Origin of the sequence: Rhodococcus sp. NPDC057297 (assembly GCF_042667435.1) — a bacterium.
Taxonomy (GTDB): Bacteria; Actinomycetota; Actinomycetes; order Mycobacteriales; family Mycobacteriaceae; genus Rhodococcoides.
Genome location: NZ_JBHUZE010000014.1, coordinates 1 through 51070 on the forward strand (window position 1 = coordinate 1; position 51070 = coordinate 51070).

Here is a 51070-nt window from a genome sequence, read left to right on the forward strand (position 1 = left end):
CTCATAATCCATTGGTCGCGGGTTCGAGCCCCGCCCGCCCCACCCCTTACGCCCCAGCTCAGAGCATTCAAAGCGCCTCAGGCTAGTTCGCAGGCTCTCGCTTCTGCCCACATTTTGCCCACGGTAACAGGTACCTTCGTGGGCAAGAATTCTTCGCACTCTTGCCATCGCAGCGACCACATTCGGGTCGTCCGGGTCGTACCCCTCGTCGATGATCGCCGCTCGCTCTTCAGCATCCATACCCATTCAGACGCCACAGACCGGCGTCCGGTTCCCAGGAGAACCCATGTCCAAATCCGCAGCCCTACTCACAGCCCGCCGCGGCACCGTGTTCCTGTCGCTCGTGAGTTTCATCCTGTCCTACATCGCCCTCGCCGACCTCGCACACATCGCCGGCCTCGGACCACAGGCGTACCTCTGGCCGGTCATGATCGACGGCGCGATCGTCGTCGGCACCGTAGCCGTTCTCGCGTCCCCGGACTGGCACTCGTGGTCGATGCTCGCCGGGGCCGCGCTCGTGTCCGTCGTCGGCAACGGCATCCACGCATGGGTCACGCAGGGAACGTGGATCGCAGTCGGGGTCGCACTCACGCCGCCTGTGTTCTTGCTGTGGGTGACGCATCTGACGGTGAGGCTGGGGCGCGTGGAGGGCGACCAACATATCGACAGTTCCGATGAGTTGCCCGTCGCCGACGTAGACCCGCGCGCACGGGTGCTCGAGCTCCTCGCCGAGGGTGGCCTGTCGATGCGGGAGATCGCACGGAGAGTCGGCACCGACGACCGGAACGTCAGACGCTGGCGAGACGAGGTAACGAAACAGACCAGCCGGGAGACATCCTCGACGCACCATCAAACCGAACTGGTAGGAACATCGACATGACGCACCCCGCTGGCTGGTACCCCGACCCCTACAACACCGGGCAGGAACGGCACTGGGACGGATCCGTGTGGGGTCCGTACACGCGGCCCGCCGCAGCAGTGACACCCGCTAAGAAACGTCGCGACCCCTTCCGGACGATCCTCACCATCGCCGGCGTCATCCTGGTGATTGTTGTGGCTGTCAGCTTCTTCGCGCCGTCCGACAACACTGAGCGCAACAGCAATTCGCCCGCAGCAGTCGAAGCCGTCGACCCGGACTTCAACAACCCTGCCACTTACCTTCCCCTCGACGACCGGGCGCTGCAGGTGTTGATCAAGAATCCTGACGCCGCGGCGGGTGCAAAGCACATCATCTACGGGGAGGTGTCGCAGTTGGATGCTGCGACCGGGGACAGGACGATGCGGGTGGATGCGGTGGCGACCCCTGATGCTGGCGGGTTCGGCGACAACGTTGTGGTGAATGTGCGGGATGCGGAGTTGTTGCGGCCGGTGGTGTCTGGGGACATGGTGAAGCTGTTCGTGGTCGTCGATGGTGCGATCTCGTATGACACGCAGATCGGTGGTCGAACGACGGTGCCTGAGTTCACGGCGGCGATTGTGGAGGTGCTTCCTTCTTGAGGTCGGTGCGTGCTCCTGCGCCCGGTCGGTTGGCGTGCCAGTGCTCGATGGTTGTTTCGAGCCAGCCTTGGTTGCGTCCGACTAGGGCGTCGGGCTCGGGTAGGTAGCCCTGCTTTTGGTAGCCCTTGATCGCGTCGAGTGATACGCCGAGGCGTTCGGCGATCTCGCCGCGTGAGAGGTAGCGGATGGTCATGCGGCCTAGGCTACCCCTTTTGGGTAGGGGGTTGACCTTATTCCCTTTTGGGGGTTAGGCTCACAGCATGACAAACACCGCAGCCCCCGCCCGCAACACCCACCTCCTCGCCGACATCCTCCGCACCCACGACATGATCGCCCACTCCGACGCCAACGCCCGCGGCACCAACTTCGACGGCTGGGTCCGCTTCTCCCAGATCGCCGAATACGTCGACGCCACCGAAGCCGACATCAAGGCGATCGTCACCGACTGCCTGGAGAACATGACCTCCCCGACGCACAAGGTCGACTACATCCGCCCCAACGCCTTCATGGCCTACGTCGTCACCTAGACGCAAAAGAATCCCCCCACCCGAGCCGCAAGGCCCAGGTGGGGGATTTCTTCGATGGAGCAGTGAAAGGTCAGGCAGGTTCGGTCGGCTCCGGGTTCACCGGCTCCTCCACGACAGCATCCGGGACGATCGCCGCAACAGCAGCGAACTTCTCACGAATCGCAGCCGCAGTCTCCGCGTCCGCACCGACAGCCTCGATCACCTCAGCCGCACGCTGATCCGCCTCGGCCTGAATCTTCTCGCCGAGCTCGTTCAGCGCAGCCTGAGTTTCCGGTCCTACAGCCATGATGGCCCTCCTTGTTTTCTCGATCCAGAAGAGGACGACCCCGAACAGGGCCACCTCGATTACGTGCCACATGGGGCACCCCCGATCTCTTCGTGGGGATTTGTGAGCCCGATTCCGGGCATGAGAAAACACCCGCACTGTTCGCACGGGTGTTCGAAGTCTGCTAGTTTGGTGGTTCAGCGGAGAGCTCGGGAGGGAAGCCCGACACTCTCCGCTGACCTACTTTCGGAGGGCGGACGTGGAACCCCTGTACCGACGCGGTGACCGATGGATCGAACTCGCCCCCAACACCTGCACCGAAGGACACCCACTCACACCCGGCAACGTCCTCGTCGGCTCCTACGTCTGCAACGGCCCCTGCGGACACCACCGCACCCACCGATGCCGGCACTGCGACGACGTCACCTACACCCCCGCACTCACCCGAGAATGCACACGCAACGACGGAGGACGCTCCACCTTCACATGGATGACGTAGACGACCCGGCGCCAGTCCCCACCGAGAGATGCTGTCCAGCACGACATGCAGGGTCGGGCACATGGTTTACCACGGTGGCGCCAGTAGCCTGGATCCAGTCCCGGACCTCAGCCCAATCCTGATCCGTCATATCCGCCGCGTTCACACGACCCGATTCCCAGTCGATAGCCATGCCCTCATCCTCTCACTCAAAGCAAGGACCCGCCCATGTCGTTTCCACCCCAGCCCGACGAAGGCCAAGCAGGAATGGTCCTACTCCCGGACGGCCGCTACGGATTCCGCTACGAGAACTCCGACGACGTCATCATCATGAAACAGCCCGAAGCGGATCAGGCGACCGAGCCCAAGTAAGCGGCAAGACCATGTGACGCGTGCGTGTCCAGGTTGAGACGCCCGCGGTCGTAGATTCGGATTGTCGTCGATATGTCGCGGTGTCGTGCCGCGAGCTGGACCTCACGGAGCGGAATACCTGCATCGATGGCGTTTGCGATGGCGCCATGCCGCAGCGTGTGCGGCGAGACCACCATGTCGTTGATTGCGGCCTTCTTCGCGATGCGCTTCACAACCCGGTCCGCCGAGGTTCGTGTCATCCGCGTCCCATTGCGGCGAAGAAACAGCGGGCCCTGCTTGTCCTCGAGACCTTCGATCACAGTGTCGAGTGCCCGCATGATGACAGGGGCCTGTGGCAGCGTGGCTGGGTCGCCGTTTTTGCCGACGAACGCCACCACGCGGTGGCCCTTCGAGTAGTGCAGGACGTCGGGGACGTTCAGGCCGCACACTTCACTGACCCGCATGCCGAGGTACGCCATCAGCACGCACATTGCATACTCGGACGGCTTCGAGTCGTACGCGGCCCGGAGGAATCGCTGCGTCTCCTCACGGTTCAGATGGACCTTCTTCGACAAGTCCAGCTTCGGCCGTGCCATCCGCACGTTCCGGCATGGGTTCTTCATCACGTAGTCGTCGTCGAGGGCGTACTCGAAGAACTGGCGGAGTGAGATGATCCGGCGGTTTACGCTGCGGGCATTGTTGCCGCGTACGTCTGCCATGTACCGGACGTACGCCTCGATCGTCATCCGCCTCGCGTGGAAGGGATGAAGTCCGTTGGCGTGTTCTGCGCACCATTCACGAAACAGTCGTATATCCCGGCCGTACTCGACTCGGCTGGCGTCCCGGTAGCGGGACAGGAACGCGTCGATGAGCATCTCGAACTCTTCGTCACTGGGGATGGTGACGTTCGCGGGCAGGCGGGTACCGTAATCGGCAGTCATGTCCAGGTCCATTCTGGTTGTGGCGAGGCCCCAGCTTTCGGTGTTCGTAGCACCTGGCTGGGGTCGACTTGTTTCTAAGTCTCCCAACATCTTACCGTGTTGGTCCGACTATTATCCGAGCATCGGTTTGGTGTTATGTGCCGCTTCGATCGCCTGACAGAAACGTGACAATCGCCTGTTAACTGTCACGTTCTCTGTCATGCTGACCGGATGCTCTACTGGATTCTCGGCGGTGTCGCCGTTTGGGTCGTCATCGCCGTGATCGCGGTGTACTGGCTTGGGCGAACCATCTCGCACACCGACCTCGAAGAATCCGCCGCCGAGCTTCGACGAGCCGAGCGAACCGACCAGGCGCACGGTGCTACGCGGCCACTACGACCTTCAGATCATCGAGCACAAGGGAGTCGGAAGACGCCGAGTTGAATCCCGCGATTCCGACGAGTGCGCCAGTGAGCACGTCGGTGTCTGTGGCGGAGTAGACAACGGTCCCGTTCTTCAGCAGTTGCAGCGCAGACCCAACCACCCGCACACCTACCGTGTCGCCGTCCGCCAACGGGAAAGACGATCCCGAGAAGGTCGTGGTCGTGGACCCGACCCGCTTGCGTAGATCGAACGCAGCCGACCCGATCCGAAGGCGGATGGAGGTGGAGTTCCCGGCCTGCCGCCTGACATCGAGGTACACCGACGTTCCAGTCGAAGCGGGGCGGGTGACGACCTTGACCGATGCTTCGACGTCCGAAGACGGCATCGGCGCTGTGGCGGACGGGGCCTCCCCTGCCACCAGTGACAGCGTGAGCGCACCGTTGACGGTGTATCGGCTGAGGGGTGTGGCCGTCCACGAGGCCGCGGTGCCGCCTGCGTTCGAGTCCGTCGATCGACCGTTGAGTTCTCCCGTACCGGAGAATCCATCGCTGAGCACCGTGGTGCCTACGGCCGGATTGCCGAGCACGTCGACCCATCCGAGTTCGAGCAGCTTCGCACCGACGAGCTTGGCGACTGCGTTGTACCCGGTGTACGACAGGTGCGCATCGTCGTCCGCCAACGACGGGGGCATGACGCCGTTGGCCTGAGCGGCGAGGTCCGCGGACGTGGGCGTGATACCGGTGTCGGTCCACACCTTCGATCCGGTGATGTACGCGCCGACGTCGAGGTACTTATCCCCGTACGTCTGCCGGTACACCTCGTTCACGCGGGCAGTCTGCGCGACACGATCGGCTGCCCAGTTCTGATTGCAGAAGTGACCCAGGACCAGCCGGCGTTTGGCGAAAGCGCCGACCTGCTTCCAATGCTTCGCGGTGTAGTCGACGACCCTCTTCTCCTCCTCGGCGCTGAGCGTTCCGAGGTTGTTCTTACCGACCCACAGCAGGGCCGCATTGTCGCGGCGAGTGACTCCGACCGACGAGAGGAACGGAGCCGGTGCTGCGACCGCGACAGCGCTCCCCGACGTCGTGCGGGTGAAGGTGTACCCCGGCGTCGGGGTGGCGGTGTACGCCAGGGTTCCCGCGATACCTGCCAGGGTGCCGTCGATGGTGACGGTGGAGTACACCGGAAAACTGTTGGCGATGGTGACCGCTACCGACCCCGACGCGGGAATCGATCCACCGACCGGCTGCACGAGGACGGGGACCGCGTTGGCCTTGGCTGCCGAGTGTTGGATCTCCTCGCCGCCGATGCCCTGCGAGTAGACCGGGATGCCGAGTACCGACTGCAGTGCACCCTGAGACACGAGACGCTGAGCGCTCGACGAACCCCACACCGCGACACCAGGGGCAGGTTGCACCGGCGAGACGTACCCAGTCGCGAGGTCGATGCACAGCCATGTCCCGGCCGTGTTGTGAAACAGCGCGAAATCGCCGATTACTGCGGGGGTGTCGGTGATGTCGAGGCCGGTGGCGATCTGCTTTTCCGCTGCACCGTTGGCGAAGTTGGTCGCGTAGAGGGTCGACCCGTCCCGCCTGACGATGAAACGGTTGGCATCGACGGACACTGCGGGGGTCTGCCATGCGACACCGGTGCCGGTCTTGGCGAGTACCTGCCCAGTCGCACCGCCCGCGGGAGTCGTCAGCTTCGAGTCGACGTCGATCGGCCCGGACATGATCTCGGAGGACGTCGCGACAGCGATTCCCTTCGACGCGATGTAGTCGATGAGAGCCGTGAAGTCGGCTACAGACCAGGAGTTGACACTGCCGGTGCTGTCGAGGGTGTGGAAGACGAGGTTGATCCAGCACTTTTCGGTGGTCGCGGAGTCGACGAGCGCTTTCGCCGAGGCGAGGTCACGGCTACTTCCCAACGCGGCCGCGGGTACCGCCCAGCGTGCAGCGGCAGGTAGCTGCGAGTGTCGTCCGTCGTTGGTGCGGGCGAATCCGTAGTACTGCGAGACCAGGCGTTGCAACGGTGCGTCGAAGTTGCCTACCGGGTAGGCGAACGCGGACGACTCCACACCGAGGCTGCGCTGCCACTGCCGCAACTGCGTGAGCATCGTACGGACCTCAGCCTCGGGTATGCCGACTCGGGACGCGTGTTCACCGGCTGTCATGCAGTGTCCGCCGACGTCCCATCCGTGAGCGTCATGGAGCGTCCGCACCTGCGCCTCGGTGAGGTAACTCGAACCCGATCCCACACGTGAGACCACCGGGTACAGGGTGGCGCGGTAGCCGTACTTTCCGAGAACCTGACGGGCGACCGTCCACGCTTCGACGTAACTGTCGTCGAAGTCGATGCTGACCACGCCGTTCGGGAATCGTGAGTCCCCCTCGACGTAGGTCGCGACCCCGCCCAGCTTGAGCCCGACTGTATTGCCGGATCCGATGTCTCGGACGCTCACCTGGGCGGTGGTCAGACCGACGCGGAGGGGCGCTCCTGAGCTGACGGAGAAGTTCGCCCAGGGGATGATGAGCGGTACCCACTCGTTCTCGCGGAGGGACGACTTGCCGCCCGAGGGTACCGAGACGGTCGCGCGCCACGAATCGGTCATGGCCGACGTCGTCGCGAGGTAGACGTCGAAGGTCGACAGGTTTTGCATGTTGACGGCTTTGACCCAGAGCACGAGGCCGCGGCCGTTCATGTCCAGGTTCAGGCTGACGTTCTTCAATCCAGCGGTGGCCCCGTCTCCGAGGGTGACCGTGGAGATGCAGCGAGTTCCGATTGCGAAGTCTGTGGTGTCCGATGGTGTGGGGGTCTGCGCGCCCACTCCGCCCCAGCCGTGGGCTGCGGCCTGGAACGGACTGATGATGGTGGTGCGCGGCCAGAAGCGGGGCGAAGGCGCGGGTGGGGAGACGATCGAAGTCGACGCATAACTATTTGCAGCGTCCGTTTTCGTCAGGAGCCCATCGAGCTCCGTCCGCACCGCCGGCGCCAACTTCGACCGCGACACAGCATCCGACGCGATCTTCGGGCCCGTCACGGCAGTGGGCGCCAACTTCTCCGTCGTCACACCCTCGTCAGCGACACCACCACCCAGCTCCAGATCGGCTAGGTCTTCCTCCTCGATCGGCCCGGTCTTACCCAGAAACGAAGTGACCGTTGCAGTCGGAGCTGTCACCGGAAGATCGATGGTGCCGTTCGGAACCAAATCCAAATCGATGACCGTCTGCCCCGTAGGCAGTTGGAAGTTCTTCTTGAAGGCGATGGAGTTGCCGCCGGATCGCCACGACCCCTCTGCGGTGTACGCCCAGTTCGAGAACGCATTCCCGGCAGCGTCGAGGAACCCCGCCTGGTCGGTGTGCGGGAGAGTCACCGAACCCGGTAGTCCCTCCCCTGCTTCCGCCCGCAACGTGAACGCCAACAGTGGCGCACCCGTCGCAGCGTGGTACACGGAATGCGATGGGGTGATCGTCAACGTAGTCGACACATCCTCACCACCGAATCCCGACGCCGGAGAACCGAACGTCACCACACACGTGGTGACACCTGGAGGTAAAGCCATAGCAGGACTCCAATCAGAGGACGTTGATGACGAGGTAGGTGGAGGAGGTGATGGTGCCGCGGCCGCCGGTGCTCGTGACGTTGGCTTCGAGGCGGACGACTTCACCGGTGCCGGTGAACGTTCCCGACCTGGTTGCGGACGTCGATGTGTTCGCAATGGTCACGGAGTCGACGACGGCGGATCCGTTCACTAGCCGCATCGATTGCGTGTTGCCGGTTCCGGCGCTAGTTCCGACAGCGAGGCGATACTCGAACGACGCCACCAAGCCGGCGGGGACTTGGATGCCATCACCGTCGACGATGTTTGTGGCCGGGTAGCCAGCGCGGACCACCCACGGTGAAAGCCGTGTCCACACGTTCGTCGCGGTGAGGGACTGGTTGCCGGACTTGTCGATGCCTTGGTTGGCGAGCATGTACATCTGCACCGTCACGGCGGGTGCCAGGTCCGCGGCTGCAGTGACGACGGGTTTCGCCGCAGCAGCCGCATCGATCAAAGGTTCCGCCGCGGCGGCCACCGCAGGAACGACGGCCGGGGTGACCGTGACAGTCATGTCTGCGTCGGCGGTCATGATGTACGTTCCACCCTCAGGCTTCACGATCACACTGACATCAGGCACCACAGTCGCCGCGGCGGGCATCACCACGATCGGCAACTGCCGCACCACCACATCCACACCGAACTCGATCGGCGCATCCATCCGCAACGCCTTCTTCGGCTGCGGCGGCACCGACCCAGCAGGGGCCACCGACACCCAGACACGAGGCCGCGCACCCACCGACACCTGCACCGCCGGTCTCGCAGCAACCGACACCGGAACTACAGGCCGCGGCGCAACCGAAACATCCATCAGCCCTGCGGCACAGTCAACGTCGGAGTGATCCGCACCTTCGCCTGACCCGGATACGAAATGTTCGCGATCGGCACAGCCCACAGGAACGTCGACCCCGACCAGCACCCCATATGCGTCGGCGTCACCGTCGTCGCCGGGGACACCGCGGGTGGAATATTGAACTCGACTTCCGAGCCGGTCACCACACCATCCGCTGTGCCACCAGTCCACGTCGTCGACACCCGGGCATACGCCGGTGAACCACCGGACAGTTCATTCGCGCCCGTCGTCCCCGGATTACCGGCATGTAGGGACAGTGAACTGCCCTGCGACGTGGCACCCAACGCTGTTGTTTCCCGGAACGCATTCGTCCCTGTCAAAGCTGCCATCAGTCTTTCCTTTTCACGTTGCCTCGGTACCAGCAGAAGTCGTAGGTGTCAGTGATCGGCGCGGCCGGTGGATACCGCACCATCAGCCGGTAGTGGTAGCGCGCAGGGATCTGATCGGTGTCGTTGGACTGCACCCAGAATTCGATGTAGGTGCCGGTGACGGATTCCGCATCCCATGTCTCCAACACCGGGGAAGTCATCTTGTCGTCGCGTGTGATCTCCACCCGCGCTGTCGTTCCCGCGGGGAAGACGGGGTCGGTTTTCGCTTTCTCGTAGCGGTGCGTCCAGTCCGCTGCACGAGACAGGGTCATGTCTTCTTGGATCGGTTCGTAACCGCTCACGAATCCTCCTCAGGCATCGGATCCAATTCGAATCCCTTGGCGGCGGCGTTTACCCGGGACGTGTGACCCCACTGCAGCAGGAGCACGATGTATGCGTTCTTCCCGTCCAGCTCCCGCCGGATAGCGGCCATCTCGTGGTGGTGTTCCTCGCGGGTCTTCCGGATTTCCTCGCGGTGCTCCAGACGGGCGGCTTCGAGCTCGTCGTCGTGGTCGGTGCGTTGCTTGCGCACCACCTCACGCAGTTCGATGAGTTCGGTGTTCAGGTCGGTGACTTGATCCTGCAGACCTGCGTAGGCTTCGTCGCGGCCTTTGCGGCGTTCGCGTTCGAGTTCGTTCTCCCGTTGAACTTTCCGGACCTGTCGTTCGGACCATGCCCGGGCGATGACACCGATCCATTTGAACTTGCCGTCCAGTTCGGCGATGGTCTTCGAGAACGTGAGGATCGCTGCGACGATCAGGAAGAGTGCGCCCCAGGTGGGGTTTACGTGCTCGAGGATTTCAGATATCTCCACGCAATTCCCCCCGCCTAATGGAGGACTGCCGAGCCAACGCTGCTGTGCCTGCTGCCATCACCCCGTGAATCAGCATCGCCACGAACAGTCCGGAGGGGGTGCGGATGCCCTGCCAGCTCACGTTCTCGAACGCCGTCAGGAACAAGCCGTAGGTGACGGCGAAGTAGGAGACGGCGATGATGACGTGTGCTGCGGTGATCCATGACCACCACCGGAACGTGAACCCGATCAGGAAGATCGCGGTGGCGCCGACGAACACGAACCCCCAGAACGACAGGCCCAGCCCGAAAGGCGCGGCGGATTCAGCGCGGACCAGCCCGGAGTTCGGGTTGGTTGGTTGCGCTCCGATGTAGTCGAGTCCGCGTGCCAGGGCTTGGTAGATGACGAATGCCTGGATGGAGACCATGACCCACCGCGGGAAGGTGCCGACTTTCCAGAAGCCGCGGTGGATGTCCAACATCAGTCAGCCTTGCGGTGGGAGCCTCGGGTGAAGTACCCGTTGTATGTCTTGGTGAGCGTCTCGATGAGAGACGGCACCAGCGACGGAGTGGCTCCGGCCGCCGAATCGGTGGGGCCGACGTATGCCGCGGCGAGGCACTTCAGTAGCGACAATGCCGCGGCGGACCCTGCCGCGCCGAGCGCGACCTTCCAATCGACGTCGAACAGGTTGGCGCCAAGCAGCAGCGGCAACAGTGCCTGCACGAAGGTTGCCACTACGCGTTCTGCAGTGGACTTCCAGAAGGACAGCGTGAACATGGGTTATCCCACTTTCGATAGTTTGGTGACACCTGTCGAGTGCCAGTACAGGGAGCCGTGCTCGAACAGTTGGTAGCGGTTGCCGTTGGCGTCGACGCCTTCGTTCGATGTCGGCCAGCCCAGCGCGCCGAGCTCGTAGCCCTCGGCCGCCCAACGCTTTCCGATCTCACCGTGCACGATGTAGCCGGTCCCGGCGCCTTCCTTGCGGTACAGCACCCCGCCTTGGAACGCCTGCACACCGCCCTTGCCGGTAACCCCGTCGAGTAGCGCAAACTCACGGACCGGGTAGCCGAGCTGCCCGCGTTCGTAGTCGAGCGCTGCGTAGGCCTCGAAGAGTCCGCCGCCGGGAATGGGGAATGCGCCGATCCCCGGGTAGAAGTAGATGTGCGCATTCTCGTAGACGCCGAGGCGGCCTTTGCCGTCCGACCCGACCGCGATCTCCTCGGGACGAACGCGAGCTCCGACCCACGGCGCGCGCTTGGCTGCCTCGTTGATCTCGTTTACGATCGGCGCCTCCGCCTTCCTGTCGATGGCGGCCTGTACGTCACGGCGGAACGCGTTCATATCGATTCCGCCGGGATCCCACTTCCCCTGGATCGCACCCCATTCCTTGTGGCCGATAACCCGATCGGACTGGTGACCGAGCCTGCGCAGGATCGCCGCGACTCCGCGGACGTAGGACTTGTACTGTGCGTCGGACCATCCTTCGGTGCCGTTGTTCTCGGCCTCGATGCCGATGGTTACCGCGTTGGCGTTGTTCTTGGCGATGCCTGGCCACGAGCCCGAGCCGGCGTGATAGGCGATGCCGACGCCGCAGAGCGTCCACTTGCCGTCGCGCGCGAGATGGAGTTGCGATGCGAGACCGAGGGTGGGATGTTTGGCGATGTAGCCGGGATTGTTGCTCGGCGGGTTCGACCCGGTGTGGTGCGCCACGATCCCCCAGATCCCACCGAAGTCGCCCTGCCCTCGGTCGAATGCGCCATCGAACACTGCACAGTCGAGGCCTTCCGCTTTCAGTACTTCAGCGAGCCACACAGGGTCACCGGACCATCCCATTACTGTCTCCTTGGTTCCGCCGAGCGCCTTGTATAGTTCGGTTGCTTCGGCCATGCGCTTGTCGTAGCGGTCGGGGTACGCGGATCCCTGAACGTCCTGCGCGAACTTCCCTGGGGAACGGTTCGTGTTGTTGTAGTCGAGCTTCGCGAGCCGCTGGAAGAACAGGCGGGCGCTGAGCGTCGGGTCCATGCAGGTTGCGGCATCCCCCCACCACCAACCCCCATTGCCCCAGACGACTTGCTGCTGGAACAGGCCGACCGAGTAGCCATCGTTGCCGATTCGTTCGTGTGGGAGTTTGAGCGAGGCCGGCACTTTCGCGTTCGCGTACATGATGAGATCGCACTCGACCAGGACGGTTGCGAGGGCGATGAGCAAACCCCGTTCGGTGATTCCGAGGCGGCGGCCCTCATCGACGACAGCTCGGGCGTAGCCGAGTTGCTTATCGGAGGCCATCAGGCCTCCTCTTGGAACACTCGGAGGATGGTTTCCGCGGTAGTGAAATCCACTGTCGTCGATGCTGTAGCACCAGGTTTCGATCGTGCAGCCATCACCGCCACCACCTCCGGAACCGTGCGCCCGCATATCTCGGCGACCTTCGTCACCGTCTGGGTCGCTTTGAATGGGGAGGCAGATTCCTTCGTGCGAATGAAACTCACGACGCCTCCGGGGTGGGCTCGATCTTCTCGTCCGGATCACCGGGTGGCGCTTCCACAACGGGTGGCGGCTCGACTGCTTCGTAGCCGATCGACGCCAACGCCTCTTCGTGCGAGCACAACTCCAACGGAATCGACAACGCCAACGTGTTGTCCACGTTGGTCTGCGCGATCACCCTGCCGTCGAACAACTGTCCGGGCAGTATTCGGGTTTCTCGCAATCCGAACGCCGCCATATCGATTCGCGACACGATCAGGTAGTCGACACCGTTGTACGGCTCGGACAACTCGTATCCGTAGGCTTCGCCGGCCTTCCCGGGGATTCGATCGGTGATGCGTGTTGCTGTGGGCATGTGTCAGTCCTCGAGTTTCGTGTATTCGATGAGCGTGACGCGGCCGTCCGCACCCAAACCGCCAGGGCCATCGGTTGATCCGACACCATGACCGCGGCCACCACCACCACCGCCAGGACCGGACGGATAACCACCATCGCCGCCTTTTCCGCCTACTGTCCCCGCATTCTGCGTGCCACCACCACCACCGCCGCCGCCGCCATTGCCGCGGGCGACAGGGCTGATGACAGCGTCCTGACCATTCGCACCCGCACGTGTCCCAGCGGTTGAACCGCCAGCACCACCTGCAGCGAACGCGGAAGATCCACCTGCTTCGCCGCCACCCGGAGGGTCTCCGGTGATCGGGTCGGAGCCGTAACCTCCGTTGCCGCCGCGTTCGGTCGCAGAGTTCGACACCACCGCGCCCTCGACCGAGAGGACAGCGCCGATGCCAGGTACCGACTGCACGTGATTACCGAACCGTGACACGCCACCCAACTGCGATGGAACCTCACCGCCCCCACCGATCACCACTTCCTCGGTGGCGCCGATGTCGTGTTGGATCGCCGCGAGCTCGAACCATTGGAAGCGGTAGCCGCCACCCAAACCACCCAGGCCGCCGATACGGGCAGTGATCGTCGACCCCGACCGGCCCGCATGCCCGCCGCCCTCGACCGCAACACCCAACCGGATCAGCCCCGGTGGTTTCGTCCAAACACTGTTGAACGCGTACGTCCGGACAGTGACCGCGCCACCTTCGAGAAGTTCGACACGGTTGGTCAGATCCGTCAGATCTTCGGTGATCTCACCCGCTTGCGTGACCTGCTCATCCAACACCGCGTTGAAGTTCGCGATCCACTCAGCGATACCAGCGAACAGTGACCCGAACCCGCCCTGCGCGACACCGAACCCTTTGATCTGATTCTTCAGCCCGTTGCGGATCGACTCCTCGGACTGCCCCTGCGCGTCAGCAACCGTCCCCTCCACATACGCCGAAGACGGAGGATTACCAACCGGGAAAGTCACAGACCCTTCCAATCCGGGTAATTGAGGATCTTGTCGCGGCGCTTGTGCCGCATCTCCAACGCCAGCACTCTGCGGCGTTCGGTGTCGTCCTGGCCGAGGAGGTAGCCCTTCACTTCGGACGGCGTCCAATCGCTGGGATTGAAGGTCTTCGGAACCTCCACAGACGCCTCACCGGGACCCTCCTCCGATTCTGGCGGACGGAAACCCTTCTCCAGCAACTGCTGAAAGTGGTTTTCGTTCTGCTCCGTCGTGTACATGTCCATGTCCTGCGAAACCATCGCAACCGTGTCCGGCTCGTCCATGTCAGCCCAGCGCCCCGAATTGTTCAGCGTGTGATGCTGGCCCATCGCGGGGAGAATGAACTTCTTCGTCTGCCCCCGCAGCTTCGACACATGAATGTTGCCGTCCTCATCAGCGAGCGCTGCGAGTTCGGAGACATGCATGTACCCCGTCTCCTCCACTCGCTCCGACAACACCTGGAACATGTCACCGTCAGGCGACACCAACGACTTCGGGCCGAACGGAATGCACTGCGGGAACGCCCATTGATGCCGAACTTTCGGATCCTCCTGGGCGAGACACCATTCCTGGGTTGGTATGCGCGGCATTACAACTCCCCTGCCATCATGCGACCCCTAGTTCTTGAACCAGGGAGAAGATCTCTTGGATCGCTTCGTAAGCCTCGATTACCGGGTCCTTCGCTACCCGCTGCCCAATGGTGATGTCCCACACCGGCGCCGTGTCCCGATCCCACGAAATGTTGAGCTCGGAGACCTGCTCGACATACACCACACCGGTGGGCATTCCGATGATGTTGAAACCGACTCGGTCGCCGAGGAAGAAATCCCCGCCACCGAAATCGCCGACCGTCCACGGCGCCGAATCAGCGACCTTCAGAGTGCAGGAACGGACCTCGCGGGTCTTCCACATCTGCGCACGCTGCGCCAACAGATACCCGAGGGTGTACGCCTTGTCGGCGCCCTCCGCGAACTCCTCGTGATAGTGAGCGCCACCGGATCGTCGGGCCCGCGAGGAGCTCTTGATCTTCCCGAACGCCAGGAAAACATCCGTATACAGGGGTTTCAGTAGAGCATCCGCGATACCGCCGAGGGGTGGTACGAACGGGATCATCGCCGTCAGATCGCCGATCATCTGCACCGTCGCCGAGATCAACTCGTTGACACCGGGCATCGAATGCCCACCCGCCACCGAACCGACCGCACCGGCAGGCTTCTGAAAGAACTCCGACGACTGAATGCCGGACATCTCCGACTCCCAGAACACAACACCCGGATTCGCCGGCGTCGTACCCCGCACCTCAGGCGTCGGGTAGACACCCGGGACGTTCGGGTCGTCGACCTGCTCCACCGTCTCGGTAATGCCGTCGCCATGAATGTTCAGGAACTCTTTGATGATGCCTGCGAACAGGTTGCCGCGGAATGCGGTACCGGTGTTGAAGCCGGACTTGTCGACGAGATCCCACACCAAGCAGCCGTAACGAAGGTTCGCGCCCTCCCACGGCAGCGGATCACCAGGCAGATACCGCCTGCACACCCACAACAACTGTGAGTCCGCGGCGATCTTCTTGCTCGTGTCGAACATCGTCTTCATCCGCGAATGCACAATCGCGGGCAGCGAATTGTCGACGTCGCCCTGCATGGTCGGCTTGACGACGTTCCACCACGTTGACTGGTTGAAGTTGTTCCACTGCGACTTGTCGAGCGGATTGTCCGGCAGCGTCCACAGTGAGGATTCGAGCCGCATGATCGTGCACAGCAGCGTCGTCTTCAGTGCCCACTTCGCCTTACCGAAGCACAGCCACAACCGCGGGAACTGGATCTCCGGCGGCAGAAACGGATTCGGATAGACGACCATCTTTTTGAGCTGCTCGAAATCATGCTTGAACAGCAACCGCACGAACCGGCGCCCCGAGTCGTCCTTGATGATCCGCAGTTCATCCAGCTTGCCGGTCCAGCGGGCGCCGTCCTTCTCCATCCGGACATGCACATCCGACGTAGCGCGACCGTCGACGTTGATGACCCACTCGGACAGGTAATAGTGCAGCGGCATCTCCAACGACGCCGTACCCGTCTCGTTCTGGATGAACTGGAAATCCGCCCGGTCGACGCGACCGACGATGCCAACCGAATTCCAGTCACCGTCGTACAGTTCGACTTCCGGAGGCAAACGACGCCGGTCCGCCTCCTCCTTCAGCATGTTCTCGATGTCACGGTTGAACTTGTCGAAATCGAGCCTGTCGACTACGGGAGCAGTCATGTACCGTCCCCTCTAGTTTTCGAGTCCCCAAGGCCGCGACCACGGCCGCGGCATGCGAAGCTGAATACGAGTCCCGGCAGGTGCTTTCGACATCGACACCGCAACCTCAGTGGGTTCCGTGTACGGCGGTATCGGATACAGGAAACGGACCATCTTCATCCGCTGCTTGTACGTCTGATCGTGCGACTGATAGCCGCCGAGGCGGGCATCCGGCCGAGTCTCGACACGCACCGAATAATCGGCACCCGGAATCCCCGGAGGCCCACCCGGCAGCAACTCCGCCATCACGATGCGCCGCGAGGCATACACCTTCGCCGCATCGAAATACCCGTTCGTGCCGTACCCGTTGTGCCGCTTGTCGCCCCACGAATAATCAGGCAGACGAGGAACTCCCGGCGCCTCCAATAGCCACTCCGGATACACCTCGTGATCACACGGATTCGAGATGATCACCGAACCCACCTCGAAATCACCAGCCGCCGTCACCCGAGTGGACTCCCACTCATCGGTGTAGTCGTCCTCGTCGTACCACCACGGATCCGCAGCCGTGCACGTCAGAATCACTTGCGCACGACCCAGTAGACGGGGATCGTTGTCCTCCATCTGCACGTCCGGCTCCTGCGCCAACCTCAGCTTCAGATACCGTCGAGACCCGCTGACCGGATCGGTGATCCACAGCTTGAACTCGTCGTCATACGACAACGCCTTCCGCAACCGTGAATCGTTCTCCGCCCACGAGTCACCGTTGTCGTCTGTGACCCACACCCCGAACACGAGATCGCGTTTCAGGTAACGCTTCCCGCCGTAGGTGGCGCCTTCCTGGAACGCATGCTCGTGGTAAATCGGCTTCACCGGGGCGTCATAAATCCCCTTCACGCCAGTTCCGAGGTGGCTTCCTTGCTCACCGAACCCCTGGCCGGACCAGACGAACCAATCCCCGTTCACACCTTCGAGCTCGACAATCGCCGGAATGTTTCCCACAGTCACCTACTTGAATGTCAGGGCCTGCCGTTGCTGCTCGACGGTGTGCCTGCGGAACGCCTCGTCGATGTTCGAGACGTGGAAATGAGTGTGTTGCTGGATCACCCGGGCGCCGTCCTCGAGCACCGAGTCGACACTTCTCGACATGTTCGGGGCGGTGGGTGATCCGTAGTTGGGTGCAGTTGCTGCAGTGATTCCGCCCTGCACCGCGGACCCGATCTGCATCGCAGCATCGACATACCGATTGTTCGTCAAATCCAATGGCGTGCCGGAGATGCCGAGGATCTCGGGGATAGCGGACTTCGCGATCCCCGCGACCTCGGAGCCGTACTGCGTGAGACGGTTCCGGAGGTATTCGTTCGGGTCGACGATGCCGCCGGCCGCGAATCCCTGGAACATTGCGTTCCGGATACTGTCGACGCCGCCCTTCTTCGCCAACGCGTTCATGCTGTTGACGTAGTTCGGGCCGACTGCACGCGTCCACTCCGGGCGCATGATCGCCTCGCCGCCGGACACTCCGACCTGGAACTTGTCCCTGCCGGGGGTGTATCCGGGGATGATGCCACCGTTCGCGTACCCGTGGCCTTGGCCCCACATCTGCCCGAGATCGTTGCCGTACCGCGACCTGTACCACCGCAGCGCGGCAGACAGTGACGCATCAGGGTTCGTCCGGTCATTCGGCAGGTCCGGGTTCCGGTAGGCATCGAATGTCGTCGGGATGACCTGCATCAACCCGACAGCCTCGTTGCCGCCCGAGTTCACATCCTGGACCTGCTGAACAGCATTCGGGTTGCCTGACGACTCTGTCATGATCTGAGCTTTCGTCAGATTCACGTTCCGGTCGTTGACCTCGAAGCCCTCACGAGCCAGAGCGGCACGGATGTTCGCATCCCACTGCTCGACACCCGCAGATGCGTCGTACGGGAACTCAGCAGCCGTAGCGCGACCGGAAACGGAACCGCCGATCTTCGACTTCACGAAGTCGACCGCAGCCTTCGAGATCGCATTGAACGCCGCCCGCGGGAGCTGCCCGATCATCGACGACCCGAAGTTCGGAATCGATGACCCGATCGCATCCATCGGCTTCTGCAGCAGATCAGCCACCTTGTCCGCCAGGAACGAACGCAGTGAACCTCCCCCACCGCCACCGCCGGATCCCATGCCACCGGAGACGAACTCGCCCGCCAACTCCTGCAACGTGTACTGCAGCCCGAACGATGAATGATCGGAGCCGATCGCCGCGCCACCCCACTGAACACCATTGGTGCCCGACGACTCCGCGTTCGTCCCATCGATCGTGCCCGCCATGTGCGAATTCGGGCCGCCACCACCACGAGCGATACCGATCGTCACCCGGCCATCGAGACCAGGCTTCCAACCCATCGACTCGAAATCCGACTCGGTGTTGAACAATCTCCCCGAACGGGCACTACGACCCGACAATTCATGGACGATGCCCGACCACAAACCGGAGCAGTCCCATGACGGATCACCGACACCGCCGTACTGATACGGCTTACCGTGCTCACCGGACATGAACTTCTTCGCCCGGTCGATAGCTTCGTCGACGGAACCACCGGTCGCCATCCGCAACCCGGAGAACATTCCCTCAGCGAGGACTTTGCCCTTCGCCACCAACGGGTTGTTGTTCAACCTGTCGAGGTTCTCGACGCCGATCTTCTTCACCGCGGACGCTTTGACGACATACTCGCCGTTCGACAGCATCGCCGGGACACGATCATCGGTCGGCCCGCCAGCGCCGCGGACATGACCACCGGTCGCGAAGCGTTGAACAGCTTCCTTGTTGCCTGCCGGTCCCATGCCTGCGCCACCGAATTCGATGCGCGGGATGTTCGCTTCCCATTTCGGCAGGCCGGGGATGACACCTTCGAGCGCATTCCACGCCGACTTCAAGCCGCCGTTGATGACAGTGTCGATGATCCAGTTGATCGGCGCAGCGGCGAGTTCCTTCAACTGGTTCCACTTGCTGCCGATACCGTCGACCACAGTCCCGAAGAACGACTGCACCCCCGCCAGCGCGGTCGTCAAGCCCGGGAAAACGTTCGAGACGATATCGCCGATGACACCGCCGATAGCGCCGGGGAGTTCACCGAACGTCGGGATCGCACCATTGGTGATCTTGTCGGTGAAGTAGTCCGCCAACCCGCCGAGGCCACCGGTCTTGAACGCCTCGATGGCGGGGGAAATGTTGTTGTTCCACTTGTCGGAGATCGTGCTCGACAGTCCATTCCAGGCGTCGTACGCGGTCTCGGAAATGTTCGTGACGAACCCGCCTGCGAGCTCCGCAGCCTTCTGCTTCAGCCCGTCGAACGCTTCACCAGCCTGCCGAACAGACGCCTGGAACGGGGACTCGCCTGCTTCGGCGTTGAGGAACCCCCATGAGTCGCCTGCGAAGAAGTCGTCGAGACGCCCGAAGAAACTGAACGTCTTGTCGCCGATGGACCCTTCCTCGACGCCAGGGAAGATCCCCGCGCGGAACTTGATCTGCTGACCACCGGAACCGATGTCTTCACCGGCGGCGTCAACCTTCGGGGCATCCGCAGTGCCCGGCTGACGGAGACCGAAGGTGCTGCCCGTCAATCCAGCGACTTTGTCGGCGAGTTTGATCGCCTCACCGGTGAGCTTCAGAAGATCCTTCGCAGTCTGCTGGGCGTCATCCCAGAACTGCTCCATCCTCTGCTTGCCCTCTTCGGTGTCCATCCAGTCCGCGAACTCGTTCAACGAGTCCGTCATTGACTGAATCATCGACTTACCGTTGTCCTCCGACGTCGAGAACAGCCCGCCGATCACATCACCGATCGCCAGGAAAAGATCCTTGATCTCCTTCAGCGCGGTGATCGAATCCTGCATGAACGTCCGGATCCGCTGCTGCCCCTCCTCGGACTCCGTCCAATCCTCGAAGCCCTGCATCGTCTCTGCGAACGACTCAGCGCCACCCGGAAGGAAATCCGAACCGATCGACGCGATGTTCGTCAACGCACCCGTCAGAGACGACAAACCATCCATGAACGGGCCGATCGCCAGCCGCGTATTGTCGAGAATGTTCGACCAATCCAGCTTCACCGACTCGGTGTTCAAGTCTTCGATGGCGCGCCTGAGGCCACCATTCAGTTCGGTAGCGATACCACCCAAACCGTCCTTCAGGATCGGGAAGTAGTTGTTCGCGAGGTCGGTGATCGACGACCCCATACCCTCGAACAGGTTGTCCTGCACCTGCAGCCGAAGATCACTCCACGCCCCACCGAGATCGCGGGTGTCCTCAACGAACTGCCGCGCGTTCGGCGACAGATTCGCCAATGCCTCACGGTACTTATCCGCCGATGTAGTCGCCGCATTCTGCGTCTCGACGACCACAGCTTGCGCTTCGACCAAACGCTCATGGGAGTCGACCAGGTTCCGCTGCGCCTCAGCGACACCATCGTTCGCCTCCACCACAGCCTGCTTCGAGTCGATGACCCGCAAACCAGCATCAGCGACAGCATCCTGCGCATCGATGACCTGCGCGGAACCCTCGACACCAGCCCGGTTGGCTTTGTCGGTTTCCTCCCGCAAGTCCGCGTTACGCTCACGCACCTCATCGATGCGCTGCTTCGCCTGATCGACCCCGAGATACGCTTCCTCGAAATCGAGGGCCGTGACCGGCTGCCCGTCCTTGCCGAGCTCCGCGAGACGCTGCTGCGCCCGACGCAGAGACAACTCCGCGTCACGCTCGTCCAGGCTCGAGCCCTTCAACGCGAGATTCAGATCCTCGATCTGCTCCTGCGCATCCTTCCGGGCATCAGTCAACGACTGCTGAGCCCGCAGAGAAGCCTTCTGCGCGTCCTGGACGCTACGCTCAGCCTTGACCACGCCCTGCTCGGCGCGCTCCACACCCTTCACCGCAGATTCGACACCGCGCTGCGCCGACTCGACACCCTTGGCTGCGGCAGCACGGGCTTTCGCTTCCTGCGTCGCAGCTTTCGAGGCCGCAGCAGCATCCTTGTCCGCATCCTCCGCAGCTTTGGTGCCCGCTTTGAACGCGTCGATGACACCGGTGGAGCCGATGACGATCGTTGCGATCGCCGCGGCCGCCGACGCCGCCACAGCCGGAAGAAGGGAGATCACACCCAACGCCTGCGACAACTGCCCAATCAACGGAACAATGTTCACAGCGGCCAATGCCAACAACGCGACCGTCACAGCCGACGCCGGCGACACCACTCGCGTCAGGCTGCTCCCGAGATTCATTGCCATCTCAGCGATGCCGCCCAGGCCAGCGCGTATCAGATTTGATGCTGCACCCTGATCACGTTGCGCACGCGTCAACCGGTTGTGCGCGTCACGCTGCTGATCGAACAGCCTCGAACTACGGGCAGTCTCATCCGCTAGTGTCCGCTGCGCGCGCGTCAGATTGACCTGCGCCTGCGTCAACCTCGACGACGAAGCAGACGAAGACTGCTGGATTTCCCGGAGGCGTTCCTCTGCGATCCGCACCCGGTCAGCCGCATCCACACCCGCGCGACGGGACCGAGCCAACTGCTCTGTCGCAGCGTCCAACTCGGCCTGCGCCCGAACAACACTCGCCCGATCCAACTCCAACTGCAGACGGATGCGGCGGATTGGGCCGCCACGCAACCCAGGCAGATTGTTACGCCCACTCCCCGATCCGTTCAAGCCGCGGGTCGTGTCACCAATACCCTCCGCTGCAGCACGCACCGCAGCCAATTGCGCGAGAGCGCCGGTCACGTCCAAGTTCAAGCGGGTCGTGATCGGCACTCGGGCTTCGATACGAAACGCGTCTAGCTGAGCACGAGCCTGCGTCAAGTCGAGCTTGAGGGGAACTTCGACATTCCCGCCGCCTTCGGCCTGCAGATGCGAACGCAGCGCAGTACGAAAACCCGTAAAATCCGGTCGAATCCTTACGCCGAGCGTCGCCCGAACACGACCGAGATCCGCTTCCAGCTTTTGCGCGAACTTCGACATGTCAGGCACCACAACAACCGGTGCTTCGAACCGTTCAGCGCGGAGCTGCTGCTTGACCCTCTTGTGGAAATTCGAGAGGTCCGGAGCAATACGGATGGATGCCGATCCGGCGTTGTACGTGGTAGCCACGGCACCTCACTTCTTCAGTTCTTCACACCCAGTTCGGCCAGAACACGGTCAACTGTCGTCTTCGAGCGGAATGACAATTCGCGATCCAAAGCAGTCGCCGGCACCGTCCATAGCTGCGGTCTGGGGGTCTTATTTCCGTTGACCCGCAACAGATGCCAGTCGAGAACCTTCAGCATGTTGAACGTCGCGATCTGCACTCGAGTAGGAAGGTCGTATCCCTCGGTGGTCGGCAACGGTGGCCTATCCTTTTTCGGACTGTCAGCTATCGCCCGCGCCAATTCAGGGTCTGCGGCCTGCGCGGCCTTGAACTTCCCGTCCTGCGGAAGATGCTTCACGAAACGGTAGAACTGCCCCCACGGCCGACGCCCACGAAAGAAATCGAGCAAGTCCACATTCCGGAAGGTCTGCAGATCACACTCGATTTCCTCACCGTACTTCTCGATCAGTTGGACGAGACCTAGTCTTTTCCCTCGACATCGACCGAGCCATCCCAGTTGTGGACCTCGGAGAAGTAGTCGAAGATGTCGTCGAACGTCGCCTTCACCAGACGCGGTGGCCATTTGTCGATGACCTGCGTCAGTCGATCGAAATCGCCATCGGCGCAGAGATGTTTCAGTACGGCCATCGGTACCGCGTCCGGATCTTTTTCGTCCTCGACGTCGTCCTGGATGGCCGCCATCTTCTTCAGATCCTCGTACGTGGCAGGGATGTTGATGACGATTGGCGGATCGACCTCGTCGATCACATACGGCTCGGGGTCCTTGTAGCCCTTCAATGCTTCGTCGCGCATCGTCGCGAATCGAGACTTCTTGAAATTGTTCTTCGTAACCATGAGTTTTACTCCCCGGTAGTGGTGTTACTTGCTGTCGGACTTGGTTTCCGCGGCGCGCGCCAAGACGGTTTCGGGCTTGATATTTGCCTTCGGCCGGTAACCCTTGTTCGTCAGGTTGTTGAACTCGACGGCGGAATCGGTGGTGTACTCGCGGCCATCAGGCGCCACCAATGTGACTGCTTTGAACGACATGACGTACTCCTTCTGCTGCTCCCCGGTGGTGAGTCGGCCGACGCCCGCCGGGGAGGACCAGGCGCCGGCCGACGTATCAGGAAGCGAAGCCCATCCGGGTACCGAGAGCCTTGATGCCGGCGCCGCCGTACAGGTGCTTCACCGAGTAACCCAGGACCGAGTCGATCTTCGCGGTCACCGTCATCTGGTACGCGAGAGCATCCTCCGTCGACCACGTCTGCTCGGACACCTCCGACACCGTGGCCCGCGGTAGGAACCGGGCGATGATCTTCTGATCTGCGCCCTCCCCGTCGATACCGAGGAGGACCATCCGCTGGTAGCGGGTGTCGGGCTTCGTCGACTCGGTGAACGAGAACTCGCCCGTGGTCGAGTCAGCGGTCACGGAGTCGAGGTCGACGTTGTAGTACAACTGCATCACGGACTTGCGGGTTTCGAGGCAGGTGAACGAGAACGTCGAAGTGCGGCGGATGATGTCGGTACGAACGTCCTCCAACGCACCCCACCCGGGGACACCCGAGGACTCTGTGTCAGCAGAGGCGGTGAGGCCGGCGTCGGAGATGCGGCCGAGGGACTCGAAGTCCGTGAAAGCGACGAGTTCCGACGATGCCCCCGAGGTGAGTGTCGCGGGGAGGGAGACGCTGGAGTCGGCGACGATGACCGCGCCAGCGAGGACCTTCCGAACGAGCTCGTCGCGGTAGTCCGCAGTTGTATCGAATGTTGCCATGATTTCTCCGTTTCATGTGGGCAGAACAAATGACCGCCCACTTGGGGAGCGGTTGAAAACGCTCAGGCGAACACACGCCTGAACGACAACTGAAAAGTCGATGCCACGAACTTGTTGTCCGGATTCAGATCCGGGAACTGTTGGACACCTTGAGATTCACGCGCAGAGTCGACCAACACCCCATCGACTCGTGTGCCACCGGACGCCAGGATCTTGTTCCTGCACTGACCGGAGACAGACCACGCCTGCTGGCGGGTATCAGCGAATACCCCGACCTGCACCAACGGCCGGTCGGTGATGCCATCCGTCCCACCGCCGACCCGGTTGACCGCGATCACCGGCAGCAAGGTCTTCCACATCGGCAGACCCGACACCGGGTCCTTGTCATCAGGAAGGAACGTGCAGGTGTATCCGAACTCGTCGAGCAGTGACAGCAGCACCAATTCCACGTCGGGGAAACTCACCATTCGAGCTCCTCCAACTTCGGGATGATCGACCGCAAGTTCGACTCCGGACCATTCCGCGAGTTACCGAATTCACGGGCCGCGGCATACGGGCCATACGCCAACACCACAGCCGTCCAGCGATCGTTCTTCGCCCCACCGATCTCCGTGTAACTACGAGACGACCGGGCATTCAAACCTGAACGCTTGATCGCGTTCTCGCGGTACATCGCCAACCCGATCTCGCCGTACTCCCGCATCATCGACCGCAAGTCCGGGCCACGAAGATACGCACCCATACCGTTGACGATCGAATGATTCGGCTCGTAGTGCCAGTCGCGAGGAGAGCCAGGCATTACCCCTCGATTCGCTGCAACTTGACTCGGACACCCGGCTTCCACCCCGTCAGGGGGGAATCGCCGGGGAGCGGTTTACCGACGACTCGATACACGTCACCGTCCGGGAGCTCGATACGATCCGACGACAGGACGTCGACACCGCGCGCGCAGTACAGAATCACATCGGTGACGACTGCTTCACGGTTGTTGTCCGCGTTCGAGTTCCCAGAGTTCGGTTCATCCGTAGCGGACCAGTCGATACCGACGCCTGCGATACTGTGGTGGACGTCGAATGCAGCGTCGCCGACCTTGTTGCGAGGGGGTCGACGTAGCACCGTCACTGTCTCCCCGAATGGCATCACGTGTACCACGGGCGACGAACGCCCACCATTCCGATGCGCTTCCTCGAACGGGATCGGAAGATCGACAACTCCTCATCCGTGAAACCCAGACTGCCGGTGGCATTGTCCACCGACAATGTCATCGACCACGGACCGGACGTTTGCGACTGCACACCAGTCGGGTTACGGAACACGCGGAGTACAGCAGCGCAGATCAAACGGCGAGCATTCGCCTTCTGCAACTCCGTGACCACCATGATGTCCCGCAACCCCGGGACCAGTGTCTTCAGAAGCGTCTCCGCCTCATCTATCTTCGTCTCCACGTACGACCGCAGTGAATCCGGAACGGTGCCTTCGAAGCTGTTCTCGACATCCTCGAACACCGCGAAGAAGCCCATCAGACCACCGGGATCCCGCGAGCTTCCAACGCCTCGATGATGTCGTCGCGCTTCCACTCAGCATCGGCTGCGACACCGTTGGCGGCGGCGTAAGCTGCCCACTTGTCGCGGCCACCCTTCGGCCCTGCCTGCGGAGGCACTTCCACCTTGGTGGATTCACCGTCCCACACGGTCGGATTGGTGATCTTCTTCCGCGCCCACTCAGGGACGGAATCGCCAGGGCCGAAGACATGCGCAGTCCCGTTCTCGTCAGCGACGTGAACGAACGCGATGAGAGCCATCAGGCGATGACGTCCGCGACGAACAGCTTCTTCGCGTCCTTCAGGACTGGCTGCCCGACCGCATCGACGTACGTCCACTGGCGGAACGGAGGACCGTCCTTCACGACGACACCGACGATGCCCGGTGCATTCTCGAACGACAGGTCGGCCTGCGCCGAATTGACGAGCTCGAGCGCTGTCGCGGTGAGACCGTAGACGGTTTCACCAAGATCCCCGAGATTGTCAGGGAGGAACAGCACCTTGTCGTCTGCAATGACGCGGGTGGAGGTTCCGTCGACATCCAGTTTGGTGTCGTAGGTGTCCAAGATCGTCGGCAGACCCTCGGACGAGAGAAGCGTGTTCAGATCCGGGAGGGTCACATGGGTGCGACCCTGCGTGGAACCGTAGACCGCGTCGATGATTTCCTTGTTCTTCAGCAGCAAACGCTGCACCTTCAGCGACGTGAGGATCGACCCCGGCTTGGTGCCGTTCGTGTCGACGTAGGTATCGACCCACGACACGATTTCCGACAATGCCTGCGCCGTCGCGACAGTCGCCCACGACGTAGCCGCAGACACGCTGTGATTCGCCGGCAGGCCGTAGTCGGCTTCAGTGACCAGACCGCCCTCGGAGATGGTGAGCTTGCCGTCCGTCAGGACGTCACCCCAAGCCAACTCCATACGGTTCAGCACCTCGTTGGTGAGGTTTTCGGCATCGTTGTAGATCGATGCGACCAGCGCGCGCTGGTTCGTGCCACCGGTCTTCGCGAATTCGACCTGCAGGCGCTCGTACTCGCCCATCCCGATGGACGACGACAGCGGAGCGAGCTTCACTCGCTTCTCCGAACCGACGTCGCGCTCGGACACATGGATGCGTCCGTCGAACGACCGGTACTTCGCAGTCCGGTTCGTGCGGATGATCTCCGCGAAATCGTAGGTGTTCGAGTCTTTCTCGACCCGAGGGAACAATGCCGACAGCTTGTTGCCCGCAGGCAGAGGCACGTTCCGTGTGAAAGTGGTGACATCTTCCGGGCTGACCGGAGCGTCGAAGAATATAGCCATGTTCAGCTCCTAGTCAGGAAAGGGTGATGGATTTGAGGTCGGTCTTGCCGGCCGCGTCGATGGTGAACGGCAGCTTCGACTCTCGGACGAATCCGTGGACGACGAGCGCGCCGCCGACCTTCGTCTGCCCGGTACGGACTCCGAGGGTGGAGAACAGGAAACCTGCTGCGGTCTCGCGGCCATCGGTAGCGGCGTTGTCGTAAGGCCCGTACAGGCCGGTTGCAGTCACCTTCCCGAGGGCGATCCCCGAGGGGATGTAGCCGTTCGGGAAGTGCGTGCCCGCAGTGAACTTCGTGATGTCGAGTGTCACGGACGGGTTGGCACCCGGGTCGGTTCCGTGCGCGCTGATGAGCCACGACCGGTTCTCGACCTGGTACCCGGTGCTTGTCACCGAAATATCAGTCATGTGAGATCCCTTTCAGGGAGTTGTTTGGGTTACTTGGTGCCGAAACGGCGTTCGGCTTCCGCACGCCCGGACTCGCCGGGAACCTCTTTCCGGTCACCGGTGCGGTACTGTCCCCAGTCCCGCTGGCGCTGGGTGTCGGGTGCGCCGAACATCGCGGTCAGCGCACCCATGACCTTCTCTTCATCCACATCGCCCGTATCGCCGACGAAGTACGCGAGATTGGTGGTCGGGAGCCATGCAGCGAGTTGGTCCTTGGACAGGACGCTCGCCGCGTAGGAACGGACCTGCATTTCGCGGAGCTTCGGGAGGAGATCGGCTTCCGCTTCGGCTCGGGCTGCTGCCTTCGCTTCTTCGGTGGCCTTGTTGACCGCCTTCTCCTGCTCGGTCAGCTTCTCCTGCTCGAACGCGGACAGTTTGTCCCGCAGCTCCTGCGCCTCGGTAGCAGTGAGACCACCCTTGAGTGATTTCACTGTGTCCTCGTGACGGCGAGCGTGGGTCTTCCAGTACGCGACCTGCTGCTCCGGATCCATATCGGCGACCGGAGTGTTCGGTGGGAATCCGTCGACCGCCGTGTCGGTGGTCTGCTCTTCGGATGTGGATGTGTCAGTCATGTGGATTTCTCCCCTGTCGGGATCAATTTGGTGCCCATGTCGGGCAAACCCACTCGTTGTGGGAAGTTTTCGGCATCAAAAAACCCCGCAGCGCTAGGCATGCGGGGTTGTGGGGGCAGATCAGATGCGGGGGATGTCTCTCAAGTCGCCGGCAGTTACCGACGCCCCATACCGGGAGACGAGAGCGTCGAATGCGGTAGATGCGGTGACACCCTCAGCGGCGAATCTATGCAGCTCTTTCCGGACAGCGTTCGCGCGATCACGGTCGGCTGCCGGCACCAACGCTAGCTGCACAGCATTGCCGTCATCGGTCCACAACGTCCCGATCCTGTCGATCCGCATCCACCTACCCGCGCCCACGGCAGTCGAACCGTAATAGCTTTGACTGGAGGTGTCGGATGCGCCGAAATCTGCGGAATCTCGGAGGCTACCCATCGTATTCCTCCAGGCTCTTCGGTGACTGTCCAGTGATAGTCAAAGCGATCGTAAGATCGCCGTTTCCAGGATCCATGGATACATCGACAATTTCGTACTCTACCCCGCGCCCTAGAAGCAACTCGTTCTCTTCTGGACCGTAACTGGCGAGACCCCGCGGATCCGGCTCAGCGCCCACATTGGGGTGCGCAGACACATACAGGCCCTTCGCCCCGGCTGGCACCTCGATGAGAAGCCGCGCCTCGTTGTAGTCGACTCGGAAACCCTCCGATTGAAACGCCGTCGACATGAAGCCGTCGTCGCGGAGTGGCCTACCGATTTGAGCTACAGCGTGATCGAGCCTGTCCTGCCAGTTGCTCTCTTCCAATTTGTATCCAGCGCGCGGCGGGATCCCGAAGACTTTCTCGGCGACGGAACGGCCAACGATGACTTTGCCGGGCACGCGTGGGGCGCTTTCGATAGCCTCATCAATGAGCGCCGCCTTTGCGAGGATTCCGCTATCGGCACCAATGCTGCCATCACGCAACGGCTCGTTGATGTCCTCATAACCGTTGCCTGTGTAGAACTGAACGGCTGCACGCTCCCGATCTGGCAGCTTGTCCGCGTAGTCGAACCATACGGCTGCGCCGAGTTCGCGGCCATCGTCCTCTGACAACGTCACGGCTGGCTTGCCTTGATTGTAGGATTCCTCGGCATCCAACCATGACTTGAGATCGGCAACCTGGTCACGCCGAGCGCCAGATGCAGCCTCGTCGCGAGTTGGAGTGCGGCCCCCGCCTAGATCCGCAGCGAAGTGTTTCACTGCTTCGCCCGCCTCAGGCTTCAATACCAGCCCAAGTTCGCCGTGCTCGTCAGTGCGGTAGCGGGTCTTCTTCAGATCCGCAGCCCACGTCGACCGGTCCTTACCGGAAGCCGCCCCCGCAGCCTCGTACAGTGCAGCGAGGTCCTCTTCGTTGAGTTCGAGACCCGGATCTTCATCCTCGGTCACAGCGGCAACAGTGCAATTGCAGTTGTCGTGCAACGGCTTCAGATCGTCGATGCTGTACATGCGCGTCGCAGCGGCAATACATAACCCACACACGCCAGTCTTCGTGACGATCTCCGGATGAATGATCCGACGCCACCCGATGATCGGCGCATCCAGATCGACAGCAGCCTGCAACACCTGTTCCTCTGCCATCCGCTGCGCCAGAATCGCGTTACCGTCGATGATCCGGACAATGCGTTTCTCCGCTATGTCGTTGGCGGTTTCCTCATCGACATCGACGGAACGTTGATACCGATAGGCACGGGCGGGGCGGTTGAACACCTGCTCGGTCGTCGAATCCTCAGCATCGACCGTCACCGACACCGAGCCCGCATCCGACGAATCCGCATACTCCACCGTCACACTAGGCGCAGAATCAATGTCCTCGAGCACTTCAACCCGCGATGCGAGCCGCACATCCACCGGTATCTCCGGTGCAACCTGAACATCGATACCCATCGACGCCAACTGCTGCACCTGCGACTCCGTATGAATCAACGCCACCCGCTGCTGCGCCGCGACAGTCACCTGCGCCGCAGCTTTCGTGAACGCCTCGACCTGGACCCCGTCATACGGGTCCACCTCACGCCACAGCCTCGTGACCCTCGTCGTCGCCCGATCCACCACAACCTGCGTCAACTGCGCAGCACTCGTAACCCGGCCAGCGACAGTCGCCAACGGGCTAGGACGTAACTGAGATGCAGCGTAAATCGCAGCCGCGGAGGCGCGAGCGTCAGCTATTCGCTGTTCGGGACTGGTCATTGCCAAGATCCAACAGTGAGTCCGCCACCAATTCCTGCAGGTTCTCCTCAACCTCGGTCGGCGAGAGACCCATGATGTGCATCAACTGCCGGCGCCGCGACAACACACCAGTCGTCTGCGACACAGCAGAAGCCTGCGCTTCCAAAGAATGCCGGCGAACAGGAGCCCACAACAGCTTCAGACCCTCGATACGGTCAGCTTCACCAGCGAACGCGAACGCCAATCGGAACACGTTCAGCCAACCCGGCGTCATCCGAGCCTGACGGTCATCGACCTTGTCCTCCAATGATTCGCGCATCAACGATGCACCTTCAGCGGAACCGTTCGCAGCATCCGGTGTGATCAAGTGCAGCGGAGTCGATGTGACCGCCGCGAATTCCTTCACATCGTCACGCACAGAATTGAGCACCGGCGTCAAGTCAGCCTGACCGGACTCCCAGAACGTGAACCCCTCAGGAAGTTTCCACAACGCGCCCGGGTCCGCCTGCAAAATGTCACTCAGGTCAGCATCATCGGGAAGTTCCTCGATCAACGACCCGGTCTCCACCTCGGCACCAGGGCCGGCATCGTCGAAGTCGCCAATCACAGCGCGCTGACGGAAACTCTGATACCAGGTGATGACAATGCGCTGCAGGATCGTGTCCATGATCCGATCCAGCAGATCAAGATGCGGCTCGAACTCGCCCATCCCCATCTTGTTCTCGAACATCACCACCGGGATACCGCCGAGATCCTTGATCTCCGGCAGCATCTCAGGGTTCCCCGACCACTCCCACTGGGAGATATCGAAGTTCTTCAACGCTGTCTTACCCGGCGCACGACGCGCCGTGTACTTCCGCCCCGGCAGAAACAGCAGCGCGACATCCTGATCCGCGATCTCATCGCGGTAGAACTTCAACGCCGCCTGTAACCTACCCGGCCGCAGAGGATCCGGCTGGCCGATACACCATCGAGGGTCCTCCGCCGTCATGATCGGCAACGCCGACTGATCATCAGACGGAATCACCATCACGTACGCTTCCGACATCGAAAACAAGTACGCCTGCAAATCCTTGTGCAAAGCAGCGAAGTTCGACGCCTCCTGGATACGGCGAGCCACATCATCGCCATCCGGTGTGTCATCGACAGCCGTCGACACACCATTGAGCGTCGACCGGTCCGTCATCGCACCGACACACATCGTGCCGTAGTTGGCGCGCGCTTTACGCATCACCTTCTCGAACGCAGGCTTGTACTGCTCAGCCACCTGCGGCAACGGCGGACGTCCAGACTGGTAATCCCACAGCAACTCCAACCGTTCCCGGCGAGTCACCGGGCGACCATCCCGAGAATACGAATCCCGCAACGAATCAGGGATCCGCTCATTGAAACGACGCATCAGAAACTGCAACCACCACTCAGGGCTGCCATTCTCGGGGTTACGCTGCACGACTCACCCCTTCTTTCTAACGCACTCGGTATGCAGTTCTTCTCGGCCGGCGGCCAACACCCCTCGCGACAGCATCCAAACGGGCCTGCCACGCCAACACCGCGGCCACCGCCGCATCGATCTTCTTCGCCGAATAATCGGACTCTTTACCCAACGCGAGCTTCCCCGCCGACAAACGCCGCCGAGCATTCAACACATGCCGCGTCAACGCGAACGAACCGTCATGCGTCATATCCACATTCCGGACAGCGCCTTCCAACTGCTCGATCGCCCGCTGCACCAACCCCGAACGGCCACCGGTCATCCACCACTCGAACGGATGATTCGCATTCGACTTGATCGACACCTTCGAACCCCACTTCGCTTCCCACTGATTCACGTGAGAACGCCAATCCTTACCGGGGTCCGCGTAGAACGCCGCCACCTGGTACGTCCGGAATGCCTGCGTGATGGCAGCCTCCAACGCGGCAATGTTCGGTTGCCAATCCGGCCACTTCTTCGGATTGTCGTCAGCCTCATCAACGAACACCGAAAACACATGTCCATCGCTGACCCGGCATGCGATCAGTGCCGTCGCATCGGGTTTACCCTTGAACCGGCCACGGGAACCATCGAACCCGAGGGTGATGACTTCCCTGTCCGAGACAACCTTCCCTGGATCAGCACACGCCGACCATTCAGGCTGCGACAACCACGCATTCGTCGCATGCGTGATCTGATTCAGAAAATCCGACAGCGCCTTCTGCACAAGCGTGTCCGGGTCCCAAATCGTCGCCTTCAACGACTCCAACGGAGACCAGCCAGGAGCACACGGAGGATCATGCAGCACACACCCGTCAGGATGATCCGACGAATCCCCATACGCATACCGCAAACCCGCAGTCAACGACACCTCGTCAGCAAGATCAGTCTCCGGCGGCGCCTCACGATGGTCATACAAGATGCCGCGGTCCTTCTTCGCGCGGCCCTCTTCCATCGCAGCCCACGCATTCGCAGTCCGCTCAGCAACCGACTCATCACCCGGAGTGAAAGCATTCGGAGTCTCGATGAACGAACCACCGATCTTCGCGGCATTCGACTTCATCGTCTCGTACATCTTCACGCCACCGTTCGACGGCTTCCACTCCTCCGTCTGATCCATGATCGCGAAGCACGCCTTGTTGCCCTTCACCGACGAACTCGACGACGTAATCGGCTCGATCTTCCCGTGAGGAAGATTCACGAACCCCGCCAACGCCTCCAACCCCGGATACTCGTCGTACACCGGAGCGTCCGCATGCAGCATCTCCAACAACGGAGTCCACGAGTTCTGAGTCTGCTTCTCCGACACCGCCGAAACCTGAATCAACGGCGTCCGTACGGCCGACCAAGGCTTCCCCACAGGCTGACCGTCAGCATCCCAACCATCCGGGACGATGTCCGCCAAACCCTCCAGGATCGCAATCGACGACAGGAACGGCGACTTACCCCACCCGCGAGCTCTAGACAACACTCCGCGACGGTAAATCCGCTCACCCGACAACGGATGTAACTCGTAGAACCGAAGAATGAACTCCGACATCTCCCGCGTCAACAGATACGGTTCGTACTCCACCCGATCAGGCGCAGCAAGATGGTCCTGAATCCAATCGATCGCGTAATACCCCAGCGTCGGAACCTCACCGGGGGTGGATGGCCTCCACGGCATCAGGCACCATCGACAGCCTTCAACGGCCCGAACGTCTGACGCGACGACGGAGCCTTCGACGAACGCTTCTCATCCTTCGCATCAGCATCCGCGAACACCATCCGCAGCCGAGCCCGATCCTCCGGTGTCGCTCCGTACTTCGCGACCCGCAACCGAACCTCAGCCGCCAACGTCCACTGCCCCTTCGACCACATCGCGTGATGCATCAACGCCGTGTCCAGGAGGAAGCTCCAGTCGGATTCGGTGAACGTATCGGCCTGCGCCGAACGCTGCCAGATACCCCACCACTCCACAGTCCGCGCATGCCACTCGATGTCATCCGGAAGCTCCGGCGCATCCGCCTTCACGAACCGCAGAACAGTCGACCCCACCGGATCCTTGTTCGTCCGAGCCCGACGAGACGCCGGCTTCGGAGCAGGTCCACGACCAGCCATCATTACCTCCCATGTCGGGAAAAGGGCAGCCAACCCCATGACGGGGATGCAGCCGGAAAGTTCGATCACCAGACCCGTAGCCATCCTGAGCCACAGAGCGTTGCGCTCTTCCCTCCTAGCCGGGGGGAGGGGTGGACCCCTGGGGGGTCATTGGTGGGTCTCAGTTCATCCCTGGGTGGCGTTGCCGTGTCCCTGGGTGGGTGAGTTTGGTTCGGTTGTTGCGGGCGCTCTCGTGTGATTGCTGCCCGGTTTTCTTTTTGTGGCATGGCCGGCAGAGTGTTTGGAGGACTTCGAGTCTATGGTCTGCGCGGTTGCCTGTGTGGTCGCAGTCGAGGGTTTCGTATGTGCCTTTGTAGCCGCAGGTTTGGCATCGGTAGTGGTCTCGGGCGTGAACGGCGCGTTTGATTTTCTGCCATTCGCGTTGGGGTGGGAGGTCTTGGGATCGTTCGCCTGTCCACATCAGGTGTTGGCCTTCGATCCTGGCCATACGCCCGTCATGCGTTTGTGGAGGTTGGCGCAGTATCCTTCTGCGCGGCCTGGCATGTGCTCGTCGAGTTTGCGGACGCAGCGGGTGAAGTCACCGCTGGTGCCCCATCTGATGGCGAGTCCGCCTTTGCCTGTTGTCCAGTACTTGCGGAGCTGTTCTGCGCTTCCGTCGCCTGGCTTCGTGTCAGCCATGTGTGACCTTGGGTGTGGTGTGGATGCGGCGGTACGACAGCAGTTGCCGGTCCAGCCGCGCTTCCAACACTGTGAGGCGTTCGGTGTGTCGGAGTTCTTCCCATTCGCCGACTGTGAGGACGGCGCGTTCTCTGCGGAGTTCGGCGAGTGTGTCGGTGAGGAGGTCTTCGAGTGTGGGCATTACGGTCACCTACTCGCAGTCGCAGGTGTCGGGGTGTTGGGGTCCGTAGTTGACGACGTATCGGTTGCCGAGGGCGTTGATGGTGAGTCTGTGTACGCCGTGGTGGTCGGATTCGGAGATGGTGTATTGCGCTGGTGCGATGCGGTATGCGAGCCGGTGGAGGAGGTTTGCGACGGTGTTCACCGTGCTCTCCGTACAGCCCAGCGGATGACTTGGGCGATGCACTCGAACCACCAGTCAGCGACCATCGGGTGCTCCTCGCCTACGAGGGTTGGGGTGGTAGTACGCCCGCGTGCCGAAAGGTGCGGACCATTGTGGCGGGGAAGCACACAACCACCCCAAGAATCAGAATGGCCAACCTGTGTGTGGATACAGGTCGGCCCTGCGCAAAAGAATATCAGATAGCCGGTTCGCTGCACATGCTTCGGTGTCGTGTCGCCCTCTCCACGTCCCGCAACTCCCCTAACTCGATCAGCACACGACGCCCCAGTCTATGAATGTTCTGCAGCTTTCCCGATGAGATCCATGACGTGATCGTTGGTTGCTTGCGGCCGGTGATCTCCACTGCCTGAGCGAGAGTCACATACTCGGGGGTGTCGATGTCGAGGATGTTGATCATGCCGTCCGCTTCCCTTTTCGCTCTGTCTCCAGTTGCTGCCATAGGCGCTCGAGCATCGGCCATTCGGACTCGGGGACTTTCCATCCACACCTGAGGTCGGTGCATGTGACCGCAACAGGCCATGAGTGGATGAACTGGCCGGCGGTGTTGTAGATCGGCCCGTTCGATGGCGGGAACACGACCATCGTGTCTCGGTCGCATTCCCGGCAAAGGTAGCCCTTGAGTGGGCGAGGCTTGATTGCGTGCGGCCACCGTGCAAGGTGTGTCTGGCGTGGTCGTGCGACCTCGTCGAGGAACTCTTCGATCCAGTCTTGCTCTGCTATCCACTCGATTCGCCGCAGTAGGTAGCGGGTGACTTCGTCGACGATCGAGGTGTTTCCTGCGCGGATGCCTGCCACACGATCATCGTGTGCGTTCCACCACGCGCCCGAGAGATCAGGGCCGTTCTCGCCGCGTTCTTCGGCGACCATGCGTGTCCATGACGCAAGGCATGCGAGTTCGGCGTCTGCTGCGTCCACGGCCGCGTCGGAGAGGGGTAGCGGAGTCGATGGTCCCTTGGGCTTCTTGGAGCCGTCAGAATCCTTCTGGGAGCCGGATGGGGAGATGTTCGAGCGTAGCCACGACACCATCGTTGGGGTGAACGCGATCAGCTCTGTCAGCTTCGACAGGTGGCCGACACAGAGCAGTGAGCCTTCGTGCGAGCCGGAGACCGGGCGCCCTCCGTCTTTGGCGTAGTCCCAGATGGCTTTCTCGCCATCTCCTACGCCTGCGCGCCCGTTGGAGTCGGTGAAGTCCTCGCCCTCGTCCGGGACTCTTCTGTGCGGTAGTACGCAGTTCGTGGTACTTGCCATGTTTATTCGACTCCCGTTGTGCGGCAATCCATCTCGACTGTCATTGTACAGGATTGGCGCCTATATCTCGAGCCGTGGCGCACGTCAACCCACCCACATCAGATAACGATTTCAGCACTCGGCCGCAGCAACTCCACACCCCTGGCTGTCACGAGAAAATCACCACGGCACCCACACTCGCAGCCGTCCAGCAATCCCCGCCGAATCAATCGCCTCGCTTTCGCCAGCACCACCTTCGACGGCACCCCTGGGACATCCCCAACCACCGTGAACGTTGGATCACTCTCCAACCCGCCCAACACGCGCTCCACATCCCAACGAGTGGCAGGGATATTCGGACGCCGGCGGATGGCCTCTTCGACAGCGGCAAGAAAGTCGATGTCGGGGATATCGCGGGCGTGCCGGTAATCACCCACGCCGTTCCTCCTTGTTGATGTCGTGCACTGTCACTGTCCGCTCCATCATGGCGGCGATTCGTCGCAGGGTGGCGTTGAGTTCGCGGAGTTCCGCGAGGAGTAGGGTTCGGAACTTCTGCTTGCTCATCTCGTCCCCTGCCTGTTGGTTGCCTGAGCCTGCCGCTGTAAAGCAAGAACGGCAGTGATGCGACGGCGGCTCATTCGCCACTGAAATGCGAACAGAAGAAGGTTTGGGACTGCCGCCAAGAGCGCGCCGCCCATGAGTTCCAGGACGGTCCAGCGCGCGTCGAAGAAGTGGTTGATTGCCGCCAGTGTCAGCAGAAAGGTGAGCCATGCACCTGAGGCGAACGCAGCCCATACGAGGTTGTTCTTTTGTTGGCTCATCTCGTTCCCTGCTTGTTCGGTTGGTTGTGGTGTCGTCTGGGTCGGCGGGTTCGGTTGACGTCGGCGGCCCAGAACGGCGGCGTGGTGGATGGTTGCGGAAGTGCGCGCTGCTGGGGTGTGCGAGTGTCGGGATCGTCTAGTTGTGCTCCGAGGTTAGCGAGTCCTGCCCTGACGGATTCCATTCCGGTGGCCACTGCTTGCGCCAGGTCGCCGAACATGGTGATCGCGGTGTGGATTGCCTCTCGAACGGACGGCATGGCTGTGTGTGGATCCTCGCCGATTGTGATCGTCCAGCCGCCTCTGCCGTCCGGCTCGCGGGATTGGACTCGGCCGACATGTACGACGCCGGCGCCGTTGTCCCAGCCAACCCGCTCGCCTTCCGCCAATCGAAAGTCTTCACCGACCATGTACGGGCGGCCATCGGCGATCCGGAATCGTTCAGTGGAGCGCGCTTCGGTCAGTGTGGCGCGCAATGTTTCCCATCCGGTCATATCGAATGGGTCGTCTGGCAACTGCCAAATGCCGTCGTAGACGAGGCTTTCACGCCACGGCCCCGGGGTGTTTGATCCGACGCACATGACGGTCGACTCGTCGGTGTCGTAGCTGTACTGAGAATCGAACCGGCCGAGTGCGCGCATGCGGTCGATGTGTTTCGTGATCGGGAGTCCGTGCCAGTCGCGGCCGCATCGGCAGCGGTCCTGGTTGATGTTGTGGTCGTAGCCGGATCGGTTGTCGTAATTTGCCAACTGCTCGTCTACGAGGGCGTCGATCCGGTCGATGATGTCGTCGGTCATGGTTCGCTCCTCTGCCCCCAGTGGTTGGGCTTGTCGGGGTCGGCGGGGTGGCCGTAGCACTCGTAGGCGCGGTCTGTGAGGCGGAGTCCGACGATCATGGGCGGGCTGCAGATGCCGCCTCTGCGGTGTGCATCGAATGCTGTGATGCCGGAGAACGTGGTGTGGCAGCCGGTGCAGTGGCAGGTGTTCATGCCGCCCCAGCGCTTCTGGCAGCGCGGGCAGATAGCCATTCCTGCCTTGCCCGTGGAAATCTGAGCGTCGTTTTCGGGGTTTCGGTCACCCTGTAGCGGAATGGTCATGCGGATAGCTCCTGGGGCAAATCAGAGATGGTCACTGTCAGGCCGGGTTTCTCGCCGATCGCTGCGAGTCGTTTGGTGGCGCGGAGGTCGACCACTCGCGCATCGTCTTCGAAGCACAATCCCGAGAGTGCGTCGAAGACTCCTCGGACCAACTTGTCGAGGTCTGGTTTGCGCATGGCGGGCGGTGTGCGGCGTTTCGGTGTCGAGGTCGGCCGCGGCATGACGAACGCGAGTTGGACGGCGACAGCGCCGGCCCTGAGTGGCACGTGGTGTTCGCGGGCGGTCCAGGCGACTCGTTCACGCCACGGCTTGAGGGCTTTCGAGGATTCGATGAGCACTCCCCTGCCGATGTGGCGTTTCGAGCCTTGGGGTGCTGGGATTCCTTCGACGTGGAATCGGGTTGGCTCGGTCATTGGTCCACCCGCTTCGAGTCGGCGAGTGCTTGGATCTCGGCCATGAGGCGTGCGCGTGTCTCGGGTGATGCCGGTGGCGCTTTCGGCAGGGCGAGCACTTCGCTTGCTGGTGCGGGGTGTCGCTTGCTGGCTCGGATCGATTCGGTGACGTGTCCGGGCATCAGCCAGGCCGTCGATTTCGCGTAGTGCTCGTGGATGGCGTTCAAAGCATCTCGGGAATCCCAGCGGGCACGCGCCGCAGCCTCCTTCCATGCAGCTATGGACGGGCCATCGATCTTGCGGGAGTCGTAGGCGGACATGATCTGCAGCATGGTGACGATCTCGTCGTGGTTCATCAGTAGCCGCCTTCGATGGCTCGTAGGTGATTCGGGGGTGTAAGTCCGGCACGTCGCAACAGCTCCTGATCGGGGTGCTCTTTGTGCAGTTCGGCTTGAGCGAGTTCCATTTCGCGAGGCGTCAGTCCGGCTGGGCCTCGCCCGGGTGGTCGTTCGGCGGCACGGGCTTTCATGAGGAGTTGGCCGTACTGCTGTCGGAACTTCGGCATGGACAGGATGTTCGAATGCCAAAAGGTGTCGTTTTGGCACCAGTCGATGAGTCGGTGGGCTTGCTGGGGGTCGACACCGTCGTTGTCGATCAGTAGTCGAGCCTCGGTTCGCCATTTTTCGCCGATGGTCGCTTTGCCGCCGTTGGCGATGATGCGGGCGTGGAGATGGAAGCAGAGTTCATCGACGTCCTTCCTCGGCGGCTTTGCCGACGAAGACTCTTTTTCCTCTGCTCCCCTGTTCCTCTGTTCCACTGCTCCAGGCGCGAGAGTCTCGCGAGGGTCTCGCGAGGGTCTCGCGAATTCGGCGTTCTCGCTGGTGGAGTCGGGGTATCTGGCCTTGCCTGGCTTGTCTATGCGTTGGTGGTTCTTCCACGAGACAATCTCGAGAAATGGCCTCGAATCCACCGAATAGCGGTGCAGCAAACCTCTTTCAGTCAGGTTCAGGATGCCTCGCGAGACTCTCGCGAATGTCTCGCGAGGGTCTCGCTCCAAATCTGCTGCGAAGAGGTCCGCGCAGATATCGGCGAGCTTGTCCTTGCCGACACCGTTGTCGTCGACGTATGACCAGAGGCCTATGAAGAGGAGGCGATCCTCGATGTCGAGGTCGGTGATGTCATCGGAACGCCAGAACTCCGGCTTGATGGATCGAATCCTCATGCCACCGCCTGGGGTGGTCGCGGTTGATCGTCAGACATTCTCGCTGCCCGCCCTTTTCAGCATGCCGCGAACAGCCGCCTCGCTCACTCCGAGTTCGGCACCGATCTCGAAGTGCGTTGCGCCGTGCTGACGCGCAAGGCGCATGCAGTGGATTCGATGCAGACGTGTGGCTTCCTGTCGTTGACGTAGGATTGCCAGCAGTTCGAGGGCTTGTCGTTTGTCGTCCGAAGTGGACATGTCGGTGACCGGCGATACACTCATCGCGGCCCCTCCTTCCGTTGCAAGGTGGGCGCAAGGGTTCGGTTCCGGCGCTGCAACGCCGGGGTCGAACCCGTATTCGATTTTAAAGACTTGGAGTGACAAATACTTGCCCTCTCTGCGAAACCCGAGTGCGTGCGAATTGGCATCACAGCCCGCCTTCCAAACTTCTGCGCTCGGAACTCCCGAGCGGGTATGTCTCGGCCCGGTCGCGGGGCCTGTCGCGGATGGCGTAGGTGATGCCGCAGAGGGCGAGTGGGATGACGACGCCGGCGATCAGGTAGATGGTCACAGTCCCCCCTCGATTCGGCGGGCAACCCCGAGCACTAGTTGCCCTTCCCCTGCCGTGATTACATCGACAGGTCGGCGGCCGCCCAGGTGATGGTTCGGGGAGTTGAGATAGAGATCGATGCCACCGGGAAGGTAGGTCTCGCTTAGGACTTCGACGATTGCATCCCGGAGAGGGGTGACGGCAAACGAAGCAGTCACCACACCAGCAACATGAGCGGCGTGCCGCACAATGCCTCGGTCCTCGTCGAGTTGTGTGTACTCCGCGGTGTCGCTATGAAACAGACGACCGCATGTGCATACAACTACGTCTTCGGTAGCCGTGGACCGCACAGCGTGTTCAGCCAGTAGCGCGGTGAGGTCGGTCTCTGCGCTCATCGGACCACCATGCTTTCCATGCCGCGTGCTTCGATCTGCCGCTCGAAGAATTTCAGGAAGTCAGCGTTCTTCACGGCATCGAAACCGCTGAGTCGGAGCACGTATTCGCGTTCCTGGCACAGTTCGCGGATGAGTTCGTCGACGTAACCGCCAGCACAGGCGAGTAAGTCGTCGCCGTGGATCGTGACCACGCAGTAGGCGCGCGGCCCGTCATCCTCGTGCAGTGATGAGTGGGCTATCAGTTGTTCCTGGATAAGGTTTCGTGCGGACCAGCGTGTGCCGCAGAGCCGCGGCAGCACGAGATCATGCGCGCTCATGGCTTCTCCTCTTCAGCGGTAGAGGCTGCGGTGAAGTTGCGACACTCGCACGGTGTGTCGTGGCACGGGCCGACGTTGCCCCAATGCCACCAGTCCTCGTGGCCGCATGCGCAGGTTTCAGCCATTGGTGCCGTCCCCCGAGGGGTTTCGATACTCGGCAGCAATAACTGGCCCGTAGAGCGCCTTCCGAAGAGCGTCGGCGGCGTCGACGAAGTACAACGATCCAGTCGACTCCGCCCATGCATCTGCGAGCTTTTCGACAGCCGAGAGCGTGCCGACAGCGGAGCTGTGCTCACCAAGGGCCCATTCGGCGATCGAATAGCTCGCGGCTTCGTTCGACGTTGATCGGCCGCTTGCAACTCGATCAGGGTCTCCGTACACGCCGTGGGGGTTAGGGTTTTCGCTAGTCACGATGGCCCTCGTTTCAGGTGGGTGCGCCGCGAACATCTTGCATTCTGTGAAACCCATGCAGACCGGATCGTTGCCTGGTCCAACTGTTGTGATGCACTTTGAAAGCCGTACACGCCCACAACGGGAGCAAGTCCTAGTCGGCAGCGGATAGTCGGTCATTGGTGTCCTCCTCAGCGGCAGCAGCAGCGGCGAGGGTTACCCATTGCTCTCGGAGGCGTCGTAACCGCGCAACTGCTTCGTCGTTCCACCCGAACCGGGCTTGTAGCTCGGGCATCGCCGGGTCATCATCGGGATCATCTGAATCCCAACCTGAGACAATGCCGTACAGCCACGCGGCTTCCTTCTCGGTTGACCAGTCCTTACTGCTGAATGCGCACATTTGTTCCAGCGAGTCGAATACGTTTTCCGCAGGCTTGAACAGGCTCATGGCCGATCCTCTCGGTAGTGCCCACCATTCATTGCGGCGTCGAGGGCGGGATCGCGAGGCACGATGCTGTATCCGGCGTCCGACAACCGGGACACCACATGAGCAGCGGACATCTCACGCGCCTCTTCAGACGTCCGCGCCGGAGCAGTCCACCCACACCGGCACTCGTAGTTGTCAACACGGGTGTGCTGCATCAGAACCGCAATGAGTTCCTTGCTCACGACTGTGCCCCTTTCCGTGCGCGCTCGACCTGGTCGAGGATTTCCGTTGCGAGAGCGTCGGCTTCGTTCCACCTCAATGCCGCGAGACGCGCCTGCTGACGGAGACTGCGCACATCATTGACCGTCCAGCGGTCCTTGAAGACGCGCTCCGACATGCCAGCCTGTGCGGCGAGGATCGCCACGCCGCGTAGCTCCTTCGCGATCTTGTTGCCGCTCGCTTGCATCTCATCGATCGAGAGTGGTTCCGGTTCGACGTCCGGGACTGCGCGTATCCGCCCCTTGCTCACGACTCACCTCGAGCAGCACGCCACTCGCGAAGATGCGGACCATCCCACAGCCGTTCGAGAACGTCGCCGTCGCGGACAGCTAACCGCGCTCCTAGCTCGTCGCTTGTCTCGCACCATAGGGAGCCGTCCGGGGCGATCACGCGCCACCATCGGCCTGGCGCCCAGTCGCCCCGGATCACGGGCACGATTGCGATGTCGGGGAGGGATGCAATAACAGACGCCTGATGGGCAGCGTGCGTTCCTGGCGTGAGGTTCGTGGGTCTCCATCCGCATTGACAGACCGGGTAGACATACCCAAGGTCGCGATGCTTCGCCAGCGCCTCTGCGATGACCTCCACGGGAATCAGAGTGCTCATGACACCACCACGGCGGCCCGCGCACCCTGCGCCTCGTACGTCTTACGCGTCGCCCGCAGCAAAGCCACCTGAACGTTTCGCGGCAACGGGTCGCGCTGCGTATAACCGACAAGCTTCGGCCGCAGCCTCGGTGCCTGACGTTTCACCTGTAGCCGCCCCGACCGGACGGTGAGGATTCCCCAGTTGGCGGGCGGCATCAGGTTGCTCAAGACCTTCTCGTCGGACACCGCGAGCCAGAAGAAGTCGAGATGCTCGGAGAACGTCTCGGCCTTCTCGGGGTGGTCCAGCTCGCGCTTAAGATCGCTGCGCGAGCACTTGATCTCGATGCCGTGCATCGCGAATCCGTTGGACGGCCACATGTCCGCGACCACCGCGTCGAGGCAGCGTGTTGACCATGTCGGATTGAACTGGACATGCTCGGCAACGACGTACCGCGGCGATGTGCCGTTGAATGCGTGCGCGTAGCGCTTGTGGACCAGGTCGAGCATCTCGCGTTCGGTGGTCACGGTGTCTCCTGTGGGTCGAGGGCAGCGCGGAGCTGTGATGTGTAGACGTACGTCAGACCCCAGTCATCTGGTGCCGAGTTCTCGTTGCGTTCCAGGACTTCCCGTACTCGGGTGATGGTGTTGTCCCGTTCCCGCAGAGCAGCCACCAACGCAGGAACGTCGCACTTGATCAGCTCCGCAGCCCCCGCCATTGACATGACCGTCACGGAAGCTGCGCGCGCTTCGATGGCGTCGAGATCCAAGGTGCTCATCTCGCCCACCGCCTATTGATCTCTGCGGCGGCCCAGTCGGTCCACGTCAGGTGCGACCCGGGAATGGGAGCTGTCGAGTAGAGCGTGTGCTCGGTCGTCCCGGTGCGAGGGTTGGGCAGCAGGTAGCCGCCCAACCCGATCGCAGCCTCCACATACCGGCCAGGCGTCAACCGCGCCCACCAATCCTCGGACTGGATCTTGCGGAGATCAGCGAACGGATCGGACTTGCGTTGCTCCAACGCCGAGAACGGGGACAGTGCGCCGGCAATCTTCCGGGCCGGTGAGAATCGTGCCGCCGAGCAGATGATGTCGTTCGGGTTGGCGAGCTCGAGCACCACAGTGTTCGCGGGCCAGCGTCCATGCGACGAATGCAGGCCGTACCCGTTCATCACTGGGATGACCGAGTCACCCGGAGCTCGAGCAGGGTTGGCGATGTTGACCACGAAGTCGACTTGCAGCTTCGAACCGTTGTCGTTCAACCACTCCCCTGCCTCGACACGTTCGAGGAAACGGGAGACGACGATCCCGCCGAGACTGTACGAGATCAGCCCAGCCGGATACTTCGATGCTTTCACCTGCCGCGCGAGATCCTGCACCCCGATCTCGACGCACCGGTCCAAGTCCACAGGCGGGTTACCCTGTCCTGATCCGATGCGGCCGATCGTTGCCGGGTAGATGCACTCCCCGAACTCGAATGCGTTGGGGTCCAGTTTCTTCGCGACCGCACCCGTCATGCCCTTGAAGACACCGCGCTCGTTCCCTGTGCCGCGGACGGTGAAGATGCTTCTCATGGTCGGCCTCCCAGCAGAGCTTCATACCGGCGTTTTAGGTGTCGTGCGTCCGCGAGTGCGTTGTGCTCGCCCACCTCTTGCTCGGGCAGTTCGGGGTCGCCTAGTCGGTGCGCCTCCTGCTTCAAATCGTTCGTGTACATCGGCAGGCCCTTGGGGAGGTGAATCATCTTCCCGAAAAGTTGCGCGAGAACGACGTGGTCGTACGCCGCGTACCAAGCCCACAGCTCAGGCTCCCCTTCGCCGTCGAGGAGAAATTCACGGACCTCGTTCGCGATGACCCACTTCGGCTTGACGATCGTCGACCTACGATCAAGGCTCCAGTAGTAACCGTTGCCGGATGTGTGCTTGTTGACCTTGGGCTCACGTCCATTCAATGGCAGCGACGGAATGACGTTCTCGCACAACCAGCGGTCGTTCTTGATGCGGTCCTCGGGCATCTCCGAGTTGACGGCGTAGTACTCGCGGCCGTCACTAGAGACAATGCCGATCGAGATCAACTCGATCGTCCGTCCGTCGTCGAGAAATTCGGTGTCGTAGAAGTACTTCATGCGCCTCTCCCCTCGCCCATGAGGTACGCGAGCGCCTCGATCTTCTCGGGCCGGTAGTCGCCCCAGTGGTCGGTGCCGTCCGGGAGTCCTTCGACGATGACGACGGGGACACCCCGGTAGCCGAGTTCGAGGATCGGGTCCGCAGCATCCGGTGTCTTGGTGACGTCGATTTCTTCGAACGGGATGTGGTTGCGTGTCAGCGCTCGCTTGGTCCCGGCGCACGGCATGCAGCGGGGCTTGCTGTAGACGGTGACCTTCATGCGATCGCCTCGATCCCCAGCGTGTTCAGCACGAACCGTGCGATGTACTCCTCGTGATCGACGGGCGACGGGGCGGCACGGTAGCCGTCACGGATCGCGCCGGCGAGCTTCGAGACACTGACAGCGGGCACCTTCGTGGCAGTCCCGTGCTCGACGAGGGCAAGAGTCAGCGCATGCATCGCGTTGCGTTGCGCGATCGCGGAGTACACGATCGCCGTCGTACCGTCACGCTCCACCTTCAGCGCGTGCACGGCATCGGTAGCTGCATCCTCGGATAGGAGAAGTTGATCGTCGACGGCGCTCACTTGGCCACCCGGCCCTTGATAAGCGAGATGGTGTACATCGACATCTCGCCGCGCTGATCGTACGAACTGGACTTGATCGACACGATGGTGTTGCGATCCCAGTTAGCGGTCTGATTCATGATCTCGTCGAGGTCGGCAAGGGTGATGTGATCCCGCGCATCGAGCTCAAGCTTTGTGGTCAGTGATGCTCGTCGGTTCTGATCTTTCATGCTGGCTCACCGCTCTCGACTGGCTCGGATGCCTTGGCGAACTCGGCGGCCTTCGCTTTGCCGGCGGCACCGATACGGTCACGCTGACCACCAAGATTGAACGACTTCAACTCCTTGCTGACAGCATCGAGTGCTGCACGATCAGTAGCCGCCTCGATGCTGGCGATGATGTCGTCGGCCTGCTCCGGAGTGATGACCGGCAGTGCATCCGGCAGCGGTTCGACGGTGTACGGCTTACGTTTACCTCGGGTGACAGTGAGCGCGAGGGTTAGCTTCTTGTCGATGTCGGACATGTGCGAGATGCGGATGCCGCCGACCTTGTCGCTGCCGAAGGAGATTTCGGGGTCGCGGTAGATCATCATTCGGCGCCCTGCGTAGGCGCTGGCTTCGGCACCCCACGCGTTGATGAGGACGCGGATCATCGACTTCCCGGGGCGGTAGGGGCGGCGCGGTCCGAACTCCGCCGTGACGATCTCGACGGGCTGCTCGGCGCTTCCCTTCCGTGTCTCGGTGATGGTGACGACGCGCGGCCCGGACATGAGGTCGTCGGCGTTGATCTGATCTGAGCGGGGTGCTGCCGCTTCGGTGATGTTCATGGTCAGAACCTGATTTCGGTGAGTTCGCGGGCGGTCACGGGGAATCCGTCGACACCTGCGTTGTAGGCGTCGATCATGGTGGCGGCATTGGTCTCGAAGGTGTCCGCGGCGGCGATGATGGCGTCGAACCAACGCGGGTCCGGGTAGACACGGACACGCCACATTGGCATTCCCCCACACCAGCTCACATAATCGAGCCATGCGCGACCGGATACGAGAAGCCCGCATTGCAACTGTGGGATGTTCTCGATCGGCGGCTGCCCGGACAGAATGGTTTTCAGGTGCTTCTTCGGGCGGCGGCTTTTGATTTCAATCAAGCCGTCCTCACCGACCAGCCCATCCGGTGAATACCCCAGCTTCACGCCGGGGAGCTCGAACGTCATGAACCCGACCTCGGTGACCGGCGCGTAGCATTCGCTGTACTTGTCGCGAGCTTTCGGCTCGTCGAGTTGCCCGCGCAGCATGTCGTCGCTGACGTACATGTCTTCGGTCCAGCCGGTGATACGTTCGGCGGTCAATGCCAGTGTCAGACTGTTGGAGATGTCGGTGTCCGCCGTCTCGAAGATCGTCGCTTCGTCGCCGGCCTTGCGTGCGACGTCGCCGCGTTCGGGGTGCAACGTCTTGATCGAGCCTCCCGTTTTCGTCTTGCTGACGCACGGCTCGTTCGCGGGTGCATGGCATGCGGGGCAGTCGTATTCGGCGGGCTTCAGCTTGCGGGTCGTGATGAGGTTGCCGACGATCGAGGCTGTGACTATGCCCCTGCGTGCGGCTAGCCATTCTTCTGAACCTTGGTCCAGGTCGTCGATGGTGGTCCTACGTGGGAGGGTGATCGTGTCGGTCATGGTCGGACTCCAGGGTCGGTGATGTGTGTGATGGTGAGGCCGTCCGCTTCGAGTTGGCGGAGTACGAGTTCGGGCCATTGCGGGCGCTGCTCGGGTTTCCATCCGAGGGCTTTCGCGATCGACTGGATGGCGGTGTCGCGGGTGTCGTCGGAGGTGGGTAGTCCTCCGTTGGCGACGCGTGCGGCTTCGAGTAGGTCGGCGGCTCGGAAGGTCGGTGCCGCTTTGGCTTCCCCGTCGACGCTCACTGTCAGTCGGACTCGGCCGCCCGGTTCGGCACTGAGGTCGACGGCACTGTGGCCGTCCTGGAGATGGGTCGTGTGTGCTTCTGTGGTGGTCATACTGCTATCTCCTGCCTGATGTGGGGTCGATGCGGCGCGTCATGACGCCACCGACTCATGCAGTTCCCCGGCCAGGTACTTGCGGAAGCAGCTCACGCACATACCTTTCCGCTTCGCCGAGAGAGTGTCCGGGAACTCCTCCAGCGTGCGGCCGACTGGTCGAACCATCCGCCCGCAGATGCCTGTGCACTCGGCAGGGCTACGCAACTGCCTGCCGCCCTTGCGCACCGGTTTCGGCGTCGTGGCACCGGCGATCGCACGCAATGCTTCGAGTGCCTTCTGTCGTGTGCGGGTTGCATAGCCGAGGTACTCCCCCGCCCACACACCGGTCACCACGTAGTCCTCGTTCACTTCGAGGGCGGTCCGTGCGCAGCCGACGACAGCGGCGACGGGGCATGTCGCGCACAGCTTCTTCGCGTGGTTGGCGTCCCAGCCTGCTGTTGAGCCTTCCGGGAAGAGGATGTCGGGGTCGATGCCTTTGCAGGCCGCCTCGGCTTCCCAGGTCCTGTCGTGTTTCATAGTGTTACTCCGAGCTTCTCTTCGATCCACGCGTCGTAGGCGCGGTCTCCTGCGGTGTCGTCTTCGTCGTGCAGATCCCACAGTTCTGCGGGATCGCGGTAGGGGTCATGTCTCACGGCGGCTCACCTCGACGGGCATTTCGATTGCGTGGACGGGGCATTGGTGGATGCCGTTCCACAGTCGACCTGGGGTGCGGTCATCTGCTACGAACGTGCGGCCCTGAACACCCAACTCCCGCACGACGGTGCCCGATGCGAGATGCCACAGGACACGCTCGTCGAACACCACAGCAGTGCGAGGCAGAATGGCGCTCATGACCCACCGCCCAGCCGTTTGATCTCGCGGTCCAGGTACCAGCGGGCCTTCTTCAGATCCTCGAGCTCGCTGCCCTTCTCCCCCGCACGCCAGACATACTTGATGGCGTTGCCGCGGTTGAAATTGAAATGCTCGGTGACGGTGATGCATTCGACGCCGCTGGGATGGCTGCGGTAGTGGGCGGGATGGTCGACAGGATCGGCGTGGACCTTGTCGACGATGGCGCGCTGTTGGTGTACGTCCATCACACGCCCCCGACCTTGAACCAGATGCACGCCACGATGAACGCGCCCAGCCCGATCAAGGTGAGCGCGGACCACACGTCGACCGGCTGTTTTCCTGCCTGCCGGATCGGCTCGTCGTAGTGCTGGTCGGTGTCGTTCTCGTCGGGCCAGGTGTTCGACACGACGAGGGACAGGTGGCGGGGTTCGACGACGGAGCCGCGATGGATGGTGAGGTGGTCGAGATCGCTCATGGCTGCACCTCGGCAGGGTCGGCCATGCGCTCGATGAGGGCGTCGATGCGTGCCTCACGGCGACTGCCCTCGCCGCGGAATCGGTTGATGCTCCTGCCGTCCTTCAGCACCCAAATGATGACGCCGTCGTAGATTCCCTCGTACCCGCCGTCGATGCCGTACTCGACATCGTCCGGGTACGTAAACGCCTCTGCCGAATTCGCTGCGACCATCACGCCACCTCCTTTTCGATGCGGATTTCGTCGCCGTACGCCCATGCCTTCAACCCGCCGGCGAGGGTGAGTCGGAACAGTCCCCCGCGCGGTCGACGTGCACGCGCAGAGATCGGGCCGGGATCGTCGCAACGCGAGAGCGTGATGATCTCGCGGTCGGATTGCGTTGGGATCGTGAGCTTCACCAGTCCACCCCCTGCGCACGGACCTTCTCAAGCTCGTCAGCGATAGCCGCGTACTTCGTCTCGTAGTCACGCGCGACCTGGATCGCTTCGTCGATGCCGAGGGTCGACACGTTGATCCACGTGTCGTGCCCTGTGCGGCCTTTGAGGTCTGCTCGGATCATCTGATTACCGCCGGTACGACGCTTGGTGATGAGGATGTCGGCGCTCATTCGGCATCGTCCGATGGATCGAACACGACCTCGAAGAATGCGGCGCCGTCAGCAACCACGAACTGGCCATAGAAATCGCCGTCGAAAGTCTCGCCGTTCGTTGTCACGCCGCCCCACTTTTCGATCGTCGGGATGACGGTGTCCAACTTGTCGAACGGCACGAAAGTCAGCCGCTTGCCTTCCGACTGCGCCTCGTACTCGGTGCGGATCCGTACTTCGATCATGGTTTTCTCGTTTCGTTTGGGGCGCCGGGAGCGGTAGGAAGTCCGCTCACCGGCGCCAGGGAACCCGCGCCGCCCAGCCCGGCGGCAGCAGGAAGAATTTGGCGTTCAACATCGGAACGCAGCACGGGTACACCGAGCATGTGCGCGAGTGCGACAAGTGAGTCAACGACCATGTTCGGAACAGCGACACCGAGAATCAGCGCGTCGAGATCGCAGTCGGCGCCCATCGGGTAGCCGTCGTACACCTCGCCACGCGCGATGAACGTCATGGCGCCAACCACATTCCGCATGACGGGGCGACCACGAACGTCACCAGCAGCGCGACGGACAAGGCGAGATGCGGGCTGATACGACGGATCATGAGGCACCATCCAGCGTGAACGTTCGGATAGCGCCAGCCCTCGGGTCCATCTCGAAACGCTCGCCGTTCCAGAGCATCCCCGCGCATTCGCAAGGCGACTTGTCCTCGCGAAGTTGACCGAAACCGCATTCACGCCCGAAGTGACGCATCGCTATATGGCCGCAGTCCTCGCAAAACCCGCCGATGTGCGGCCCCTTGCCAGACGCCTGCATCGCAGCATGGTCACGAACGTCTGCCGCGTACTGCTCCACGTCGCTCATTGCGAGATCACCACCAGCGGCGCACACCGGCGAGCGAGATAGCCGGACTGAGTGGCGTGATGGTCACCCGTTCCCCGCCAAAGAATCTGGCCCATCCCATTGCTCTCGCGAGACCACGCCCGGCATTCACCATCCGCAACAGCCTCGGCGCTGGACTCCACGATCGAACCAACGGGCAGCGCATCGAGAGCCGCCTCGATCTCCCCCGGGTCGCCGGTGAGAACGCGGGGCGGTGGTCGCCACCCCGCGCGGGCTACCCCGATAGCAGCGGACGATTGCCGATTGGTCAGCGATCGACGCTCGAAATCTTCGAGGTCATCCCAGGATCGGACGCTGTCATCGACGCCGAAGCTGGACGACTCGCGGCGACCCTGCTCCTCTTCGGCTTCTGAGTTCCACAACGCCTCAGCAATGATCGGCATCAGGAGCTGCCTGTTCTCATTGATGTTCATGCGGTCCTCCGCAACTTGCGAGGCGCGGGCGTGACCCGGCCGAGCTTGGTCTGGGTTTGCTGGGGATTGGTTCCGCGCAGCCACGCATCGAGGTCGTCGCGGTGAATCCGCCACGTGCCCTTGCGGTACGGAGCAGGCCGGCCACCCTGCGTGGCGACGATCTCCCCCGTGCGAAGGGCGCGGTACAGGTGATTCGTCCCGCAACGTGCGTAGGCGGCTGCCTCTTTGACCGTGAGAATCGGCGACTGGGTCATGCGGCACCGCCGAGGTTTCCAGCCGCGCGTAGTCGCTTGACGATCAACTCGATACCGCGCGGCAACACCTGCAGCGTGTAGTGCGAGCACGATCCCCACGTGTGATTGACGACGGTCTCCCGGGTCAAGAAATGGTGGGCGTACTGCGCACGGAAGTCGTACATCACGTCGCCGCACGGTGCGTGCTTCACGAAGATCAGATCCTCGTCGAGGAGAAAACGGCGAAGTTCGACCTGCTTCATGCCGAGCGTCTTCGCCACCTCACGGACCAGACGCGCCCCACCCTGAGCAGTGAGGTAGGCATCCGCGAGCTCCGCCTTGGGTTCGAGCTCCGCGATCCGGTCATCCTTGGCAGCGAGCATCTGCTGTGCGGCCATCAGTCCGCGTGCCATCTCCTCAGCCGGGGTGAGCGCAGGTGCGCTGGCAATCTCTGCCTGGCGAGTCTTGATTGCAAAGTAGGACTGAGCCGCCGCGATCTGCGGCTTGCGCGGGTCGCCGTTCATGGCGACGAGGTAGCAAGCGAAGCGAACCATCCTGTAGTCGAAACGTGG

At 62.1% G+C, this 51070-nt stretch carries 84 protein-coding genes (1 of these 84 cut by a window edge); 6 read left to right on the top strand and 78 right to left on the bottom strand.

Annotation, left to right across the window (positions count from 1 at the left end; genetic code table 11):
* Positions 1 to 286 precede the first annotated feature (286 nt).
* Both ACFULT_RS26185 and ACFULT_RS26190 read left to right on the top strand, forming a co-directional pair.
* Positions 287 to 880, top strand: a complete 594-nt coding sequence (locus ACFULT_RS26185) for a DUF2637 domain-containing protein (protein ID WP_378482949.1) — start codon at positions 287 to 289, stop codon at positions 878 to 880.
* Positions 877 to 1497, top strand: coding sequence for a DUF2510 domain-containing protein (locus ACFULT_RS26190; RefSeq protein ID WP_378482950.1), 621 nt, complete (start codon positions 877 to 879; stop codon positions 1495 to 1497). The genes ACFULT_RS26185 and ACFULT_RS26190 overlap by 4 nt, the downstream gene beginning before the upstream one ends.
* Here ACFULT_RS26190 and ACFULT_RS26195 read toward each other — a convergent pair.
* Positions 1463 to 1690, bottom strand: coding sequence for a helix-turn-helix transcriptional regulator (locus ACFULT_RS26195; protein ID WP_378482951.1), 228 nt, complete (start codon positions 1688 to 1690; stop codon positions 1463 to 1465). The two genes, ACFULT_RS26190 and ACFULT_RS26195, sit on opposite strands and share 35 nt — an antisense overlap.
* A gap of 67 nt (positions 1691 to 1757) precedes the next feature.
* Here ACFULT_RS26195 and ACFULT_RS26200 point away from each other — a divergent pair, with 67 nt between their 5' ends.
* Positions 1758 to 2024, top strand: a complete 267-nt coding sequence (locus ACFULT_RS26200; protein ID WP_378482952.1) for a hypothetical protein — start codon at positions 1758 to 1760, stop codon at positions 2022 to 2024.
* Positions 2025 to 2094: 70 nt separating this feature from the next.
* Here the strand turns inward: ACFULT_RS26200 and ACFULT_RS26205 are convergent, their stop codons facing one another.
* Positions 2095 to 2310 carry a hypothetical protein gene (locus tag ACFULT_RS26205; RefSeq protein WP_378482953.1) on the bottom strand — a complete coding sequence of 72 codons (216 nt, stop codon included), beginning with the start codon at positions 2308 to 2310 and terminating at the stop codon, positions 2095 to 2097.
* A gap of 238 nt (positions 2311 to 2548) precedes the next feature.
* On the opposite strand from ACFULT_RS26205, the gene ACFULT_RS26210 reads away from it, so the two are divergent.
* Complete coding sequence (locus ACFULT_RS26210) at positions 2549 to 2788, top strand: hypothetical protein (protein WP_378482954.1); 240 nt, start codon at positions 2549 to 2551, stop codon at positions 2786 to 2788.
* 207 nt (positions 2789 to 2995) lie between these two features.
* Positions 2996 to 3139, top strand: a complete 144-nt coding sequence (locus ACFULT_RS26215) for a hypothetical protein (RefSeq protein ID WP_378482955.1) — start codon at positions 2996 to 2998, stop codon at positions 3137 to 3139.
* Here ACFULT_RS26215 and ACFULT_RS26220 read toward each other — a convergent pair.
* The 4 genes from ACFULT_RS26220 to ACFULT_RS26235 all read right to left on the bottom strand — a co-directional run bounded on the left by ACFULT_RS26220 (position 3118) and on the right by ACFULT_RS26235 (position 8552).
* On the bottom strand, positions 3118 to 4059 hold the full coding sequence (locus tag ACFULT_RS26220) for a tyrosine-type recombinase/integrase (RefSeq protein ID WP_378482956.1): 942 nt from the start codon (positions 4057 to 4059) through the stop codon (positions 3118 to 3120). The two genes, ACFULT_RS26215 and ACFULT_RS26220, sit on opposite strands and share 22 nt — an antisense overlap.
* A 111-nt stretch (positions 4060 to 4170) precedes the next feature.
* Positions 4171 to 4416, bottom strand: a complete 246-nt coding sequence (locus tag ACFULT_RS26225) for a hypothetical protein (RefSeq protein WP_378482957.1) — start codon at positions 4414 to 4416, stop codon at positions 4171 to 4173.
* Between the two features lie 4 nt (positions 4417 to 4420).
* The gene (locus ACFULT_RS26230; RefSeq protein ID WP_378482958.1) at positions 4421 to 7984 is read right to left on the bottom strand and encodes a polysaccharide deacetylase family protein; all 3564 of its coding nucleotides are present in this window, start codon (positions 7982 to 7984) and stop codon (positions 4421 to 4423) included.
* Positions 7985 to 7997: 13 nt separating this feature from the next.
* Positions 7998 to 8552, bottom strand: coding sequence for a hypothetical protein (locus ACFULT_RS26235; RefSeq protein WP_378482959.1), 555 nt, complete (start codon positions 8550 to 8552; stop codon positions 7998 to 8000).
* Between ACFULT_RS26235 and ACFULT_RS26240 the strand changes: the two genes are divergently transcribed.
* Positions 8533 to 8862 (top strand): hypothetical protein, encoded by a 330-nt coding sequence (locus tag ACFULT_RS26240; protein ID WP_378482960.1) that lies wholly within the window; start codon positions 8533 to 8535, stop codon positions 8860 to 8862. The genes ACFULT_RS26235 and ACFULT_RS26240 overlap by 20 nt on opposite strands.
* On the opposite strand, the gene ACFULT_RS26245 is transcribed toward ACFULT_RS26240, so the two are convergent.
* From ACFULT_RS26245 to ACFULT_RS26600, 72 genes are all read right to left on the bottom strand, one after another.
* Positions 8831 to 9202 carry a hypothetical protein gene (locus ACFULT_RS26245; RefSeq protein ID WP_378482961.1) on the bottom strand — a complete coding sequence of 124 codons (372 nt, stop codon included), beginning with the start codon at positions 9200 to 9202 and terminating at the stop codon, positions 8831 to 8833. The genes ACFULT_RS26240 and ACFULT_RS26245 overlap by 32 nt on opposite strands.
* Positions 9202 to 9543, bottom strand: a complete 342-nt coding sequence (locus ACFULT_RS26250; protein WP_378482962.1) for a hypothetical protein — start codon at positions 9541 to 9543, stop codon at positions 9202 to 9204. Before ACFULT_RS26250 ends, ACFULT_RS26245 begins: the two co-directional genes overlap by 1 nt.
* A complete protein-coding gene (locus ACFULT_RS26255) occupies positions 9540 to 10055 on the bottom strand; it encodes a hypothetical protein (protein WP_378482963.1) in 516 nt (171 codons plus the stop codon). Before ACFULT_RS26255 ends, ACFULT_RS26250 begins: the two co-directional genes overlap by 4 nt.
* The gene (locus ACFULT_RS26260; protein ID WP_378482964.1) at positions 10042 to 10515 is read right to left on the bottom strand and encodes a hypothetical protein; all 474 of its coding nucleotides are present in this window, start codon (positions 10513 to 10515) and stop codon (positions 10042 to 10044) included. The genes ACFULT_RS26255 and ACFULT_RS26260 overlap by 14 nt, the downstream gene beginning before the upstream one ends.
* On the bottom strand, positions 10515 to 10811 hold the full coding sequence (locus ACFULT_RS26265) for a holin (RefSeq protein WP_378482965.1): 297 nt from the start codon (positions 10809 to 10811) through the stop codon (positions 10515 to 10517). Before ACFULT_RS26265 ends, ACFULT_RS26260 begins: the two co-directional genes overlap by 1 nt.
* A gap of 3 nt (positions 10812 to 10814) precedes the next feature.
* Positions 10815 to 12320 (bottom strand): N-acetylmuramoyl-L-alanine amidase, encoded by a 1506-nt coding sequence (locus ACFULT_RS26270; protein ID WP_378482966.1) that lies wholly within the window; start codon positions 12318 to 12320, stop codon positions 10815 to 10817.
* A gap of 199 nt (positions 12321 to 12519) precedes the next feature.
* On the bottom strand, positions 12520 to 12873 hold the full coding sequence (locus ACFULT_RS26275) for a hypothetical protein (protein ID WP_037183843.1): 354 nt from the start codon (positions 12871 to 12873) through the stop codon (positions 12520 to 12522).
* Positions 12874 to 12876: 3 nt separating this feature from the next.
* Positions 12877 to 13878 (bottom strand): hypothetical protein, encoded by a 1002-nt coding sequence (locus ACFULT_RS26280; protein ID WP_378482967.1) that lies wholly within the window; start codon positions 13876 to 13878, stop codon positions 12877 to 12879.
* Positions 13875 to 14486 carry a DUF2744 domain-containing protein gene (locus ACFULT_RS26285; RefSeq protein WP_378482968.1) on the bottom strand — a complete coding sequence of 204 codons (612 nt, stop codon included), beginning with the start codon at positions 14484 to 14486 and terminating at the stop codon, positions 13875 to 13877. The genes ACFULT_RS26280 and ACFULT_RS26285 overlap by 4 nt, the downstream gene beginning before the upstream one ends.
* A gap of 16 nt (positions 14487 to 14502) precedes the next feature.
* A complete protein-coding gene (locus ACFULT_RS26290) occupies positions 14503 to 16155 on the bottom strand; it encodes a phage tail protein (RefSeq protein WP_378482969.1) in 1653 nt (550 codons plus the stop codon).
* 12 nt (positions 16156 to 16167) lie between these two features.
* Positions 16168 to 17142 (bottom strand): phage tail protein, encoded by a 975-nt coding sequence (locus tag ACFULT_RS26295; protein ID WP_378482970.1) that lies wholly within the window; start codon positions 17140 to 17142, stop codon positions 16168 to 16170.
* Positions 17143 to 22248 carry a transglycosylase SLT domain-containing protein gene (locus tag ACFULT_RS26300; protein ID WP_378482971.1) on the bottom strand — a complete coding sequence of 1702 codons (5106 nt, stop codon included), beginning with the start codon at positions 22246 to 22248 and terminating at the stop codon, positions 17143 to 17145.
* Positions 22249 to 22262: 14 nt separating this feature from the next.
* On the bottom strand, positions 22263 to 22640 hold the full coding sequence (locus tag ACFULT_RS26305) for a hypothetical protein (protein WP_378482972.1): 378 nt from the start codon (positions 22638 to 22640) through the stop codon (positions 22263 to 22265).
* A gap of 65 nt (positions 22641 to 22705) precedes the next feature.
* Entirely contained in the window at positions 22706 to 23080 is a 375-nt protein-coding gene (locus tag ACFULT_RS26310) for a hypothetical protein (protein WP_378482973.1), read from the bottom strand.
* Between the two features lie 24 nt (positions 23081 to 23104).
* Complete coding sequence (locus tag ACFULT_RS26315; protein ID WP_378482974.1) at positions 23105 to 23272, bottom strand: hypothetical protein; 168 nt, start codon at positions 23270 to 23272, stop codon at positions 23105 to 23107.
* A gap of 76 nt (positions 23273 to 23348) precedes the next feature.
* The gene (locus ACFULT_RS26320; RefSeq protein ID WP_378482975.1) at positions 23349 to 23996 is read right to left on the bottom strand and encodes a hypothetical protein; all 648 of its coding nucleotides are present in this window, start codon (positions 23994 to 23996) and stop codon (positions 23349 to 23351) included.
* Between the two features lie 62 nt (positions 23997 to 24058).
* Entirely contained in the window at positions 24059 to 24463 is a 405-nt protein-coding gene (locus ACFULT_RS26325) for a hypothetical protein (protein WP_378482976.1), read from the bottom strand.
* Positions 24457 to 24795 carry a hypothetical protein gene (locus ACFULT_RS26330; RefSeq protein WP_378482977.1) on the bottom strand — a complete coding sequence of 113 codons (339 nt, stop codon included), beginning with the start codon at positions 24793 to 24795 and terminating at the stop codon, positions 24457 to 24459. Before ACFULT_RS26330 ends, ACFULT_RS26325 begins: the two co-directional genes overlap by 7 nt.
* On the bottom strand, positions 24795 to 25118 hold the full coding sequence (locus tag ACFULT_RS26335; protein WP_378482978.1) for a hypothetical protein: 324 nt from the start codon (positions 25116 to 25118) through the stop codon (positions 24795 to 24797). The genes ACFULT_RS26330 and ACFULT_RS26335 overlap by 1 nt, the downstream gene beginning before the upstream one ends.
* Positions 25119 to 25135: 17 nt before the next feature.
* Positions 25136 to 25516: a Gp19/Gp15/Gp42 family protein gene (locus ACFULT_RS26340; protein ID WP_378482979.1), complete on the bottom strand. Its 381-nt coding sequence runs from the start codon at positions 25514 to 25516 to the stop codon at positions 25136 to 25138.
* Positions 25516 to 25797, bottom strand: coding sequence for a hypothetical protein (locus tag ACFULT_RS26345; RefSeq protein WP_378482980.1), 282 nt, complete (start codon positions 25795 to 25797; stop codon positions 25516 to 25518). Before ACFULT_RS26345 ends, ACFULT_RS26340 begins: the two co-directional genes overlap by 1 nt.
* Positions 25797 to 26837 (bottom strand): major capsid protein, encoded by a 1041-nt coding sequence (locus ACFULT_RS26350; RefSeq protein ID WP_378482981.1) that lies wholly within the window; start codon positions 26835 to 26837, stop codon positions 25797 to 25799. The genes ACFULT_RS26345 and ACFULT_RS26350 overlap by 1 nt, the downstream gene beginning before the upstream one ends.
* A gap of 13 nt (positions 26838 to 26850) precedes the next feature.
* Positions 26851 to 27243 carry a head decoration protein gene (locus tag ACFULT_RS26355; protein ID WP_378482982.1) on the bottom strand — a complete coding sequence of 131 codons (393 nt, stop codon included), beginning with the start codon at positions 27241 to 27243 and terminating at the stop codon, positions 26851 to 26853.
* Between the two features lie 29 nt (positions 27244 to 27272).
* A complete protein-coding gene (locus ACFULT_RS26360) occupies positions 27273 to 27854 on the bottom strand; it encodes a hypothetical protein (RefSeq protein ID WP_378482983.1) in 582 nt (193 codons plus the stop codon).
* A gap of 427 nt (positions 27855 to 28281) precedes the next feature.
* Complete coding sequence (locus ACFULT_RS26365; protein WP_378482984.1) at positions 28282 to 29955, bottom strand: ADP-ribosyltransferase; 1674 nt, start codon at positions 29953 to 29955, stop codon at positions 28282 to 28284.
* 94 nt (positions 29956 to 30049) lie between these two features.
* The gene (locus ACFULT_RS26370) at positions 30050 to 31507 is read right to left on the bottom strand and encodes a phage portal protein (RefSeq protein WP_378482985.1); all 1458 of its coding nucleotides are present in this window, start codon (positions 31505 to 31507) and stop codon (positions 30050 to 30052) included.
* A gap of 16 nt (positions 31508 to 31523) precedes the next feature.
* Entirely contained in the window at positions 31524 to 32609 is a 1086-nt protein-coding gene (locus ACFULT_RS26375) for a hypothetical protein (RefSeq protein WP_378482986.1), read from the bottom strand.
* A gap of 584 nt (positions 32610 to 33193) precedes the next feature.
* On the bottom strand, positions 33194 to 33565 hold the full coding sequence (locus ACFULT_RS26380) for a hypothetical protein (protein ID WP_378482987.1): 372 nt from the start codon (positions 33563 to 33565) through the stop codon (positions 33194 to 33196).
* Positions 33566 to 33788: 223 nt separating this feature from the next.
* A complete protein-coding gene (locus ACFULT_RS26385; RefSeq protein WP_378482988.1) occupies positions 33789 to 34115 on the bottom strand; it encodes an HNH endonuclease in 327 nt (108 codons plus the stop codon).
* Complete coding sequence (locus tag ACFULT_RS26390) at positions 34088 to 34306, bottom strand: hypothetical protein (protein WP_378482989.1); 219 nt, start codon at positions 34304 to 34306, stop codon at positions 34088 to 34090. Before ACFULT_RS26390 ends, ACFULT_RS26385 begins: the two co-directional genes overlap by 28 nt.
* The gene (locus ACFULT_RS26395; protein ID WP_378482990.1) at positions 34299 to 34487 is read right to left on the bottom strand and encodes a hypothetical protein; all 189 of its coding nucleotides are present in this window, start codon (positions 34485 to 34487) and stop codon (positions 34299 to 34301) included. Before ACFULT_RS26395 ends, ACFULT_RS26390 begins: the two co-directional genes overlap by 8 nt.
* A gap of 9 nt (positions 34488 to 34496) precedes the next feature.
* Positions 34497 to 34670 carry a hypothetical protein gene (locus ACFULT_RS26400; RefSeq protein WP_378482991.1) on the bottom strand — a complete coding sequence of 58 codons (174 nt, stop codon included), beginning with the start codon at positions 34668 to 34670 and terminating at the stop codon, positions 34497 to 34499.
* A gap of 214 nt (positions 34671 to 34884) precedes the next feature.
* The gene (locus ACFULT_RS26405; RefSeq protein WP_378482992.1) at positions 34885 to 35106 is read right to left on the bottom strand and encodes a helix-turn-helix domain-containing protein; all 222 of its coding nucleotides are present in this window, start codon (positions 35104 to 35106) and stop codon (positions 34885 to 34887) included.
* Positions 35103 to 35957, bottom strand: coding sequence for a hypothetical protein (locus tag ACFULT_RS26410; protein WP_378482993.1), 855 nt, complete (start codon positions 35955 to 35957; stop codon positions 35103 to 35105). The genes ACFULT_RS26405 and ACFULT_RS26410 overlap by 4 nt, the downstream gene beginning before the upstream one ends.
* Positions 35958 to 36055: 98 nt before the next feature.
* Entirely contained in the window at positions 36056 to 36373 is a 318-nt protein-coding gene (locus tag ACFULT_RS26415; RefSeq protein WP_378482994.1) for a hypothetical protein, read from the bottom strand.
* Positions 36366 to 36500: a hypothetical protein gene (locus ACFULT_RS26420; protein WP_378482995.1), complete on the bottom strand. Its 135-nt coding sequence runs from the start codon at positions 36498 to 36500 to the stop codon at positions 36366 to 36368. The genes ACFULT_RS26415 and ACFULT_RS26420 overlap by 8 nt, the downstream gene beginning before the upstream one ends.
* Positions 36497 to 36757 carry a hypothetical protein gene (locus ACFULT_RS26425; RefSeq protein ID WP_378482996.1) on the bottom strand — a complete coding sequence of 87 codons (261 nt, stop codon included), beginning with the start codon at positions 36755 to 36757 and terminating at the stop codon, positions 36497 to 36499. Before ACFULT_RS26425 ends, ACFULT_RS26420 begins: the two co-directional genes overlap by 4 nt.
* Positions 36754 to 37551 carry a hypothetical protein gene (locus tag ACFULT_RS26430; RefSeq protein ID WP_378482997.1) on the bottom strand — a complete coding sequence of 266 codons (798 nt, stop codon included), beginning with the start codon at positions 37549 to 37551 and terminating at the stop codon, positions 36754 to 36756. Before ACFULT_RS26430 ends, ACFULT_RS26425 begins: the two co-directional genes overlap by 4 nt.
* Positions 37548 to 37850: a hypothetical protein gene (locus tag ACFULT_RS26435; protein ID WP_378482998.1), complete on the bottom strand. Its 303-nt coding sequence runs from the start codon at positions 37848 to 37850 to the stop codon at positions 37548 to 37550. Before ACFULT_RS26435 ends, ACFULT_RS26430 begins: the two co-directional genes overlap by 4 nt.
* Complete coding sequence (locus tag ACFULT_RS26440) at positions 37847 to 38263, bottom strand: RusA family crossover junction endodeoxyribonuclease (RefSeq protein WP_378482999.1); 417 nt, start codon at positions 38261 to 38263, stop codon at positions 37847 to 37849. Before ACFULT_RS26440 ends, ACFULT_RS26435 begins: the two co-directional genes overlap by 4 nt.
* The gene (locus ACFULT_RS26445) at positions 38260 to 38598 is read right to left on the bottom strand and encodes a hypothetical protein (RefSeq protein WP_378483000.1); all 339 of its coding nucleotides are present in this window, start codon (positions 38596 to 38598) and stop codon (positions 38260 to 38262) included. The genes ACFULT_RS26440 and ACFULT_RS26445 overlap by 4 nt, the downstream gene beginning before the upstream one ends.
* On the bottom strand, positions 38598 to 39464 hold the full coding sequence (locus ACFULT_RS26450; protein WP_378483001.1) for a hypothetical protein: 867 nt from the start codon (positions 39462 to 39464) through the stop codon (positions 38598 to 38600). The genes ACFULT_RS26445 and ACFULT_RS26450 overlap by 1 nt, the downstream gene beginning before the upstream one ends.
* A 30-nt stretch (positions 39465 to 39494) precedes the next feature.
* A complete protein-coding gene (locus ACFULT_RS26455; protein ID WP_378483002.1) occupies positions 39495 to 39725 on the bottom strand; it encodes a hypothetical protein in 231 nt (76 codons plus the stop codon).
* Positions 39726 to 39870: 145 nt separating this feature from the next.
* Positions 39871 to 40014 carry a hypothetical protein gene (locus ACFULT_RS26460; RefSeq protein ID WP_378483003.1) on the bottom strand — a complete coding sequence of 48 codons (144 nt, stop codon included), beginning with the start codon at positions 40012 to 40014 and terminating at the stop codon, positions 39871 to 39873.
* On the bottom strand, positions 40011 to 40388 hold the full coding sequence (locus ACFULT_RS26465) for an MbcA/ParS/Xre antitoxin family protein (RefSeq protein ID WP_378483004.1): 378 nt from the start codon (positions 40386 to 40388) through the stop codon (positions 40011 to 40013). Before ACFULT_RS26465 ends, ACFULT_RS26460 begins: the two co-directional genes overlap by 4 nt.
* A complete protein-coding gene (locus ACFULT_RS26470) occupies positions 40385 to 40705 on the bottom strand; it encodes a hypothetical protein (RefSeq protein ID WP_378483005.1) in 321 nt (106 codons plus the stop codon). The genes ACFULT_RS26465 and ACFULT_RS26470 overlap by 4 nt, the downstream gene beginning before the upstream one ends.
* 117 nt (positions 40706 to 40822) lie before the next feature.
* Positions 40823 to 41116, bottom strand: coding sequence for a hypothetical protein (locus ACFULT_RS26475; protein WP_378483006.1), 294 nt, complete (start codon positions 41114 to 41116; stop codon positions 40823 to 40825).
* A 133-nt stretch (positions 41117 to 41249) separates the two neighbouring features.
* The gene (locus tag ACFULT_RS26480; protein ID WP_378483007.1) at positions 41250 to 41543 is read right to left on the bottom strand and encodes a hypothetical protein; all 294 of its coding nucleotides are present in this window, start codon (positions 41541 to 41543) and stop codon (positions 41250 to 41252) included.
* A 217-nt stretch (positions 41544 to 41760) separates the two neighbouring features.
* The gene (locus tag ACFULT_RS26485) at positions 41761 to 42051 is read right to left on the bottom strand and encodes a hypothetical protein (protein ID WP_378483008.1); all 291 of its coding nucleotides are present in this window, start codon (positions 42049 to 42051) and stop codon (positions 41761 to 41763) included.
* A 352-nt stretch (positions 42052 to 42403) separates the two neighbouring features.
* Positions 42404 to 42913, bottom strand: a complete 510-nt coding sequence (locus ACFULT_RS26490; RefSeq protein ID WP_378483009.1) for a hypothetical protein — start codon at positions 42911 to 42913, stop codon at positions 42404 to 42406.
* Positions 42910 to 43164 carry a hypothetical protein gene (locus ACFULT_RS26495; protein ID WP_378483010.1) on the bottom strand — a complete coding sequence of 85 codons (255 nt, stop codon included), beginning with the start codon at positions 43162 to 43164 and terminating at the stop codon, positions 42910 to 42912. The genes ACFULT_RS26490 and ACFULT_RS26495 overlap by 4 nt, the downstream gene beginning before the upstream one ends.
* Complete coding sequence (locus ACFULT_RS26500) at positions 43161 to 43955, bottom strand: hypothetical protein (protein ID WP_378483011.1); 795 nt, start codon at positions 43953 to 43955, stop codon at positions 43161 to 43163. The genes ACFULT_RS26495 and ACFULT_RS26500 overlap by 4 nt, the downstream gene beginning before the upstream one ends.
* The gene (locus ACFULT_RS26505; RefSeq protein WP_378483012.1) at positions 43952 to 44503 is read right to left on the bottom strand and encodes a 3'-5' exoribonuclease domain-containing protein; all 552 of its coding nucleotides are present in this window, start codon (positions 44501 to 44503) and stop codon (positions 43952 to 43954) included. Before ACFULT_RS26505 ends, ACFULT_RS26500 begins: the two co-directional genes overlap by 4 nt.
* Positions 44500 to 44763: a glutaredoxin domain-containing protein gene (locus ACFULT_RS26510; protein ID WP_378483013.1), complete on the bottom strand. Its 264-nt coding sequence runs from the start codon at positions 44761 to 44763 to the stop codon at positions 44500 to 44502. The genes ACFULT_RS26505 and ACFULT_RS26510 overlap by 4 nt, the downstream gene beginning before the upstream one ends.
* A complete protein-coding gene (locus ACFULT_RS26515) occupies positions 44760 to 45068 on the bottom strand; it encodes a hypothetical protein (protein WP_378483014.1) in 309 nt (102 codons plus the stop codon). Before ACFULT_RS26515 ends, ACFULT_RS26510 begins: the two co-directional genes overlap by 4 nt.
* On the bottom strand, positions 45065 to 45277 hold the full coding sequence (locus ACFULT_RS26520; protein WP_378483015.1) for a hypothetical protein: 213 nt from the start codon (positions 45275 to 45277) through the stop codon (positions 45065 to 45067). Before ACFULT_RS26520 ends, ACFULT_RS26515 begins: the two co-directional genes overlap by 4 nt.
* Positions 45274 to 45873 (bottom strand): hypothetical protein, encoded by a 600-nt coding sequence (locus tag ACFULT_RS26525; RefSeq protein ID WP_378483016.1) that lies wholly within the window; start codon positions 45871 to 45873, stop codon positions 45274 to 45276. The genes ACFULT_RS26520 and ACFULT_RS26525 overlap by 4 nt, the downstream gene beginning before the upstream one ends.
* A 2-nt stretch (positions 45874 to 45875) precedes the next feature.
* Complete coding sequence (locus tag ACFULT_RS26530; protein ID WP_378483017.1) at positions 45876 to 46715, bottom strand: YqaJ viral recombinase family protein; 840 nt, start codon at positions 46713 to 46715, stop codon at positions 45876 to 45878.
* A complete protein-coding gene (locus ACFULT_RS26535) occupies positions 46712 to 47053 on the bottom strand; it encodes a hypothetical protein (protein WP_378483018.1) in 342 nt (113 codons plus the stop codon). Before ACFULT_RS26535 ends, ACFULT_RS26530 begins: the two co-directional genes overlap by 4 nt.
* Positions 47054 to 47092: 39 nt before the next feature.
* A complete protein-coding gene (locus ACFULT_RS26540; RefSeq protein WP_378483019.1) occupies positions 47093 to 47572 on the bottom strand; it encodes a WhiB family transcriptional regulator in 480 nt (159 codons plus the stop codon).
* Between the two features lie 105 nt (positions 47573 to 47677).
* The gene (locus ACFULT_RS26545) at positions 47678 to 47887 is read right to left on the bottom strand and encodes a hypothetical protein (RefSeq protein ID WP_378483020.1); all 210 of its coding nucleotides are present in this window, start codon (positions 47885 to 47887) and stop codon (positions 47678 to 47680) included.
* The gene (locus ACFULT_RS26550; RefSeq protein ID WP_378483021.1) at positions 47884 to 48132 is read right to left on the bottom strand and encodes a DUF3310 domain-containing protein; all 249 of its coding nucleotides are present in this window, start codon (positions 48130 to 48132) and stop codon (positions 47884 to 47886) included. Before ACFULT_RS26550 ends, ACFULT_RS26545 begins: the two co-directional genes overlap by 4 nt.
* Entirely contained in the window at positions 48132 to 48362 is a 231-nt protein-coding gene (locus ACFULT_RS26555) for a hypothetical protein (protein WP_378483022.1), read from the bottom strand. The genes ACFULT_RS26550 and ACFULT_RS26555 overlap by 1 nt, the downstream gene beginning before the upstream one ends.
* On the bottom strand, positions 48359 to 48574 hold the full coding sequence (locus ACFULT_RS26560) for a hypothetical protein (protein WP_378483023.1): 216 nt from the start codon (positions 48572 to 48574) through the stop codon (positions 48359 to 48361). The genes ACFULT_RS26555 and ACFULT_RS26560 overlap by 4 nt, the downstream gene beginning before the upstream one ends.
* Positions 48574 to 48759 (bottom strand): hypothetical protein, encoded by a 186-nt coding sequence (locus tag ACFULT_RS26565; protein WP_378483024.1) that lies wholly within the window; start codon positions 48757 to 48759, stop codon positions 48574 to 48576. The genes ACFULT_RS26560 and ACFULT_RS26565 overlap by 1 nt, the downstream gene beginning before the upstream one ends.
* Complete coding sequence (locus ACFULT_RS26570) at positions 48756 to 48968, bottom strand: hypothetical protein (protein WP_378483025.1); 213 nt, start codon at positions 48966 to 48968, stop codon at positions 48756 to 48758. The genes ACFULT_RS26565 and ACFULT_RS26570 overlap by 4 nt, the downstream gene beginning before the upstream one ends.
* The gene (locus ACFULT_RS26575; RefSeq protein ID WP_378483026.1) at positions 48965 to 49192 is read right to left on the bottom strand and encodes a hypothetical protein; all 228 of its coding nucleotides are present in this window, start codon (positions 49190 to 49192) and stop codon (positions 48965 to 48967) included. Before ACFULT_RS26575 ends, ACFULT_RS26570 begins: the two co-directional genes overlap by 4 nt.
* Positions 49189 to 49461: a hypothetical protein gene (locus tag ACFULT_RS26580; RefSeq protein ID WP_378483027.1), complete on the bottom strand. Its 273-nt coding sequence runs from the start codon at positions 49459 to 49461 to the stop codon at positions 49189 to 49191. Before ACFULT_RS26580 ends, ACFULT_RS26575 begins: the two co-directional genes overlap by 4 nt.
* A gap of 88 nt (positions 49462 to 49549) precedes the next feature.
* Positions 49550 to 49813, bottom strand: coding sequence for a hypothetical protein (locus ACFULT_RS26585; protein ID WP_378483028.1), 264 nt, complete (start codon positions 49811 to 49813; stop codon positions 49550 to 49552).
* A complete protein-coding gene (locus ACFULT_RS26590) occupies positions 49810 to 50265 on the bottom strand; it encodes a hypothetical protein (RefSeq protein ID WP_378483029.1) in 456 nt (151 codons plus the stop codon). Before ACFULT_RS26590 ends, ACFULT_RS26585 begins: the two co-directional genes overlap by 4 nt.
* On the bottom strand, positions 50262 to 50519 hold the full coding sequence (locus ACFULT_RS26595) for a helix-turn-helix domain-containing protein (RefSeq protein WP_378483030.1): 258 nt from the start codon (positions 50517 to 50519) through the stop codon (positions 50262 to 50264). The genes ACFULT_RS26590 and ACFULT_RS26595 overlap by 4 nt, the downstream gene beginning before the upstream one ends.
* Positions 50516 to 51070, bottom strand: the 3' portion of a protein-coding gene (locus ACFULT_RS26600; RefSeq protein ID WP_378483031.1) for a phage antirepressor KilAC domain-containing protein. The gene runs 48 nt beyond the window's last position; 555 of the gene's 603 nt are visible here — the last part of the coding sequence; its start codon lies beyond the right edge, outside the window; the stop codon is at positions 50516 to 50518. Before ACFULT_RS26600 ends, ACFULT_RS26595 begins: the two co-directional genes overlap by 4 nt.

Bases quoted from the DNA above. Each gene is read 5' to 3' on its own strand.
- ACFULT_RS26185 (WP_378482949.1), top strand. From the start codon at position 287: ATGTCCAAATCCGCAGCCCTACTCACAGCCCGCCGCGGCACCGTGTTC.
- ACFULT_RS26190 (WP_378482950.1), top strand. From the start codon at position 877: ATGACGCACCCCGCTGGCTGGTACCCCGACCCCTACAACACCGGGCAG.
- ACFULT_RS26195 (WP_378482951.1), bottom strand. From the start codon at position 1,690: ATGACCATCCGCTACCTCTCACGCGGCGAGATCGCCGAACGCCTCGGC.
- ACFULT_RS26200 (WP_378482952.1), top strand. From the start codon at position 1,758: ATGACAAACACCGCAGCCCCCGCCCGCAACACCCACCTCCTCGCCGAC.
- ACFULT_RS26205 (WP_378482953.1), bottom strand. From the start codon at position 2,310: ATGGCTGTAGGACCGGAAACTCAGGCTGCGCTGAACGAGCTCGGCGAG.
- ACFULT_RS26215 (WP_378482955.1), top strand. From the start codon at position 2,996: ATGTCGTTTCCACCCCAGCCCGACGAAGGCCAAGCAGGAATGGTCCTA.
- ACFULT_RS26220 (WP_378482956.1), bottom strand. From the start codon at position 4,059: ATGACTGCCGATTACGGTACCCGCCTGCCCGCGAACGTCACCATCCCC.
- ACFULT_RS26230 (WP_378482958.1), bottom strand. From the start codon at position 7,984: ATGGCTTTACCTCCAGGTGTCACCACGTGTGTGGTGACGTTCGGTTCT.
- ACFULT_RS26240 (WP_378482960.1), top strand. From the start codon at position 8,533: ATGTCTGCGTCGGCGGTCATGATGTACGTTCCACCCTCAGGCTTCACG.
- ACFULT_RS26235 (WP_378482959.1), bottom strand. From the start codon at position 8,552: ATGACCGCCGACGCAGACATGACTGTCACGGTCACCCCGGCCGTCGTT.
- ACFULT_RS26245 (WP_378482961.1), bottom strand. From the start codon at position 9,202: ATGGCAGCTTTGACAGGGACGAATGCGTTCCGGGAAACAACAGCGTTG.
- ACFULT_RS26260 (WP_378482964.1), bottom strand. From the start codon at position 10,515: ATGTTGGACATCCACCGCGGCTTCTGGAAAGTCGGCACCTTCCCGCGG.
- ACFULT_RS26265 (WP_378482965.1), bottom strand. From the start codon at position 10,811: ATGTTCACGCTGTCCTTCTGGAAGTCCACTGCAGAACGCGTAGTGGCA.
- ACFULT_RS26270 (WP_378482966.1), bottom strand. From the start codon at position 12,320: ATGGCCTCCGATAAGCAACTCGGCTACGCCCGAGCTGTCGTCGATGAG.
- ACFULT_RS26275 (WP_037183843.1), bottom strand. From the start codon at position 12,873: ATGCCCACAGCAACACGCATCACCGATCGAATCCCCGGGAAGGCCGGC.
- ACFULT_RS26285 (WP_378482968.1), bottom strand. From the start codon at position 14,486: ATGCCGCGCATACCAACCCAGGAATGGTGTCTCGCCCAGGAGGATCCG.
- ACFULT_RS26290 (WP_378482969.1), bottom strand. From the start codon at position 16,155: ATGACTGCTCCCGTAGTCGACAGGCTCGATTTCGACAAGTTCAACCGT.
- ACFULT_RS26310 (WP_378482973.1), bottom strand. From the start codon at position 23,080: ATGGTTACGAAGAACAATTTCAAGAAGTCTCGATTCGCGACGATGCGC.
- ACFULT_RS26315 (WP_378482974.1), bottom strand. From the start codon at position 23,272: ATGTCGTTCAAAGCAGTCACATTGGTGGCGCCTGATGGCCGCGAGTAC.
- ACFULT_RS26320 (WP_378482975.1), bottom strand. From the start codon at position 23,996: ATGGCAACATTCGATACAACTGCGGACTACCGCGACGAGCTCGTTCGG.
- ACFULT_RS26325 (WP_378482976.1), bottom strand. From the start codon at position 24,463: ATGGTGAGTTTCCCCGACGTGGAATTGGTGCTGCTGTCACTGCTCGAC.
- ACFULT_RS26330 (WP_378482977.1), bottom strand. From the start codon at position 24,795: ATGCCTGGCTCTCCTCGCGACTGGCACTACGAGCCGAATCATTCGATC.
- ACFULT_RS26340 (WP_378482979.1), bottom strand. From the start codon at position 25,516: ATGGGCTTCTTCGCGGTGTTCGAGGATGTCGAGAACAGCTTCGAAGGC.
- ACFULT_RS26345 (WP_378482980.1), bottom strand. From the start codon at position 25,797: ATGGCTCTCATCGCGTTCGTTCACGTCGCTGACGAGAACGGGACTGCG.
- ACFULT_RS26350 (WP_378482981.1), bottom strand. From the start codon at position 26,837: ATGGCTATATTCTTCGACGCTCCGGTCAGCCCGGAAGATGTCACCACT.
- ACFULT_RS26355 (WP_378482982.1), bottom strand. From the start codon at position 27,243: ATGACTGATATTTCGGTGACAAGCACCGGGTACCAGGTCGAGAACCGG.
- ACFULT_RS26360 (WP_378482983.1), bottom strand. From the start codon at position 27,854: ATGACTGACACATCCACATCCGAAGAGCAGACCACCGACACGGCGGTC.
- ACFULT_RS26385 (WP_378482988.1), bottom strand. From the start codon at position 34,115: ATGGCCAGGATCGAAGGCCAACACCTGATGTGGACAGGCGAACGATCC.
- ACFULT_RS26390 (WP_378482989.1), bottom strand. From the start codon at position 34,306: ATGGCTGACACGAAGCCAGGCGACGGAAGCGCAGAACAGCTCCGCAAG.
- ACFULT_RS26395 (WP_378482990.1), bottom strand. From the start codon at position 34,487: ATGCCCACACTCGAAGACCTCCTCACCGACACACTCGCCGAACTCCGC.
- ACFULT_RS26405 (WP_378482992.1), bottom strand. From the start codon at position 35,106: ATGATCAACATCCTCGACATCGACACCCCCGAGTATGTGACTCTCGCT.
- ACFULT_RS26410 (WP_378482993.1), bottom strand. From the start codon at position 35,957: ATGGCAAGTACCACGAACTGCGTACTACCGCACAGAAGAGTCCCGGAC.
- ACFULT_RS26420 (WP_378482995.1), bottom strand. From the start codon at position 36,500: ATGAGCAAGCAGAAGTTCCGAACCCTACTCCTCGCGGAACTCCGCGAA.
- ACFULT_RS26425 (WP_378482996.1), bottom strand. From the start codon at position 36,757: ATGAGCCAACAAAAGAACAACCTCGTATGGGCTGCGTTCGCCTCAGGT.
- ACFULT_RS26430 (WP_378482997.1), bottom strand. From the start codon at position 37,551: ATGACCGACGACATCATCGACCGGATCGACGCCCTCGTAGACGAGCAG.
- ACFULT_RS26435 (WP_378482998.1), bottom strand. From the start codon at position 37,850: ATGACCATTCCGCTACAGGGTGACCGAAACCCCGAAAACGACGCTCAG.
- ACFULT_RS26440 (WP_378482999.1), bottom strand. From the start codon at position 38,263: ATGACCGAGCCAACCCGATTCCACGTCGAAGGAATCCCAGCACCCCAA.
- ACFULT_RS26445 (WP_378483000.1), bottom strand. From the start codon at position 38,598: ATGAACCACGACGAGATCGTCACCATGCTGCAGATCATGTCCGCCTAC.
- ACFULT_RS26450 (WP_378483001.1), bottom strand. From the start codon at position 39,464: ATGAGGATTCGATCCATCAAGCCGGAGTTCTGGCGTTCCGATGACATC.
- ACFULT_RS26455 (WP_378483002.1), bottom strand. From the start codon at position 39,725: ATGAGTGTATCGCCGGTCACCGACATGTCCACTTCGGACGACAAACGA.
- ACFULT_RS26465 (WP_378483004.1), bottom strand. From the start codon at position 40,388: ATGAGCGCAGAGACCGACCTCACCGCGCTACTGGCTGAACACGCTGTG.
- ACFULT_RS26470 (WP_378483005.1), bottom strand. From the start codon at position 40,705: ATGAGCGCGCATGATCTCGTGCTGCCGCGGCTCTGCGGCACACGCTGG.
- ACFULT_RS26480 (WP_378483007.1), bottom strand. From the start codon at position 41,543: ATGAGCCTGTTCAAGCCTGCGGAAAACGTATTCGACTCGCTGGAACAA.
- ACFULT_RS26495 (WP_378483010.1), bottom strand. From the start codon at position 43,164: ATGAGCACCTTGGATCTCGACGCCATCGAAGCGCGCGCAGCTTCCGTG.
- ACFULT_RS26500 (WP_378483011.1), bottom strand. From the start codon at position 43,955: ATGAGAAGCATCTTCACCGTCCGCGGCACAGGGAACGAGCGCGGTGTC.
- ACFULT_RS26505 (WP_378483012.1), bottom strand. From the start codon at position 44,503: ATGAAGTACTTCTACGACACCGAATTTCTCGACGACGGACGGACGATC.
- ACFULT_RS26510 (WP_378483013.1), bottom strand. From the start codon at position 44,763: ATGAAGGTCACCGTCTACAGCAAGCCCCGCTGCATGCCGTGCGCCGGG.
- ACFULT_RS26520 (WP_378483015.1), bottom strand. From the start codon at position 45,277: ATGAAAGATCAGAACCGACGAGCATCACTGACCACAAAGCTTGAGCTC.
- ACFULT_RS26525 (WP_378483016.1), bottom strand. From the start codon at position 45,873: ATGAACATCACCGAAGCGGCAGCACCCCGCTCAGATCAGATCAACGCC.
- ACFULT_RS26530 (WP_378483017.1), bottom strand. From the start codon at position 46,715: ATGACCGACACGATCACCCTCCCACGTAGGACCACCATCGACGACCTG.
- ACFULT_RS26535 (WP_378483018.1), bottom strand. From the start codon at position 47,053: ATGACCACCACAGAAGCACACACGACCCATCTCCAGGACGGCCACAGT.
- ACFULT_RS26540 (WP_378483019.1), bottom strand. From the start codon at position 47,572: ATGAAACACGACAGGACCTGGGAAGCCGAGGCGGCCTGCAAAGGCATC.
- ACFULT_RS26545 (WP_378483020.1), bottom strand. From the start codon at position 47,887: ATGAGCGCCATTCTGCCTCGCACTGCTGTGGTGTTCGACGAGCGTGTC.
- ACFULT_RS26550 (WP_378483021.1), bottom strand. From the start codon at position 48,132: ATGGACGTACACCAACAGCGCGCCATCGTCGACAAGGTCCACGCCGAT.
- ACFULT_RS26555 (WP_378483022.1), bottom strand. From the start codon at position 48,362: ATGAGCGATCTCGACCACCTCACCATCCATCGCGGCTCCGTCGTCGAA.
- ACFULT_RS26560 (WP_378483023.1), bottom strand. From the start codon at position 48,574: ATGGTCGCAGCGAATTCGGCAGAGGCGTTTACGTACCCGGACGATGTC.
- ACFULT_RS26570 (WP_378483025.1), bottom strand. From the start codon at position 48,968: ATGAGCGCCGACATCCTCATCACCAAGCGTCGTACCGGCGGTAATCAG.
- ACFULT_RS26575 (WP_378483026.1), bottom strand. From the start codon at position 49,192: ATGATCGAAGTACGGATCCGCACCGAGTACGAGGCGCAGTCGGAAGGC.
- ACFULT_RS26580 (WP_378483027.1), bottom strand. From the start codon at position 49,461: ATGACGTTCATCGCGCGTGGCGAGGTGTACGACGGCTACCCGATGGGC.
- ACFULT_RS26585 (WP_378483028.1), bottom strand. From the start codon at position 49,813: ATGAGCGACGTGGAGCAGTACGCGGCAGACGTTCGTGACCATGCTGCG.
- ACFULT_RS26590 (WP_378483029.1), bottom strand. From the start codon at position 50,265: ATGAACATCAATGAGAACAGGCAGCTCCTGATGCCGATCATTGCTGAG.
- ACFULT_RS26595 (WP_378483030.1), bottom strand. From the start codon at position 50,519: ATGACCCAGTCGCCGATTCTCACGGTCAAAGAGGCAGCCGCCTACGCA.